A 42,969-nucleotide genomic window follows, 5' to 3' on the forward strand; every position below is an offset into this window, starting at 1 on the left:
CGGCAATGCCGGGCCCGCTGCGTCTGGGTCACAGGCGTCGAAGCTGCTCAGATCACCATCGCGCCCAATACCGCCAGTGCCAGGATGATCAGCAGCACGCCAGACAGGCGCTCGATCCACGGCAGCGCTGCGTTGAATCGGCCCATCGCTGCCGCGCGCCCAACCATACCGGCCATCAACAGGTCCCAGCCGAGCACCACCGCGAACATCCACACCGCATAGAACAGCCGTGTTCCGGCGGTAGTGTCCGGCCCACTCAACATGGCCGCCAAGCTGGCGTAGAACAAGGCGTTCTTGGGATTGAGCAGGGCGGAGGTGGCGCCCAGTCCGAGGGCTCGGAACCACGCCGAACGCTGTGCCAGGCGGGACAGCTGGGCCGGTTGCTCACCCGGCAGACGCAGTGAGGCGGTCCCGGCATGGCGCAGGAACAGCAGGCCGATGTAGAGCAGGAAAGCGCAGCCCGCTATCTGGATCACCTGAAACAGCGCGCTGCCCGCCTGCAGCCCCGCGACGCCGAAGAATGCCAGCGCAATATAGGCCCCATTGGCCAGTGCGACCCCGATGCAGGCGCCGCTTGCAACACGCCAGCCCTGACGGATTGCGGTGCGGGTGATCAGAAAGAAGTCCGGCCCGGGCGACAGCAACGCCAGAAAGTGCACGGCAGCAACGAGCAGAAACTGTTCCATGGGGGGTAGGCAGGCTTCAACGGGGCGCCTGACTGTGCCGGTGTTGCGGGTTGATGTATTGCACGATATTGCGTAGTACTCAGCGGCGATAACGGCCTGGCGTAATACCGGCGTGAGCCTTGAACAGGCGCTGGAAATGGCTCTGGTCTGCAAAGCCGAGCGCGTGTGCGACCTCGGCCAGCGGTTGCCCTTGAGCAAGGCGCTCGCGGGCGAGATTGATCCGCCGATTGAGCTGCCAGGCATGTGGCGTCAGCCCCGTGGCCTTGCGAAACGCCCGGATCATCGCGTAGCGGTCCATCCCCGTGCATGTGGCCAGATCGGCCAGCGATACGCTCGACATCGGCGCGGCATCCAGCAGGGCGAGTGCTGGCTGCAGTCGCCGGTGTTGCGCTGCGCTTGCGTCCGGGGCGGGAACCGGCGCCCCGGCAGTGACGTCGAGATCGTCGATGAAAGCGACGATAGCTGCTTCTTTTTCTCCGGGATCGGCACCGGAGAACAGCAGGGCATTCATGTCGCAGAACGTCCGGTAGCGCGCAAGGCTGCGGTCGATCCGGATCAGCGGCGCCGTTGGGGCGCTTTTGTCGATGGATTGCATGTCTTCTGTGACTGCCGCCACCCATGCCGCATCCAGATGCAGCATCTGATAGCTCCAGGCGGTGTTGGGCGCCGGATTGCAGGCGTGTACACGGTGCGCCGGCACGATGACCAAGGTGCCTGGTTGAAGGCGGTGCTGTCCGCCAGGCGCGCCGCTGAAAATGCTCTCACCCGCGTCCACGGCGCCGATCGACCAGGTTGGATGACTGTGCGGGCGGTAACAGGCCCGGCTGTTGCACGCGCGGCGTGACTCAACCCAGGACAGCCGGGGGTCGCGCCAGACGTCATTATCCGAGGCAATGCGGCCGGAAGGGCGGCGCTCGCGTATGCTCACCGCCTGAAACTCACTGCAATCCATGCGCCATGGTAAATCACCTTCACTACCGCCGTGCGCTGCCAGACGACGCCGCTGCCTGCATCGATCTGCGCGGACGCACCCGCGAGAACGCCTTCTCCGCCGCTCAGCTGGCCGAACTGGGCATCACCGAAGACAGCTGGGCGGCCGGTATCCGTGACGATGCATTGCCGGGGCATATCGCACTCGAAGACGGGCGGATGGTCGGCTATTGCTTTGGCGATCGCGAAGGCGGCGAGATCGTGGTCCTGGCGTTGCTGCCGGCCTATGAAGGGCGGGGCATCGGTCGGCACTTGCTGGATCTGGCCATCGCCGATCTGGTCGAGGCGGGCCATACGCGGCTGATCCTGGGGTGTGCAGCGGATCCGGCGGTGCGCTCGCACGGGTTCTATCGTTATCTCGGCTGGCGGCCGACCGGCGAGATCGATGCGCTGGGCGATGAGGTGCTCGAGCTGCACGTGGGCGCCACGCCGTAGGATCGGGGTAGGGCGTAGCACTGACTCCGTGTCGGGATCATCCGCGTCGCGCGTCCAGCGTGCGGCAGGTCACGGCCGGGGATGATGGGCCGGGGAGATGCTGCAGCCTCCTGGAGGGAGCTGAGCCATGCCTGTGTGGATGTTGGCCATCATGATGAGCGCTGCAGCGAGCGAGGCTTCTCCGCGGCAGGTGCACACCTGTGTCGTGGAAGGCAGCCGTCAGTACCAGTCCACGCCGTGCAGCGGCCGGACCGAGCGCATCCGTGACATGCCGCCGCCTGTGGATACGCGCGCCAATGCGTTGTACATCGAATCACTTCGCCAGGAGCTCAAGGCCAAAAGGCGCGCAGAGACCGCACCGGCGCGCCCGCGCCGGTCGCCGCGCCGCAACGTGCGGCCGGCACCCGCCTTCCGGGGCGCAGTGATCTCGGTGCATGCCGATCCGCTCCGGTGCGATGCCGCGCGCCGCCAGCGCGAGGCAACCTACGCAAAGGCGGGTGACCGCCCGAGCCTGGCACTGAGCCGGCGGATGGATGACCTGGTGCACGATGCCTGCCGATGAGGTGCAGGCATCGTCGGCAGTCACTGCCGTCAGTGGCGGTCCATCAGATAGCGCGCCACGGCATCGAACGCCGGCAGGGTGGTCGGGTCATTGGCGCTGTTGCCGGCCACCGGGTGCGAGCCGAACCGCGCGATCACCACGCGTGCGGTGGGATCGATGTACAGCGCCTGGCCGTGCACGCCGCGCGCCATGTAGGCGCCATGGTCGTTGTGCGATATCCACCACATGCCGCGATAGCTCCAGCCCGGCAGCTGGGGATAGCCGGCCTTGGCGAAGGCCTGCTTGTTGCCGCCAGCGCGGATACGGGCGATCGCGGCGGCGGGCACGATGGGCTGGCCGTTGATCTTGCCATCGTCAAGCAGCAGCTGGCCGACGCGGGCCAGATCACGCAGGCCGGCATTGAAGCCGCCGCCCGCAAACGGCGTGCCGGTGGAATCAACGGTGTAGTACGCGTCCTGCTCGGCGCCAAGGCGTTGCCAGATCCGCGATTGCAGCACCTGTGCAACCGACTGCCCCGTACGCCGGGCGATGATCCAGCCCAGCGCGTCCGTATTGATCGTTTTGTAGCCGAACGCCTCGCCGTGGCGGCCCTGCTTCTGCACGGTCTGCAGGTAATCGTAATAGCTGCGCGGCCCGGTGTAGCCGGGGGCAGGGGGCAGGGTGCTGCCCGCGGCGGAAAACGCCCAGACCTCGGCGTTGGGGTCGGCGTAGTCTTCGCTGTAGCTCAGTGCCGTGGTCATCTCCAGTACCTGCTTGACCGTGGCATCGCCGAACGCACTGTCCTTCAGCTCGGGAACAATCGCGCTGACGCGCTGGGTTTCATCGATCACCCCCTCGGCGACCAGCATCTCGCCGAGCAGGCCGGTCATCGACTTGCTGACGGACATCGCACCGTGCTGGCCGTGCTCGTCCAGGCAGCCGCTGTAACGTTCGTAGACCACCACCCCGTCGTGCAGCACCACGATGCCGTCGGTGTAGTTGGCCAATAGCGACTGTGCCCAGGTCATCTGACGGTTGGTGCCGGTGGGCGTGAACGACAGCGCGTCGATCGCGGCATCCAGCCGACGCGGCAGGTCATGCGCGGCACCCGGTCCCCGGCTGACGCCCACGGTGGGCATCAACTGGCGGAAATGGCAGGCCGTCCAGCGCAGCTTGGGGAAGCTGAAATAGTCGTCATCCGTGTAACGGATGCGCTTGTCTTCCGGCGGCGGCGCGCCCTGCATCCAGCCCAGCCGCCTGGGATCGGACGCTTCGGCCGACAGTGGCGGCGATGCGGGCGGGGCCGGGGCGGCAGGGGCGGCGACCGGCAGGGCGAGCGCGGCAACCAAGGCCGCGGCCAGCCGTGTGCGGGAGGACACCAGGGCGGCGCGCGCGCGGGACAGGGCGCTACGGGGGCGTGGAACGGGCATGGTGCACTCCTTGCTGATGCGCAGTACGTCTGCGCCACCAAGGGTACTGCACCGGAAAGAACGACGGCACCCTCGGCGCCGTCTGTCACGTGCCCTGCAACTACAGGGCGTCATGCCGTTACGGGTTGCCGGGGTTGCCCTGCGGGGCAGGGTCCGGCGTGGCCGTCTCGGCCGAGGGCAGCGATAGTGCCGGGTTCAGCTGCTGGGCCTGCAATGTCTGGATGCGCTGGTTGAGCGCGTCCAGTTCGCTGTGGCTGCTGCGCAGGTCCGTGCTCAGGCTGACCGCCTGCTGCTTGGCCTGTTCCAGCGAAGCGCTGACCTGCAACGACTGCTGGCGCTGGAGATCTGCTTCCTGCTGCAGGCTGCGCAACCGCTCTTCGTTGTAAGCGACCAGATTCTCGGTATAGCGCTTGCCGGCCTGCAGGCGGGTGGTGTCGATATACACCTGGGCCAGCTGCTCGGTCTGCTCGACGAATGTGCGGTAGACCTTCTCGGCATTGTCGACCGAATCGGTCTTGATCACGCGCCAGAAATCCTTCTCGTGGAACAGCGCCACGTAATAGTTCAGCGTGCTGGTATTGAACAGCAGGCTGGCACCATAACTGCCGTTATAGGTGGTGCGCAGCTCGGTGAGCTGCTTGGAATCGACCAGCTGGCGCAGTTCATCCACGGTATTGCGGACCACCGGCGCCGGGCGCGCAGCGGCATCCACGGCCGGCTCGGCACGCGGTGCGCGCGCGGCCAGGGCCTGCGGGACGACGCTCAACGTCAGCAGCAACACAATCCCACCGGTCAGCGCGTGCGCGACGATGGAACCAACCCCTTTTCTCTCTCGCATATTCAGGCCATCCACGAGTGGATTATCAGTGAAGTAAAGTCCCCGCCGGAGTCTAGCACGCACAATCGCGTGGTCTGCACTTCGCCACAGCGTCAATAAACCAACTGCGCCGGGGTGCACTGGATGGACTGCATGTGCACGTCGGTCCGGCCCAGCTCCAGCCCGAGTATCTGGGCCAGGGTCTGCGAGAGCAGGGTGCCGACGCCGTTGAGGAGCGGCTTGAGGGTCTCCAGCACCGGGGTCAGTGCCAAGCACAGCAGGCCGCTGCAGCGGACCTGGTCGGTGCCGGGGTCGGTCACCCCGGTGCCGCCGCCGAGGTCCTGCAGGCCGCCGGGCCGGGTCTGCATGTAGGAGGCCAGGTTGGATTTCACGCAGTTGTTGTAGTTGAGCAGGCTGCTGAGCAGGCTGTTGCAGCGGTTGATCACCAAGCCGCCAAGCAGAGAGCCGAGCAGGCCGCTCAATGCTCCCATGCCTTCGCCGGTGACCGTAGCGTTGTAGCCGTCCCAGACGGATCCCGCCTTGAAACAGGTATCGAGATACAGAATCCCGCATGCGAACGGCACGCCATTGGGTACAGTCCAGTCGCCCAATGCACCGACGCCATGCACCGGATCACCATGGCGCAGCAGCTCGATGGTCTTCTTGGCATCGTAGAACCCATTACCTGGATTGGCCGCCTTGAGATACTGGTCCGCCAATCGATTGGCGATAGCAGCATCGGTGGTGCCCTGCTTGCCCGGGGTGACCACGTTGCTCAGAACGCGCAGCAGCTCGCTCACCAGGCCGGAGACGGCCGATCCGACCTGCGCCTGGTTGAAGTAAGTGGACGCGGTTTCCCCGGCGGCCAGGGTGATGGCTTCATCGTGGGTGAGCGCAGTGAGGGAAATCTTGTCGGTGACCAGCGGCGCCCCCAGCAGGGTCAGCAGCTGCTCGTTCTGCAGCCCGGTATCGCACACGTTGCGCTGCGAGAACTGACTGGCCGCATCCACACGGCCGACGCAGGCGCGCAGCAGCGACGACTGCACCCGCACCGTGGCCGTTGGCGGGGTGGCGCCACAGTTCAGTGCTTCCAGCGTGCCCATCGCGTTGGTCACATCGGCATAGATCGGCAGGTTCAGACGGATGCCCAGCGTATTGAGGATGGGGCCGAGCAGCGCCAGGCCGCCGGTATCGATATTGATCTTCAGCCGGACCTGCGCATTGTAGGCGCGCGTGCCGACACCGCCGATGGCGATGGACGGCGGTTCAATGATCGCCGCCTGCGTTTTGACCATGCCAAGGATGTCCAGATTGTTGACCGTGACCCCGTTGCCGCCGTTGGCGATGCTGATGCTGGTGGTGATCAGGTCCAATGCGCTGACGTCGGCCTGCAGTGCCGGCGATGCCGGGCCTTCGGGAGCCACGATGTGTGCAAACAGGCCGCCCGCGGCATCGGTGCTGCCCAGCTGGATAGTGAGTCGGTTGAGATCGAGCTTTGCCGCGAGTGCATCGCGCAGTGCACTCAGGTCCACGTTGGCGACACCCCTGTTGGTCAGCACGGTGGCCGTGGCATCCAGCAGCTGCCCGAGCGAGACCCGGTTGGCGGCCAGCAGTGCGTTGAACTCGGCGACGCCGATATTTGCGTTGACTGGAATTCCCAGTGCCTGCAGCAGGCCGCCCGGGCTGACCTTCGCCTGGGCCAAACCGTCATAGCCAAGCAGGGTGGTCCGGTCCAGATTGACACCCACCAGATTGAGCACGTTGCCCAACGGCGTCGTGCCATTGACCCGCAGCAACTGCGAGCCCACCGAGAACACCGCGATCGGCGGGGCGCGGGTCGCCACGGCCTCCGCACGCAGCGTGGGCAGGCGCGTGTTCTGGCCGAAGAACGGCACGACCGAGCGCGTCGCGACCACTTTGACCGCGTTGAGCGGGCTGGCCGCGTCCAGGATCATGCTGAAATGATCGTCCGCGCCGCGGCTCGGGTTCCAGTTGCCGCACTGGATCGCCAGCGTGCCGGTGAAGCCGTTGTCCTTCTGCGCGTTGCCGCGGGCGGCGCTGTTGTCCGTGCGGTTGGCATTGCACAGGTCCAGCCGCTGCGCGCCGGCCATCGAGGCCAGGTCCACCACCTTCTGCGCATCGCGCTTGGCCCAGTACAGATAGCCCACTTCGACCAGGCCGAGCATGCCGACCAGGCCAAGCAGCACCAGCATCATGGTGACCGACATCCCGCCGCGCAGCCGCCGTCGGGACGGCCGGGGTGCGTAGGCGCTGGAGTGGTGCATGGCCTTGCCCTCCTTAGTTGGTGTCCGCGACGTCCTTCTTGACGCTGGTCTTGAGGAACTCGGGAATCTCGTGCTCGAAGCTCTTGAGGTAGCGCGCGTAGCTGGCGGCGGCCTGGTCACCCAGGATCGGCAGCCGTGCCCCGGCATGGGTGCCCTGGGCCTGCATGCGCAGCAGGTCGCGGGTGGTCTGGCCGATCTCGCCGCGCGGTGGCGGTGCGGGTGGCGTGTAGCGCTCGGCAGCTGTGGCGGCTGCGGATGCCGGCGAACGCTGCACGTAAGCCGGTACGGGCTCAACGCGCTCAATGGGCGCGGGCGCGGGCGCGGGCGGGGGCAGCGGCGTGGCGACGGCCGTGGGGGCATCCTGCCTGCCCAGCATCTGCCCGGTGAGCGGTGCCTGCTGCGCGATCACGGGCACCGCCCAGGTCACCAGCATCAGCAGCAGGCCAGCGTGCAGGAGCGGAACAGGTAGGCGACGCAGCTGGCTCATGGCGTGGTCTCGCTGGCAGGAGAGGGCGTGCTGAAGCGTTCCAGCATCGATGGCGCAAGGCGCGCATCGGCACTGGTGCGGCGATCGGTATCCACCGCCACGTGGCGTGGGGCTGGACGCGGGGCAGCGGGGTGCGGCGCAGGCAGGGCGCCGTACCCGGGCCCGGGCACGGCGGGCGCCGCCGCGACGCTGGCAGGCGCGCGTTGCACGGACGGTGCGGGTGTCGCCTGCTGGCGCAGTTGCTCGGCCAGGCGGCGCACCTCTGCCTGCGCACCGTCGGTCAGGCGAGCATTGCGCATGATCGTCTCGGCCATCTCGTTCTGGCCGCGCAGTAGTGCCCACACCGCCAGATTGGCGTTGGCTTTCGCGCTGCCCGGGGACAACTCGGCGGCCTTGGCCAGCGGCTCCTGTGCGCGGGCCCAGTCACCGGCGCGCAGGCGGGCAAAGCCGAGATCACCCAGGTAGCCGGTGTTCAACGGCTGCAGTTGCGCCGCCTTGGCCAGTGACTGCTCGGCGCGTACCGCGTCGCCGTCGCGGGCGGCGATCAGCCCGATGCCGTGCCAGGCCGCGGCCGCCTGCGGGCCACTGGTGAGGCTGCCGTACATGGTCAGTGCGGCTTCACGCTGCCCGGTTTCGCGCAGCGCATCGGCATTCAACAGGCGCAGCTGCGGGCTGTCGCCATAGCGCTGGCGATATGCCTCCACATGCGCCAGCGAGGCGTAGAAGGCGCCCTGCTGCTGCATTTTGGAGATCAGCTCGACGTACAGCTGCTTGTCGTCCTGCGGCGCCACCTCGGGCGAGGCCAGCGCCATCGGGTCCTGGCGATAACCGTTGCGCACGTTCGAACAGGCCGCGCAGAGCGCCGTCGCGGCGAGCAGCAGGCAGAGGCGGGGAAGCACGGCGTGGCGCATGGCGTTCAATCCAGTTTGGTCAGGGCGGAGGCGAGGGCGATGATGGCCGGACCGGCCAGCACCAGCATCAACGCCGGCAACAACGTCAACATCATCACCACGGTCATCTTCACCGAGAGCTTGCCGACCTTCTCCTTGAGCGTGGAACGGCGCTGCTCGCGCAGGCGCAGGCTGAACTGGCGCAGCGGTTCCTGCACCGCGCCGCCATGGGCATGGACCTGCAGGATCAGTTGCACCAGGCTGCGCAGGTCTTCGTCATCGAAGGATTCGCTGAGGCGGCGCAGTGACTGCTCCCGGCTGCGTCCATGCATGTAGGCGATGTTGGCTTGGTGGATCTCCCGGCCCAGCACCGGGACCGCGTTGCGCAGTTTGTCGCCGAGGGTCTGCAGGCTCTGGTCCATGCTGAAGCCCACGCCCTGCAGCAGCCGCAACAGGTCGATCAGCAGCGGCAGCTCGGCGGAGACCTGCTTGCGCAGGCGCATCGCCCACGCGCGCAGGGCGAACTTAGGCAGCAGGATGCCAAAGGCCAGCGCGCCGAAGATCACCATCGCGCGGCTGAAGCCGGTGCTGTGGTTGAAGGCCAGCACCAAGGCCAGAGTGGCGACCGCGATCAACAGGCGCAGGCCGAGGAAGATCGCGGTGCCGGCGTGGGTGTTCCATCCGGCCTGATCAAGCAGTAGCCGGTCTTCCGGAGCCAGCAGCGCCGCTTCGATACGCCCGCCGTTGAAGCGCTGGCCGAACGCGGCGACACCCTTGAGCCAGCGCTGGCGCAGGCTCACCGCCGGCGGAGGTGGTGCGGCCGGCGTGCCCGCCACATCGCGCGGCCGCAATGCGGCCTGCAACGCATCCTGGTGGCGCTGTTCGCGCCCGCTCAGCACCCAGCCACGCACCCCCAGCAGCGCCACGCCGGCGGCGAGCACCAACAACGTGGCGATCCACCAGCTGCTACTGGTCATGCGGGCCTCCGATCTGGACGCGCAGGCAGGCACTCATAGGGATTTGGCCAGCCGGTACAGCAGGAAGCCGCCGATCAGTTCCAGCCCCAATGCCCACAGCAACAGCTTGTGGCCGAGCGGCTCGTGGATGATCGGCTGGAAGAAATCCGGGCTGGTGATCGCCATCAGGACGGCACTGATCGGTGGCAGCAGACCGAGTACCCAGGCCGACATCCGGGTCTCGGAGGTGGTGGCCATCAGTTCCTGCTGGGCCTGATCCAGATCGCGCATGAAATCGGCCATGCGTTGCAGGATCTGATCGGCGCGCCCGCCGATCCGCACGCTGACGCCCAGCACCACCGAGAGCACATTCAAGGCTTCCAGCCGATAGGGCTGGGCGGCCTGCGCCAGGGCGCGGTCCAGGTCCAGGCCGCTGCGGGTGTAGGACAGGGTGGCATCGAGCAGGCCCCGCAGCGGCATCGGCATCTGCGCGGCCGATGTCTGGAAGGCCATCTGCAGGCTGTTGCCGAGACCGGCCAGGCGCACCAGGTTGTCGAGGAAGTCCGGCAGCTGGCGCAACAGCTTGGTCTGCAGCCGGTTGATGCGGCGCGATACCCAGAACCAGGCTGCCAGAGCGCTCAGTACCAGGATGATCGGCGCGGCCCACACCGTGCCGAGGCGTGCACTGGCGATCCAGGCCAGCAGCGCCGCGGCGGCGAGGATGAGCAGCGGTACCCGCCAACCGGTGGGCAGCGCAGCGCGCTGCATCAACGCGTCCCACGGCAGCCCCGCCGGTGCCGTGCTCACCGGCATCGGCCCCGGGCTGTCACCCATGCCTGCCAGGCGCGGCGAGGTGTCCGGACGCGCCAGCCGCTGCTCGGCGTGCTGCAATGACAACCGGCGTTGCTCGCGTGCGGCCGCGCCGCCCCACAGCTCCACGGCCAGGGCGATCAGCACCAGTGCCGCACTGCACAGGAGCAGGACGAAGGCCATGCTCAGAAGCCTCCGCCCAGTGCTTCGCGCAGCTGCCGGCGGAACGGTTCGAGCTTGTGCGAGTGTGGCTGGAAGCCAAGCCCGACCCAACGGTCGTACTCGTTGCCATCGGCGTCGATCTGCACTTCGTGACGGAACATCTCCTGGGTGGCGATCATGTTGTCGGTGACGCCGGTGATTTCCGTGATCGAGATGAGCACGCGGCGGCCGCTGCCCAGTCGCGAGATCTGCACGATGAAATCAATGGCGCTGGCGATCTGCCGGCGCAGACTGTCCTCGCTGCCCTGGAAGCCGGCGAAACCGGCGAGCATCTCGATGCGGTACAGGCAGTCGCGCGGCGAATTGGCGTGGATGGTGGCCATCGAGCCGTCATGGCCGGTGTTCATCGCCTGCAGCATTTCCAGCACTTCGGCGCCGCGCACTTCGCCGACCACGATCCGGTCCGGGCGCATGCGCAGGCTGTTGCGGACCAGGTCGCGGATGCTGATCGCGCCGTTGCCGTCCGCGCCGCCGATCCGGCTTTCCAGGCGCACCACGTGTGGATGGTTGAGCGAAAGCTCGGCAGTGTCTTCAACGGTGATCACGCGTTCGTTGGCCGGAATGTAATTGGCCAGTGCATTGAGCAGCGAGGTCTTGCCCGAACTGGTGCCGCCGGACACCAGGATGTTGCAGCGCCCCAGGACCATCGCATGCAGCAGCGCCTGCATCGGCCGGTCGAACGTGCCCATGCGCAGCAGTTCATCGGGGGTGAACGGGTCCTTGCGGAACTTGCGGATCGAGACCATCGGCCCATCCACGGCCAACGGCGAGATGATGGCATTGAGGCGGCCGCCGTTGGGCAGGCGCGCATCCACCATCGGGTTGGATTCGTCCAGGCGGCGCCCGAGCGGGGCCAGGATCCGGCGCAGGATCCGCAGCAGGTGGCTGTCATCGCTGAAACGCTGCGGCGCCCGCTTGAGCATGCCGCCCTGGGAGACGTGGATGTCCTTGTAGCCGTTGATCAGGATGTCCTCGATCTCCGGGTCATGCAGCAGGTCATCGAGCGGGCCGAAGCCGGTCAGTTCCTTGACCAGCGCAGTGGCGACGATGTCCTTCTCCGCTTCGTTGATCGGGATCCGCCATTCGTGGACGAAGCCGGCGGTCTGCGCGTGCACGTAGCGCGACACGGTGTCCGGGGCCCACGCATCGATATCGATGCGCTCGTCCTCGATGCTGTTGAGAAGATGCTCATGTGCGGCGATCAGCACCTTCTGGTACTGCTCGGACTGCTCGAACGGCTGCACGCCGTGCTCGGCCTCGGTGCCGGCGTCGGCGCGGGCAGTGGTAGCAGTCGGGAACGGGGTCACTTTGTCTTCCATGGGGAACCACTCAGGCGAAGGGCGAGGTGTTCCCGCCAGCCCCTGGCCGGCGCGGGGGCCGTCGGATCCAGGTGCGACAACAGCGGGGCAAGGGCACGCACATACGGGTCGCGTGGCGCATCCTGCAGCAGCAGGCGGCCATGGCTGGCACTGGAGCGCAGTGTGGGACGATCCGGCAACACTGCCAACAGGGGCAGCTCGAAGCGGGTGGCGATCTGCGCCGGGCTCAGTCCACTGGCATCGTCGTGGCGGTTGATGATCAGCTGCACGCGGGCATCGCGTGCCCCTACCTGGGTGAGATGACGGAGCATCTGGTCCAGCGAGACGAGGGTGCCGATCGCCTGGTCGGCGATCAGCCAGATCTCATCGGCGCTGTTGAGCAGCGACACCGGCAACTGGCGCAGCGGAACACCGCCGAGATCGCACAGCACGGTGTGGAAGACACTGCGCAGGCGCTGCATCAGCATGCCCGGGTCCGCAAGCGTGGCGCCTTCCATGCCCGGCGGCTGGCCGAGCAGGGTGACGCCACTGGGGTGATGCGCCAGCGCGGTGCGTGCCAGCGTCGCATCGATACGCCCGGCATTGCGCAACGCATCGTCGAAATGGAAGGTGGGGTCCACATTGAGGTACAGCGTCAGATCGCCGGTGGGCTGGCCCAGATCCAGCAGCAGGGTCTGCGCACCGGCGGGCGCCGTCTCTGCCGGGGCAGCCCGATGGGCCGTGGCAGTCTGCTGGGCGAGCACCCCCAGGTGCGCCGCCAGGGTGCTGCTGCCTACGCCAGGCCGCACGCCCAGCAACAGGACCATGCGTGCACGTGCCGATGGCGTGGCCGGAACGCTGCTGCGGCCCTGCACGGCGAGTGAGGCAGCACGGCGCAACACCGCCTCCATCTCCTGCGGCGCGCTGTCCAGATCGAGCAGATCGCGCAACCCGGCGCGCAGCGCAGCCACGACGCCATCCATGTGGTCGGCCTGGGTCGAGCCGATCGCCACCAGCGGCAGCTCTGGCGCCTGCGCCTGCAGTTGCCGGGTCAACGCTGTGGAGAACGCCGCCTGCTCGTGCCGATAGTCCAGCAGTACCACGCAGCCGGTGTCGCGCAGCGGCTCCAGCGCCGAGGCCGGTGCGGCGCTGTCCAGCCACTGCACCACGCCCAGCGACGGCAGCAACGCCGAGAGCAGGGTGGCGAGTTCGCGGTCCGGTGCAAACAGCACGAGCTTCATCGAAGCATCCCGTGGTTGGACCAGTTGCAGAGTGGCGGACATGAGGGGCGGGTTCCTGGCATTGGGCTCAGCGCGAGAAGCCGGGCAGCTGGTCCGAGGAGGCCGGGCTCAGCAGCCAAGCACCCCATACCGGCAGGTTCGGCGATGCCTCGCGCTGGCCCGGCAGCGGCACTTCGGTGCCCTGGGCCAGCGGCTGCACCAGCCGTGGCGTGACGATGATGACCAGTTCCTTCTCTTCCTTCTTGTAGTTGAGGGTGCGGAAGAACGAGCCGATGATCGGCAGATCGCCGAGCAGCGGCACCTTGTCCACGTTGGAGCTGACGTTGTTGCTGACCAGCCCGCCGATCACGAAGGTTTCGCCGTCGCCCAGCTCGACCGTGGTGTCCGCGCGGCGCGTGGTGATCGACGGCACCTGCACGTCGTTGTAGGTGATGCCGGCGGCGTAGTTGAGATCGCTGGCTTCCGGGGCGACTTTCAGCGCGATGCGGTTCGGCCCGAGCACGGTCGGCGTCACGGTCAGGCCGATGCCGAAGGGCTTGAACGTCACCGTGGTGGTGCCCAGGCCCTGCGGCTCCAGGATCGGCAGTTCGCCACCGGCCAGGAAGCTCGCGCTCTGCCCGGACAACGCGACCAGGGTCGGCTCGGCCAGCACCCGGGCCATGCCGTTGCTCTGCAGCAGGTCGATGTTCGCGTCCCAGCCGTGGGTGAGGGATTTGAACACCAGCCCGAACGCCGAGGAAAGCGGGTTGGTGATGATGACGTCGTCCGGGCCGGCCGATTCGCCTGCCGGCAACACGCCGGGCAGGGTCGCGCCCGGCCGGGTGATGCCGTAGTAGAAGCCGTTGTTGCGGTTGAAATTCTTGTTGCCGAAGCTCATGCCGATCTGGCGCAGCACCGACTTGTTGAACTCGACGATCTTCACCTCGACCTGGACCACGCCGCCACTGGCGATGGTGGAGACATCGGCCAGCTGACCGTCTTTGCCGACCGCCATCGCCGCCGCCTTGACGCTGTTCTGGTGGTCCAGCAGCGAGGGGCTCAGGCCCTGCAGCAGGCCTTGACCGTCCTGCACGATCAGCTCGGTGCCACCGCCCTGTGCGCTCACTGCACCCTGGACGGCGCTGCGTACTTCCACCTGCAGCCGTTCCGGCTCGCGGTTGCCATTACGCCACAGCAGCAGGGTGGTGCTGCCGGGCGCCTTGCCGACCAGCAGCGCCTCGCGGCCACGCAGCATCACCACGTCGGCCACGCTGGGGTCGGCAATGGCCACCCGCTCCAGGTTGGCAGGCAGTGACCACGGGCGCTGCTCGCGGGTCTGCAGCACCAGCTCCGCCTCGGCGCTGGCCAGCAGCGGGCTGCCGATCAACACGCCGGCCAGCAGGCAGCGCGGCAGGGCGTGGGAGAGGCGGCGCGCGAGGGTGGGGCGTTCGGTCATGGGCTGTCTCGGCATGGGCTCAACGCGACCCGCTATGGGAGGAAATGTCACCACGGATGATTTCAATGCCCCGGTCCGCGCGCGGTGCAGCGCGGCGCGGGGCGCTGCTGGGCAGTGGCACTGTCGCGGCGGCACTGCGCCCGCGCCCGGCCAGTGCGTCGGTGTCGATGCCGGCGTAGGCGTCGTTCTCCGGGCGCTGCAGGGCAAGCCGTTCGTCGGGCGACAGCTCGCGGCGCGGGTTGAGCACGCGGCTGGGCGTGGGGAACAGCGCCTGGTCCGGCAGCCCGATGTCGGCCGGGTTGCGCAGCGCCAGGAACAGCTTGCCCTGCTGGGCACCGAGCAGCAGCCGGTTCGCCTCGGCGACCGGCACTGCGAGCACGGCGCTGCGTGCCGGCGCTGTCGTTCCATCGCTGCGCGAACTGCTGGCCGTCGTGCTGCCGCCGGTGATGTCCTGCGCCCGGCTGTCGTCCGGCGCGGGCGCGCTGCCATCGCTCGGCATGCTGGCAACGCTCTGGATGTCGTGCGCGCCATAGCTGAGAACACGCAGCCGCGACAGCAGCAGCCGGGTCTGCGCGTCACCGTCATCGCGCAAGCCGCCGGACGCGCGCAGGTTGAGGAACACATCGACGAAATCACCGGGCTGGATGCGGTTGCCTGCGGCGACCAGCTCGTCCACCGGCACCGCCAGTGCGCGCTCGCCGGGATTCAGGCGCAGCGAAAAACCCTGCGCGATCTGCGCGGTCTGGATCTGCGTGCCGGCCGCGATGTCCTGGGTCGGCACGGCGCCGACCAGGGCGTTGATCGAGGTGTAGGCGCCCACGGGGCGCTGCGGATGACCACTGACCCGCAGGTCCTCGGCGTCGATCGGCCGCCCGGCGGGCAGTGCGCTGGCGGCTTCGACCACGGGCCAGGTGGCCGGTTGGGCGGGCGCGCCGACGGTCGCGGGCGTGCCCGGTGCTACCTCGCTGGCACGACGGCTGATGCCGAAGGCGACGAACGCCAGGATCACCGCCAGGCCGATCAGCAGGATCGCGGCGACGCGGGTCAACTTGAGCATGCGGTTCTCCGGAGTGTCATCAGTTGCCGCCGAGATCGAGTTGGGACACGGCGGTGCTGTGCAAGGGCTTGGGCATCACCCAGCCATAGACGCGGCCGGTGCCGGGCAGGAAGGGGTGGGCGCCGTAGTCATAGCTCACTTCCACACGGATGCATTGCACCGCGGGCAGATCCGCGCAGGGGGTGGGCGTGGAAACCGTGATCGGCGGGGCGCCTGCGGTAGCGCAGTCCGGCGTCTGCTTCGCGTAGGTCAGCAGCCACTGCATGGAGCGGCGTGCCGCCAGGCAGGCGGCGGTGCGGCGTTCGCCCGGCGTGGCATGGCGGAAGGCGGCACGTGCACCCTCGGCCGATGCCGCCGAGAGTGTCTGCTGCACGGCCATGATCATGACGCCGGAATAGGTGACCAGCAGCAACGGCAGCAGGCCGAACATCAGCATCAAGGCAAATTCCAGCGTGGCGATGCCGCGTTGGCGCCGGGCAGGACGGCGGTCTGGGAGCGCGACGCTCATGCAGCACCGCCGACGTGCTGCTGCAGCACCCACCACAGACTGGCGAACGCCAGGTAGGCCGCATACGGGATGCCAACCCGCCCTTGGCGTGCGTGACGCCATTGCGCGATCACCGGTTGCAAGCGGCGCGACACCGGGCCGCTGGAGACAGTGGAGAACGCGCCGTGGGACAACGCAGGTGCAAGGCGCCGCGCGACGATGACGCACATCGCATGTGCGCCGGCGAGCAGGCTGGCGATGATCCAGATCGGCAGCAGCGGCGAGGCGCCCAGCAGCAGCCCTAGCACGGCGAAGTACTTCACATCACCGGCGCCCATCCAGCCGATGGCATAGAACGGCAGCAGCGACAGCAACCCCAGCGCGAAGCCGAGCAGATGCGTGCCCGGAAAGCCGCGGCCGGCCATCAGCCACTGCCAGGCAAGCGCGGCCAGCGCCACCCCGGCAGCCAGGAGCAACCCACGATTGGATACCCGCCGGGCATACAGGTCGTGGATGGCGACCTGTACACCCAGCAGCAGTGCCAGCAGGGGAAGAAGTTCCATGCGGTAAGTCCCCCGAATCGGTCGTGCGACAACGTGATCCGTGCCATGCCGTCGCCGCGGGAGAGCCGGGCGACAGCGCTGGCGTCAGATCAGACGATCAGGTCGATGCTTTCGCAGTCGCGTCGTCAACAACCGTACCGAGCTTCTCGAAGAGGTTCTCGAAGAAACCCTGGATTTCCTTTTTGCCGACGGCCACCAGAATGCCCGCGATCACGGCGGCCAGCAGGCCGTACTCGAGCGCGGTCACGCCATCTTCTTCCACGAGGAACTTGCGAACGGATGCATTCATGACGGTTTCTCCCTTTCCCAATCAGAGCCCGAACGGGCGGATACAGCCCCTGGTACCGATGGTGTTGCCTGGCTCCGCCAGGACGGCCATCCAGACCGCGCATCCTGCGCGGTGCAGCCCTTACAGGCCTGCGCTATCGAGCGGACAGTGCCCGATCGACATCATTGGCGGCAGATCGCGCTGGACAGTGCGGGCATTGCCTGCGACGTGCGGCAGTGGCAATGCGGGCACTGAGAATGAAGGTTGCTGTCCATGGCGTTCCCCCTGCGTTACAGCATCACCGTGTCGGTACAACCGGGCGTCCTGATCTGGATGCTCGACGAACCGCGCGGTATCCAATACACAAAATCGGCAGGCGTCGTTTCAACTTGAGTAAATGACGATTCTTTTTCTGCGTATTGCGTGGAGTTGATGTAATCGCGGCAAAGTGAAGTGCGGGTGTAGATTATGTGATGGCCCTGTGATGTCAACTTTTTGACACGATTGGCAGGCGCATAAACGCTGGATTTCACGCAGGGCGGTCTTGGTTGTGACGGTGATTATGATTCTGTTTACCTGCCGTCCAGTTCGGGCATACTTGCCAAAAATGCGCATCCACGGCTTCGCGTAAATCGATGTCGCATCGAGTGAATGATTTAGCTGCGATCACTGAATGATTTAGGTGGGCGGGCTGGCAGGCATCGCCGCGGCGGGTTGGCCGTAGCAGGATGCGCTGCAGGACACGCAGGAGTGCGCACCCGGTGGCCATGCGGCGCAGGCACCGGAGTTCCAGGCCAAAGGGGGCATCACTGTCATGGTAGATGGTGTGGTGGATGACCAGATCCAGAGCGGGCTGCGGGCATTCGACCTGGCCTCGCTCAGCGGCGTGCTGCGCGTGTGCGATCTGGAGATGGTGCTGCTGGATGGCAACGGCCCGCGTGCCGCGATTGAATCGCAGGTGCATGACGAAGCGTTGTTCTGCACCGCGGTGAGCGGTTTTCATTTCCGCGGCCGCTTCATGCTGCCGCAGGACTGGTGCCTGCTCGGGCTGATCCATGCCACCGATGAGAATGTAAGCTGGTGCCATGGCATGCCATTGGCCGCCGGCATGGCGTTGACGGTGCTGCCCGAAGGCATCAGCGAGTTCACCCTCAGCGCCGGCACCCACCTGACCCTGCTGCTGGCGCCGATGCAACGTGTGCAGCGCAAGCTGACCGAGTTGAGCCTGCGCAATACCCTGCCTTCCGGGCAGGCGCTGTCGTTGTTCCAGGCGGGGGGAAGCGGCGGAGGGGCACGGCTGACGCAGCGCTATGCCGATGTGCACGCGGCCTTGGCCGGGCAGGGCGGTGTATTGGCGGCCGATGCGGTGGACGCCCTTCTGCATGACCACATCCAGGCGCTGCTGGGCGCCGGCAGCGATGACCACCCTACCTGCAGCCGCGGCCGGCGCACGCATTATCTGATCGCGCAGCGTGCCGAGAACTTCATGCGGCTCAATCTGCGTCGTTATATCTATATGAATGAAATCTGTGACGCAGCCGGTGTGAGCGAGCGCGCGTTGCGGTATGCCTTCGAAGATCTGTTCGGCACCTCGCCCAACCGGTATCTGTCGATGCTGCGGTTATGCGCAGCCTGCCGCGGGTTGTCGATGGCCGATTCCAGCCGCAAATCGGTGAAAGCCATCGCACTCAGCTGCGGGCTGTGGGATCTGTCGCGATTCGCCGACAACTATCGACGCGTGTTCGGCGAGCTGCCGCGCGACACGCTGATGCGTGCGCCGGCCCAGATGGGCAGCCCGGCCTGAGGGTTACGTGGGCAGCTGCGTGCCCGCCGTGCACGTATTCGGCAACCTGCCGAAATTGCCTATCGGCCTGCCGGTTTTACCCCTCGTCTTGCCGGAACGCACGTGTGCGCTGCCGGAATGAAGTGCTCGCGGTTTGACCCCTCGACTGTAATGACATCCACGTGCCGTCAGGCACCGGTGATGTTCAACGCATTCGTACACGGGGGAATACCTGATGAACCGTATCTTTCGATTGGTGTGGAGCCACCGGCTGAACGCCCTGGTGGTCGTCTCCGAAATCGCCACGGCGCGCGGCAGCCTGGCTGCTGGCCCGGTGGTGGTGCATCTGAAGGTGCCGATGTCGGTGCTGTCGCTGGGTCTGTCGCTGGCACTGTGCACGGGCAGTGCATGGGCGGGCGAGAACCAGACCCTCACCGACCTGCAGGCACTGACCGCCAAGTACACCGCACCCCTGCCGGTGAAGCTCGATGCCGAAGTGGCGCTGGCCGCGGCGGCGCGTGATCGTGGCACGGCCCCCCTGCTGAGCGTGGATGCCAAGGTCAATCTCAACCTCGGTACACCGACGGCCCAGCGGCCGGCGCTGCAGGTACATGCCGCTGCGCAGGCGAACGCGGACCTGCCCAGGCGCGTTAACGCGCCGGGTGCCCAGGGGGCGGCCCTGGCCGATCTGGGCATCGCGGCAGGCACGGGTAACGGTGCCAGGTTGAATGCCCATGCCGACATCGATGCGGTCGCCGCGGTTGCGCCGACGCCAGCGACGGTGCGGGTGCCGGTCAAGGCCGAGGCGAAGGCGGCGGCGGGCGTGGCGGTCGCCGCGACGCCGTCACCACGGAAGGTGGCACTGGAGGCCAACGTCGATGCGGCCGCCCAGGCACGCCTGGCGGCGGCCGAGGTGCAGGCCAAGGCGGCATTGATTGCCGAGGCCACGGTAACGCCCGACGCACCGGATGCCGTGCAGGCATCGCTGGCCAGCAACGTCGCCGGCGGCGTGCGGGTGGATGCAGTCGGCCACCGGGTCGATGCGGCCGACCGCAACCCCAAGCGCGTGGATGCCGGCGTCAGTGCCGTGCAGACCAGCTCGATGGCGCTGGCGCCGAACGGATTGGGCAACGCGCTCGGTGGGTTGTTGAACGGTGTGGGCGGGGCCGTTGGCGGCCTGCTCGACGGCGTCGGCACCACGGTGGGGGCGATCACCACACCGGTGCTCGGTGCGGTCGGTGCGATCACCACGCCGATCCTCGGCACGGTGTTCCCGGCGCCGACGTCGCTGCCGCCGGGAAGCCCGAAAGGGCCGGCACCGGCCGATCCCAATGCCGGCCTGGTCATCGGTACCGCCGGGTTGGTCGGTTCGCTCTCGCAGCTGGTCGGCCCCACCGCGCAGGGTTTGCTGGGTGGGGATGGCTACGTGCGCAATGGCAATCTGTCGGTCAGCAGCGCCAACGTGATGCAGACCTACTCGGTGACCAACGTGCTGGGCCTACCGGTGGTCAACCTGACCCCGGTCGGCACGCTGCTCGATGGCCTGGGCAATGCGAGCACCGGCGGCAGCTCCCACCTGACCCTGATCGGTGGCGTCACCTCCGACAGCTACATCTACAACATCAACAACGGCAATCCCAATGGCCTGCTCGGCCTGCTGCTGCCCGACGGCTCGCCGGCGTGGTCCAACACCTGCGTCAATCTGCTGGTGGCGAGCGTGGACTGCTGGGCGGTCAACGCTGCGCAGGATTACCAGGTACTGGTCGGCGATGGCGCGTTTGCCAACGGCTCCAAGGAAGTGGTCATCGGTGCCAACGCACGGCATGAGCTGCCGCGGCAGGATGCCAACGTCGCGTTCCCGGGCGTCGGACTCAATGATCCGACCGACCCCACCGGTGTGCCGACCGCGGATTACGCCGCGCGCATGGGCCATTCGGTGGTCGTCGGCGATAGTGCGACGGGCACCGCCAACGGCCAGACCATCCTCGGTGCGGAAGCCACCTCCAACCAGGCCAACAGCGTGGCGCTGGGGTACCGTTCGGCCGCCAACCGCGGTGCGCAGGCCAGCTACAGTGCTTACGGGCTGAACGGGCAGCAGGTGTCGGCCGGTGAAGTCTCGGTCGGCTTCGCCGGCGGTGAGCGCCAGATCAGCAACGTGGCTGCCGGCAGCGCCGCCACCGACGCGGTCAACGTGGCCCAGCTGCAGGGCGCGATCTCGCAGATCGATGCGGTCGGCACGCTCGCGGTGACCTATGACGACGATGGCGCAGGCGGCGCCGACTTCCGCCGGGTCACCCTCGGCGGCGGCACCGGCACCACCACGATCGCCAACCTCGCCAACGGCGCGGTCAACGCAACCAGCACCGAGGCCATCAACGGCGCCCAGCTGTTCGACACCAACAGTGCGATTGTCGACTACTTCGGCGGCGTCACTGGCTACGATCCGGTCACCGGCGCGTGGACCGCACCGAGCTTCCAGATATCCACGATCTCCACCGGCGGTGCAGTCGCGCAGGGGGTGTACAACAACGCCAGCGACGCCTTCTCCGCGGTGGATGGCTCGCTGGTGAACCTCAACACGCAGATCACCGATATCCGCAACGGTGTTGGCAGCCGCTATCTGAAGATCAACTCGACCGGGGCGGAAGCCGCCGCCGCGGGCCTGGACAGCATCGCGGTCGGCACGGGTGCCTCGGCCACGGCCGCCAACAGCATCGCGGTGGGCGCCGGCGCACTGGCCGACCGCCAGGACACGGTGTCCGTCGGTGCGGTCGGTGCAGAACGCCAGGTGGTCAACGTGGCCGCGGGCACCGAGGCCACCGATGCAGTCAATCTGGGCCAGCTGGAGGCGTCCGAACAGGGCGCACTGCGCTACGACCTCAATCCCGATGCCAGCGTGAACTACGCCAGTGCCACGCTGGGCAACGGTGGGGCTGCGACCACGCTCAGCAACCTGGCCGCCGGCAGTGTCACCGCCAGCAGCAGCGAGGCGATCAACGGCGCGCAGCTGTTCGCGGCCAACCAGGCCGTGGCCACCCACCTCGGTGGCGGCGCTGCGCTGGATGCCAACGGCATGGTCACCGCGCCGAGCTACACGATCAGCAACGTGGCCAGTGATGGCCAGGTCACCACGGGCAACTATGACAACGTCGGCAGCGCCTTCGATGCGGTCAGCACCTCGCTGGCCAACGTCGCCGACCAGACCGACACCGTGGACCGGCTGGCAGTGAAGTACGACGCCGATGCCAGTGGCAACGCGACCAACACCATCACCTTGGCCGGCGATGCCAGCGGCGCGGCGGTGGCACTGACCAACCTGGCCGACGGACGCGTGCTGGCCGGCAGCCTGGATGCGGTCAACGGCAACCAGCTGTTCCAGACCAACGCTGCCCTGGTCGGGTATTTCGGCGGCACCACCAACTTCGATGGCAACACCGGCATCTGGACCGCGCCGACCTTCCGCATCTCCTCGATCGCCACCGATGGCAGCGTCATCGCCAACGACTACAGCGACGTCACCGTGGCCTTCTCGGCGGTGGATACCTCGCTGACCAACCTCAATACCCGCATCGACCAGATCCAGCCGGGCGGCAACAGCCAGTACGTGCAGGTCAACTCGACCAAGGGCGCGGCCACCGCGGGCGGTGCCGACGGCATCGCGATCGGGCCGCTGGCGAGTGCGGCGGGCAGCGGCAGCGCGGCGATCGGCGATGGCGCCAGCGCCAGCGCGGACAACAGCGTCGCCCTCGGCGCCGGCTCGGTGGCCAGTGTGGGCGCACAGGCCGGGTACACCGGTGCCTACGGCCAGGCCGGTGCCAGCAACTCGGTGGGCGAGGTGGCCGTCGGCAGCACCGGTGCCGAGCGCAAGGTCACCCACGTGGCGGACGGTTCCGAACGCTACGACGCGGTCAATGTCGGGCAGCTGCAGAGCGGCGTGAACTACGCGATCAGCGAGTCCAAGACCTACACGGACACGCAGATCAGCAACATCAACAACGGTACGTCCGGCATGTTCCAGGTCAACAACACGCAGAACCTGGCCGCGCCGGCCGCCACTGGCGACAACGCCGTGGCCGGTGGCGCCGGCGCCGCCGCTGCGGGCAACAACGCTACGGCGCTGGGCAACGGGGCCAATGCGCAGGGCAGCAACAGCGTCGCCCTGGGTGCCGGTTCGGTCGCCAACCGGGCCAACACGGTCTCGGTGGGCAGCAGCGGCGCGGAACGGCAGATTGCCAATGTCGCCGATGGCAGTGAAGCAACCGATGCAGTCAACGTGCGCCAGCTGCAGGCCTCGCAGCAGGGCACGATCCGCTATGACAGCAACATCAATGGCACCACCAACCTCAACAGCGTGACCCTGGGCAGTACCGCCACGGGGCCGACGACGGTGCGCAACGTCGCCCCGGGTACCGCCGGGACCGATGCCGTCAACGTGGACCAGCTGCGCAGTGGCATGGCCCAGACCCTGGACTGGTCCAAGGCCTACACCGACGAGCGCATGGACTCGTTCGACCGCAACCTGCAGAAGACCGACAACCGTGCGTCGGCCGGTGTGGCCTCGGCGATGGCGGTGGCCGCCCTGCCGCAACCCTACGAGGCCGGCCGCAGCATGGCCTCGCTCGCCGCCGGCAGCTTCAACGGCGAATCCGGCGTGGCGGTGGGCATCTCCGGGGTCTCCGAAGGCGGGCGCTGGATCTACAAGTTCAGCGGGTCGACCAACAGCCGCGGCGATGGTGGTGTCGCGGTAGGTGCCGGCATCCAGTGGTGACCGCCTCCGGTGCCGGCGCGCTGCCGGCACCGGACCTGCGGTCCGTATTCAACGCATACAGGGGGAACACCATGTCCATGCAGCCCACATCCACCACCCAGGTGCCGCTGTTGCGGTCACTGGGCCTGAGCCTGGCGGCCCTGCTGCTGGGTGCCTGCGCCAGCCACGGCGAGCAACGCACCACACCGTCCACTGCGAGCGCCGACACCGACGCGGCGAGCTTCCCGGATCCCCGCAAAGCCACGTTGAAGGAGGGCCTGTTCGTGGATGTCGATACCCTGCGCCTGTTCGCTCGTGGCATGAGCAAACGCCAGTTGTACGCCCTGCTGGGCACCCCGCATTTCGGCGAGGGCATGTGGGGCGTGCGCGAATGGAACTACCTGTTCAACTTCCGCAGCAGCCCGGGCGGGGACTATTTCAGCTGCCAGTTCAAGGTCGACTTCGATGGCAAGGGCATCGCCCAGGCGGCGTACTGGAAGCCGCAGGCCTGCGCCGCCGTGCTTGATCCGCCGCGCCCCCCGGCGCCCCCGGTACCCGCGCCGATGCCGAGCGAGCCGCTGCGGCTGGCGGCCGACGCGATGTTTGCCTTCGACAGCGCCGTGCTCACCCCCGAGGGGCGCCGGAACGTGGATGCCCTCCTGCAGCAGGTACGCGATGCCAGCCGGGTGCAGACGATCCAGGTGATCGGCTATACGGACCGGATCGGCAGTGACCGTTACAACCTGGTGCTGTCGCAACGGCGCGCCGAAGCCGTGCGCGATGCGCTGGTGGCCGGCGGGGTGCCGGCGGCGGCCATCGTTGCCGAAGGGCGCGGCAAGGCCGATCCGCTGGTGCAGTGCGAGCAGGCGCAGCGCAAGGCCCTGATCGTGTGTCTGGCGCCGAACCGGCGCGTCGAACTGTCGGGCAGGGCACTGCCGCGCTGAAGCCGCACGGTCCCGCCTGCTCACCTCTGTCTGCGCATACCCCGTCGGCGCACCCGTGCGCCGGCGAGGGACCGTCTTGACCTGGCGCGTCGTCCGCACAGCGTGATGTCTCCCCCGTCATCGTTCTGAAGACGGCGCGCCAGGTCATCTCTTCCTCCCACCCGGGGCGGCCGCAGGCGATCTGCGGCCGCCATTGCCGGTTACGGCATCAGGACTTTATCGATCACGTGGATCACGCCGTTGCTCTGCTTCACATCGGCAATGGTCACATGCGCGACCTGGCCTTTGCTGTCGGTCAGGGTGATGCCCTTGCCGGCGACGCGGGCGGTCAGCGCTTCACCTTCGACCGTCGTCAGGCTCGCCTTGCCACCGCCCTGCTTGATCTTGGCCATCAGATCGGTGCTGGTGACCGCGCCGGGGACCACGTGGTAGGTCAGGATCTTGGTCAGGTCCGCCTTCTTTTCCGGCTTCAGCAGTCCCTCCACGGTGCCCTTGGGCAGCGCGGAGAAGGCCGCATTGGTCGGCGCGAACACGGTGAACGGACCGGGGCCCTTCAGCGTATCGACCAGGCCGGCCGCTTTGACCGCCGCGACCAGCGTGGTGTGATCCTTGGAATTGACGGCGTTGTCGATGATGTCCTTGTTGGCATACATCGCCGCGCCCCCCACCATCGGATTGCTGTGCTGCGCGCCCATCATGGGGGCAGGGGCCTGCGCGAAGACGAGCGGGGAAGCGGTGGCGGCGAGACAGCCGATAAGTACAAGGCCTGCGAACTGGATCTTCATGACCAAACTCCCGAATGGATGCGCCGGTGTGACGCACCTTCAGCTACGGCGGGAGTGGCGGGGCGGATGCACTTCAAGCGCACTATTTTTCAACTGTCAGGCGCAGGTGAGGATGGCGTCAGCACGGTGCGATGGCGGCGCCCGGGTGCGGGGTTCAGCGGCCCTGTTCGCTGGTGATGTCGGCGCAGGATGGCATGGGCCGCCGGGTCACGCACGGCCGTGCGCTAGAGGACCCCGGGAATCGGGATGGCCAGCGCTGCTTTCTCCGCCTCGCAGTTGCTGGGCTGCACACTGTTGCTGCGCAGCGACTGGATCTCCGCCCGCGCCAGCGCCATGTCGCGGTTGAAATCCGCGTTGGCATGCAGGGCCGCCACCGCGCCGGCAGCGACCGCACGCCCTTCGAGCACGTCGCTCTGCCAGTGCGCGTTGCAGATCAGGCGGTTTTCACCGAACGCGCGGCCACGTGCGAGCAGGGCGTCGGCGCGCTCCGGGCTCAGCTCGGTCAGCAGCAGGGCCCAGCTCCAGCTGATGGCGGTATGCCCGGACGGATAGGAGCCGTCGGTCCGCAGGGAGGCCTCGTCGGCCGGCGCACAGGTGCCTTCCTTGTAGAACACGAAGGGGCGCGTGCGCTTGTAATGGTCCTTGGCGGCATAGGTGGCCAGCCCGGCATCGACCAGCGTGCGCTGCAGCAGCAGGTACAGCGCCGGCGATGTCTGCTGGCTGATCGGCACCCCGAGCGCGCAGGAGAACGTGTTGGCCACCTGCGGGAAGTGCAGGTCCGAATCCGTGGTCGCCAGCGCGTATCGGGGCGTCCCCCGCAGCTGCTGCGCGGCCCGATGGATGGCTTGATCGTTGGCGAAAGCCGCCGAGCCCTTGGCCGGGGGCGCTGGTAGCAGGGCCAGGCTGTCCGGCAGTGCGCGCCCGAGGTAGCCGGCGGGAATCCCGGGCCGCAGCTCTGGCACCGGCGCCGGCGTGGCGACAGCGCTCGGCGGCGCCGTGGGTGCCATCGTGGATGCCGGCGGCGCGGTACTGCAGGCCGTCAACGCGCAGGTCAGCGCGAGCAGGGCCGCGCCATGGCGACAGCGGGAGGGCAGGGCATTCCAGTGCATGGGGGGATCCACGGGCAAGTGTCGGTTTACTGTGTGCGGGCGACCCACCCTGCACAACCGCCTTTCTACGTGTCCGCCGCCAGTATGTTTACTGGTGCAGTGCCGCCCGCAGGGGGGGCAGATCGACTGCGGCGTCGCCAAGCGGAAAACGCACTTCGACACGGGTGCCCCCCAACGGGCTGGCACTCACCTCAAGCGTGCCGCCCAGCAGCCGCGCGCGTTCTTCCATGCTGATCATGCCTAAGCCCGGCGCGGGCGGTGTCCCGCTGGGCGCAGGCATGCCGACGCCGTCATCGTCGACCCGCAACAGCAGCTGCTCGCCACGCACCGCCACCAGCACGTGGGCCGTACTGGCGCGCGCATGCTTGTCCACGTTGTTGACGGCCTCCTGCACGATCCGGAACAAGCTCAGCTCCTGCTCGTCGCTGAGCCGTGGCGGCGTCTCGATCCGGCAACGCACCCGCAACGCGCCGCGCGCATTGCGCTTGATGCAGAACGCATCCAGCGCACTGGCCAGCCCGGTGAAGCGCAGGATGCTGGGGTGCAGCTCGTGGGAGATCGAGCGGATGTCGTTGGATACCGTCAGCAGCTGCTCCTGAAGTTCCACCACGCTGCGGCGCTCGGCATCGGGAATTTGATTGCGCAATGCGCTCAGGCAGATGGAAATGGCCGCGAGCGACTGGTTGACGTCGTCATGCAGATCGCGGGCGATGCGCGTGCGTTCTTCCTCCTGCACCACCAGCATCCGCCCGGTGACCTCGCCCAGGCGCCGATAGGCCTGCTGGAGCTTGAGGTGATTGGAGAGCTTCTGCTCCGACAGCGCGCCCAGGAACAACAGCGCACACCCGGTGCCCAAGGTCCACGCCTGTGCGGTGATCAGGTTGCGGTCCGGCGTCCAGAACGCGAACGGCCCCATGCCTTCCATGCTGAGCTGCATGCCAAGCAGGGCAACGATCACCATGGCGATCGACGCACCGGTCACACCGAAGACGATCAACGCCCACACCAGCAGCGGAATCGGTACCAGCACCAGCAGGGGAGTGATCACCCCATCACGCCAGTCCACGCCCCAGGCCAGGCCCAGCACTCCCAGCAGGCACAGCGCGACGGCCAGCGTTCGCCAGCGCCATCCATTGCGCCGCTCCGGTGTCTGCAGCACACGCGCGAGGTTGACCACCGCCGGGACGATCAGCAGATAGCTGACGCTGCTGCACAGCATCAACGTGAACATCGCGCCCGGCGCCAGCCCCGGTGGGCCGCCGGCGAACAACAGCGCCTGCCACCAGGCCACACAGCCGGGCACGATAAGGCACCCCAGAAGCACGAACAGGCCGATCTCGCGGTAGCCCTCCAGCGGTGCGCGCTCTCCGCGCCAGCGCAGCAGCAGCCAAGCCGCTGCGATGACCAGCGCGAATTCGCCTGCGCTGGCCAACAGCCGCGGCAGCGCCACGAAAGGCACCAGCACGAAGGCCAGCGCCGTACCCGCACAGGCGGCGAGCACGCAGGTCCGCCATTGCGCCCTGGGGGTAAACAGCAACCAGCCAAGCAGCAGGGGGCCCGGAATCCACAGCACATGCAGCCGGAAACCGGGGATCTGCGCCAGGGTCGGCAGCAGCTGCCCGAGCAGGCACCCCAGCAGCAGCGGCAACACCTGCGTGAGCGCGCTGCGAAGCCCGGGTGATGTGCGTGTGGAGGGCGGGGTGTTGCCGAGGTCGTCCGGCGGAATGTCGGTGGAGCTGTCGACAGGAGCGATGTGCGTTACCGTTGCAATGACGGGCACGTGGACCTCGGCCGGTGCGTGATGAAGCGTCGGATCGATACGCCTTCGGACGTCTCTCGATGTGATGCGTTTCACGCTTGCGGGGAGACATCGCGACGTTGCTTGTTCCGCTGTCGCTTCCGCCCCACAATCGCGCCGATGTAAGCAGGTTGTCTTCCCCCGCGCTATCCGATTTCCGACTTGCCCCAGGAGCTGGCATGGACGAACCGATGGCCCCTTACAGCCGCTTCGTGGTCGATGGCTTCGACGCCGATGCGTTGCTGGGGGTGGTGCGCGACACCCGCTTCGAGCAGCGCCTGCTGGCTGCCGGGCACTTCCGCGCGTGTCTACAGCGGTTGGTCTTTCCCGAATTCAGCCTGGACAGTGGCGCGTACTCGCTGCCGATCTTCGCCAGTGGCAGCTTCGGGCAGGGCGTGATCGCCCTGGCGATGGCCGTCTCCTGCGAGCAGCCGATGTGGGCCAACGGACGCTGGGTCCCGGCCGGGCAGGTGATGGTGTTCGCCGAGGACAGCGAACTCAACGTGCGGCCGCGTCCTGGTGGCTGGCAATGGGCGGTGCTGCTGATCCCGCGTGACGTGCTGCAGCGTGAAGCCGTGGCTAGAGTGGGGCGCGAACTGCGGTTGCCGCGCAGCGGGTGGTGCAGCCGCGCTGCCGCGCCTGCCGATGCGTGGAACCTGCGCTACGGCGTTTCCAAGGCGCTGGAGGCGGCCGCCCATGGGGAGGGACTGGTCACGCCGGAACAGGTGGCAGCGCAATCGGCCCTGCTGCTCGGGGCGTTCGTGGACGCGGTCAGCGTGACTGACACCGGGCCATCGCGAGGCGCGGACCCGAGCTGGATCGAACGCCAGCGCGATGCCGTGGTACGCCGGGCAGAGGACTACCTGAAAGCGCAGCTGGATCGCCCCTTCGACAGCCGCGCGCTCTCGCTGGCGCTGGGGGTGGGCGAACGCCAGGTGGAACGCCTGTTCCGTGATGCCTACGGACACGGCCCCTGTCATTGGCATCAACTGGCCCGGTTGAATCAGGCGCGCAGCGCGTTGCTGCACGCAGACTGCCAGGACAGCGTTACCGACATCGCGCTGCGACTGGGCTTCGGGCACCTCGGGCGCTTTTCCGTGATGTATCGAAATGTCTTCGGTGAATGTCCGCGAGACACCCTGCGACGCTGAATGCAGGGCTGAACAGCGTGTCCCTGGGCGGCTGCAACGGTGTGCCTCGCATCACGATCCCATCACGCGGTGACTCGCATGTTCGGCATGCTGCCGCTGCACCGCGATGCCATGAGCGGGCGCCTTCGCGCTGGGTATCAGGCACCGTGCACCGGCAGGTCAATCAGGGGATGATTGAAGCCAATGGAGGCAGTGCAATGAGCGTTTCGTGCGCGCAGTCGGTGTCTGTGCCCTTCCGCAAGGTGGTCGTCGCTGACGACCACATGCTGGTGGCGCAGGGCATCGAAAGATTGCTGATGGACTGTTTCGAATCGATCGTGCTGGTGTCCTCCGGCGAGGAACTGCTGGACTCGCTACGCCGCGAATCGCCGGACGTGGTCGTCTCTGACATCAGCATGCCCGGTATCAGCGGCATCGACGTGATGCGTCAGGCCCGCAGCGAGGGGTGCCTGACGCCCTTCGTGTTCCTCACCATGCACGACGAATCCAGCATGGCGGCCGAGGCCATCCGGGCAGGCGCGCGGGGGTACATTCTCAAAAGTGCGGCCGGCGACGAGCTGGTCCGCGCGATCAATGGGGTGATGGACGGCCAGACGTATGTGACGCCGACACTGGCGGCCAACGCGATCGTGGCATCGGGTCGCTGCCAGTATGTGTTGACCGACAAGCAGCTGCGGATTCTGGAATACGTGGCGCGCGGCCTGCGCTCCAAGCAGGTCGCTTACGAGCTTGGGGTATCGGTGCGGACGATCGAATCGCACAAGTACGCGATCATGCAGGAACTGGGCGTGCACGGCACGCTGGAGCTGGTGCGCAAGGCCGAGTTGGAAGGTCTGATCCGCCACTAGGCCGCCCGCCTGCGGGTGGGCAAGTAGATTTACTTGCCCGCCAACGGTTGTTTTTCCCTTGTTACCGTACTGTGTCCGGCCACATCATCGTGGCAGGCATCGAGCGGGCGAGTGCGATGAATGCTGTCCGTGTGTTGCTGGCCGAGGATGGATGCGCGATGGGGCGGCAGCTGCGTAGCCTGCTGTCCCAGCAGTTCCAGGTGATTGGCCTGGTCCAGGATGGTGCCTCGCTGGTGCAGGCGGCGCAGAGCATGTTGCCGGATGTGGTGGTCACCGATATCGCGATGCCGGAAATGAACGGATTGGAAGCCGCGCGCCGGCTGCGCCTGCAGCGGCCTGTGCTGGGCGTGGTGTTCATCACGGTGCATGCCGAGCCCCAGATGGTCACGCAGGCGATGGGCCTGGGAGCGTGCAGCTATGTGCTCAAATCCGACGCAGGCGATGACCTGCTGCCGGCGGTGGCGGCCGCCCTGAAGGGCGAATCGTTCGTCTCGCGCTCGCTGCGCGGCCCGCGCAAGGGCTGATCCCGCTACTGGCGCGGGCAGTCAGACCAGGATGCCGAGCAGCTTGCGGGCCAGCTCATCCACCGACATCGCCAGCAGCACCAGCGGCAGCAGAGGCACGATGGCGTGCAGGGCGATCCACAGCAGATTCCAGCGGTTCAACGGCAGCACCGACATGCTGGCCAAGCCCTTGTAGACGCCGCTGAAATCAGCGAACGCGGATGCATCGCCATGGTCCAACAGGGAATCCGCGTCGGCCCCCTGTCGTGACCCTGATCGCCAGCGCTGGTCGAACAGCGCCGCGGCCCGATTGCCCAGCGCATCGAAGCGGTACAGCGCATGGCGCTTGGCCCGCATCATGCTTGGCATCATGACCAGCAGCGGCGCCACCAGCAGGAGCGTGGCACCGATGACATAGCCGGCCAGCAGGTGGCGCAGGTCATACAGACTCTCGCCCAGATAGTGAACATGATTGACGCACGCACCGGCGACCAGGATGCCGCCGGCCAGGGCGAGCACCGCGAAGCGTTCCTGCGCCATGCCCAGGAACGCCAGGCCGCCAGCGCCATCCGGGTGCTCTGCGTGCAGTGCCAGTCCTACACGCGGCAGTCGCCAGAGCAGGCCGGTCCACAGCACGAAGCGCCACAGCCAGAGCAAGGCCACCAGCCGGAACAGCGGCACGGCGACCCATTCGTACCAGCGTCCGGCGGCCGTCAATGCACCGTGCTCCAGCCGCCAGTCGGCGACGCCCGGCAGCAGGCTCACGCTGTCCGTGCCGAACAGCAGCGGCAGCCATGCGATCACCACACAGAGCGCTTCAGGCAACCAGCCATCGCGCCAGCGGCGCACCTTCGCCAGCAGTGCGGCCAATCTTTCCTGTCGCTGCGGTGGCACCAGGCCGGCGCGGGTCAATTGGCGGAACGCATTGCGCAGCAAGGTGTCCGAGCGCGGGGCGGCAAGCACCAGCAGAGGCATCGCCAGCAGCACGCGGGCGAGGGTTGCGTAGTCGCCCAGCAGCGGCATGCCCGGCGGGGGCGTCCACAGGGTGCCCGCGCGCGCGGTCATCACCACCAACGGCGCCAGCGAGATCACCACCAATGCCACGGCGATCCACAGCGAGAGCCGGGCGGTGCCGCGCAGCATGCCGGCGGCCAGCAGCAGCCGGTGCACCAGTCCGCCGCGCATCAGGGAGTAATGGTGCTGGTCCAGGTGCATGGGGGCAGCCCGTGGCGAAGAAAGAGAAGGCGCGGCTGCAGCGGGCAGCGGACGCGATGTCGCTGAGCATAGCGCTGCCTTTCCACGCGTTGGACGCAGTAAAAATACTGGGGAGGTTGCAGTAACAACTCGATTGTGTGGCTACCGGGCGGCGCCCAAGCTGGAGGCCTGACGCAAGGATCCCGCCCATGCTCCTGGTGATCGATATTCTGACGCGCTTCTGGACCGACATGATCGATCGCGCGGATGGCCCCATGACCTTCCGCTTCTTCCTGCAGCCGACGATGGCACTGATCGCGGCGTTGATCGATGGCATCAAGGATGCCAAGGCGGGCAAGGCGCCCTATGCCTGGTTGATGGCGCACAGCTCTGCGGGTGACCGGCTGGTCGCCTGGCGCGAAGGGGTCACCGCGACCGCCCGGATTCTTCTGCTGGGGGTCGGCATGGATGTGATTTACCAGTTCCGCATGTTCGGCGGTTTCAAGTATCCGGTGGAAGCCTTCGTCATCGCGGTCGTGCTCGGGTTCCTGCCGTATCTGATCCTGCGCGGCCCGATCACCCGCATCGCCAGCTACTTCCTGCACCGCAAATGACCCCCTCACGAGACGACCCGCCGATGAGTGCCCAAGACCCCCGCGAGCAGCTGACCGAGCGTGCGCTCACCATCGAGCAGGCCAAGACGCTGCTGGGCGGTGCCGATGCCACCTCGATGGAGCTTTCCTCGCGGCGCACCGGGATGTCATTCCAGCGCACGCGCATGAGCGCGGATCGCACGCTGATGTCGATCATCCGCACGGCGCTGTCGCTGATCGGCTTCGGTTTCACCATCTATCAGTTCTTCGGCCACATGCTGGAGGTGCCCGGCGTTGGCCTGCGCCCGCATGCGCCACGCAACTTCGGCATCGCGCTGGTCGGCCTCGGCATGGTTCTGCTGACCCTCGGCATCCTCTATCACATCCGCTACATGCAGGGCCTGCGTGCCGAGCGCGAGGAGATGATCCGCGAAGGCCTGATCCACGGGGAGAGTCACTACCCGATCTCGCTGACCCTGATCACCGCCGGCCTGCTGTGGCTGCTGGGCCTGCTGGCGATCGTCAGCATGACCTTCAACGTGGCACCGTTCGCATGAGTGTCGTGGCCGATAGCATGATCGAGCTGGCCGGCGGGGTCTTCAGCATGGGCTCCAACGATCACTATCCCGAAGAGCGCCCGGCGCACAAAGCGCGGGTAGGGCGGTTCCGGATCGATCGCTACCCGGTGACCAACCGGGAGTTCGCCCGCTTCATCCGGGCCACCGGCCACGTCACCGCAGCCGAGCAGGCAGCCGACCCGCGTGACTATCCGGGTGCGGACCCGGCGCTGCTGCAACCGGCCTCGGTGGTGTTCGTGCAGCCGCCGCACCCGGTGGACATGGGCAACACACACAACTGGTGGCACTACATTCCCGGGGCCGACTGGCGGCATCCCCGCGGTCCGCTGTCCAGCCTGCAGGGCCTGGAGGATCACCCGGTGGTCCACGTCACCTTCGCCGACGCGCTGGCCTATGCCCGGTGGATGGACAAGGACCTGCCGACCGAGGCCGAGTGGGAATTCGCGGCGCGTGGCGGCCAGCAGAGTGGTGAGTTCGCCTGGGGCGACACCTTCATCCCCGGCGGCCGCCACCAGGCCAATACCTGGCAGGGCGAATTTCCTTGGCAGAGCCTGGAGGAGGACGGCCACCGCTGGACGTCACCGGTCGGCAGCTATCCGCCCAACGGATACGGGCTGTACGACATGATCGGCAACGTCTGGGAGTGGACCAGCGATTGGTACCAGCAGCATGACCAGCTGCAGAGCAAACCGTGCTGCGCGATCGACAATCCGCGAGGGGGGCTGCGCGAACGCAGCCACGACCCGCGCGATCGCAGCGCGGTCCCACGCCGGGTAATGAAAGGCGGCTCGCACCTGTGCGCGCCGAATTACTGCAAGCGTTATCGCCCTGCGGCGCGCATGGCGCAGCCGATCGACACCTCCACCTGCCACCTCGGCTTCCGCTGCGTGGAGCGCGGATGAACCCGAACCCCCCGCACTGCGATGCCTACCGGAGCCCCGACGATGCTTCCTCTCAAGGCGTGGCTGATCGCCATCACCGAGCCGGTGGTGGTGATCATCGATGCGATGGCCCTGGTGCTGATCGCGATGGCCACCGTGGTGGTGTTCGTGAGGGCCGTGCGGCTGGCGCTGCGCGGCCATCTGACCAACGTCGAGCGCCGCGACCTGTGGTTGGGGTACGGGCGCTGGCTGGTGGCCGGGCTGACCATGCAGCTCTCGGCGGACATCATCGAATCGTCGATCTACACCAGCTGGGACGCGATCGGGCAGCTGGCCGCGATCGCGGTGATCCGCACGTTCCTGAACTACTTCCTGGAGCGCGACATCGCCGATGTCCGCGAACGTCAGCGTGCCACGCGGCCGGCGCCGGAGCCGGAGCCGCTGTGAGGTGCGTATCCATGAACCTGCACCCGTGCCGGAGGGCCACCGCATGACCATGTCCTTTCTCCGCCTGCCGCGTCGCTGGCCACTGGCCCTCGCGCTGGGCTCGCTGGCTGCACTGTCCGCCGCGCCGGCATGGGCGACCGAGGGCGCGCTGGGGCGCTCGATCACCGGCATGCAGATCACCTCGTACGCCGGTGTGATTCCACCGGAGCCGGGCATGCAGTGGTCGCTGAGCTACATCCGCTACAACGGCAAGATCAGCGGCGACCGCCCCGCGCCCATCGCCGGGCAGATCTCGCTGGGCCTGGAGGCCGACGTGAACCTGACCGCTGCCACCGGGGTGTACGTGTGGCCGACCAAGCCCGGGCGCTGGAACTTCGCTTCCATGCTGACCGTGCCGTACATCGATGCCGAGGTCACCGCCAACCTGGCAGGCCCGCTGGGCAACCGCTTCCAGACCAAGGACCATGCCTCCAACCTGTTCGACGTGTACTTCGCCCCGGTGATCGCCGGGTTCCACATCAGCGAGGTGCAGCACCTTTCCTTCGGTGTGTACGTGTATGCGCCCACCGCCAAGTACGACCCGAACCGGTTGGCCAATCCGGGCATGAACATCTGGACGTTCTCGCCCAGCGTGGGCTACACGCACCTGTTCCAGAAGGGCACGCTGGAATTCAGCGTGCTGGGCGCCACCGACTGGTACACCCGCAACGACGATACCGACTACAAGAACGGCGTGGTCGCACGGGCCGATGCGCTGCTGGTCAAGCGCACCGCCAGTGGCTGGGGGTTCGGGGCCGCCGGTGGCTGGATCCAGCAGCTGCAGGACGACAAGGGCGACACCGCCGACCGCCTGGGGGGCTTCAAAGGCCGCTCGTTCGGTATCGGCCCGGTGCTGACCTACGGCAAGAAATGGTCCGGCGGCGAGCATGTGGATGTGTCGTTCCGCTATGTCGGCGAATTCAGCGTCAAGAACCGCTTCGAAGGCGACCCGTGGAGTCTGTCGATCAGCGGCGGCTTCTGATCCCGGCCGCCTGCCGGCGGCCACCTGTTTACCGTGCCATGGAGTAACGGTCATGTCCTCTGCCATTCCCCCGGTTGCGTGGTCGGCCTGCCTGATGCTGGCCGCGCTGGTGCCCGTCGCGCACGGCGCTACCCGTGTTGCCACTGCCGCACCGCCCCCGGCTGCACCGGCCGACGCCCCCGAGCGCGATCCCGAGGCGTTGGCCGCCCTGGACCGCATGGGCGCTGCGCTGCGTGCGCTCAAGCAGTTCTCGCTGAGCTCCGACGCCAGCACCGAGATCGTGCTGGAAGACGGCCAGAAGGTGGAACTGGATGGCGTGGTGACCTACAAGGTGCGCGCCCCGAACCAGCTGTTCCTGGAGCTGCGCAGCGATCGTCAGTTGCGCCAGCTGTTCTACGACGGCAAGGCGCTGTCGCTGTATTCGCCGCGCCTGAAGTACTACGCCCAGGTGGACGGACTGAACAGCACGCTGGGCGAACTGGTGGAGGATGCCGCCGCCCGCTATGGCATCGACATGCCGCTGGCCGACATGTTCCTGTGGGGCACCGACAAGGCGCCCAAAACCGCCATCCGTGGCGCGCTGCACATCGGCGGTGGCACGGTGGACGGCGAGCCGATCGAGCAGTACGCGTTCAAGCAGGACGGCGTGGACTGGCAGCTGTGGGTCAGCAAGGCCACCGCATTGCCGAAGAAGCTGGTGATCACCTCACTGGATGATCCGGCGCTGCCGCAGTACCGCGCCCACCTGCGCTGGGACACCCGCAGCGCCGTGCCCGCGACCGCCTTCCAGTTCACGCCGCCGGCCGATGCCGCCCGCATCAAGCTGGTGCCGGTCGCGGTGGTCGTCACCGATGCTGGGCAGGAGAACTGACATGCGTACCGTGATCAACCGCTTCTTCGTGGCCTCCTCCCTGGCGGCGGGCATGCTGCTGGCGCTGCTGCTGGCCGTGTCCGCACCGGCCAGCGCGCAGCGCAGCGGGTTCCATGGCGGCGGCGCGCGCGCCAGTGCCCATACCAGCATCAACCGCCCGGTACAGCGCCCGCAGGGCGGCAACGTGAACCGCGGGGCCAACATCAACCGCAACATCGACAGCAACCGCACCGTCAATCGCAACGTGAACCGCAACGTCAATGTGGATGTGAACTACCACGACGACCACTGGAACCACTGGGACGATCATCCCTTCGCCACCGCTGCAGCGGTGACGGCGGGCGTGGCCGTGACCTCGGCGGTGATCGGTTCGATCGTCAATTCGGTCCCGCCCAGCTGCGTGACCACGGTGATCAACGGCATGGCCTACCAGCAGTGCGGCAACGTCTGGTATGAGCCGCGCTATGCCGGGACCACCGTGCAATACGTGGTGATCAATCCGCCGCGTTGACTCGGTAGTTTTTCCCGCCTCTCTACCGTAGTTATGCGCATTACGCGTGGCCGGCAGTGCACTACCGTGGGGCTGTAACCACCGGCCACCACGGCCCGCCCCAGGACGGCTGCGACCGCAGCGCGTCTTTCCATCCCGCCTTTGGAGACTCGCGTCATGAAAGCCTTTGCCATCGCCGTCCTGGCGACCTCCCTGGTTGCCTGTGCATCCACACCGACCGTCAAGACCGACTTCGATCCGTCAGCCAGTTTCGCCTCCTACAAGACCTACACCTGGGCGATGAAACCCCAGGCAAGCTCGCCGCTGGTGCAGCAACGCATCATCGACGGCATCAACGCACGTTTGCAGGCCAAGGGCCTGCGCGAAGCGCCCAACGGCGACATCGCCCTGGCAGCGCATATCGCCACCGGCCAGAAGCAGACCCTGGATACGTTCTACTCCGGGACGGGCATGGGCGGCTGGGGCTGGCGGGGCGGTGGCTGGGGTGGCGGGATGGCCATGGGCAATGCCACCACCACGGTGCACACCTATGACGTCGGCACGCTGGTCGTGGATATGTTCGACGCCAAGACCAAACAGGCGGTCTGGCGCGGCACCGCCAGTGGCACCGTGCCGACCTCGCCGGACAAGGTCAACGCGGCGGTGGAAGCCGGCCTGGACAAGCTGTTTGCGGCGTTCCCGCCGGGCACGACCGCCGCACGCTGATCGCTGCGGCACGGCCTGAGATGCGTTCAACCGCGTGGGCCCGCGCCGGGCTGTTCCCTCCCACCGGCCCGGGCCCGCGCACTTGGCTTCCCATCCCCGAGGTGCACCGTGTCGATCGGCCATGCCGTACGCCTGCTCTCGCTGTTGGGCGTGCTCACGCCCTGCGCCGCGATCGCCCAGCAGCCCGCCGCGCCATCGCCTGCGCCGGCGCCCGCGGCCGCTCCGGCGCCGCGGGCGTCCCTGTTCCGTGACGCGCAAGACGGCCGGTTCGACATGTCGCGCTGGTTGCTGGAGCACCGCGGTTTTCTGCCGGTGCCGATCATCGTGACCGACCCCGCCGTGGGCAATGGCGGCGGCGTGGCGCTGGCGTTCTTCCATCGGCCACCGGCGTCGGCAGCGGCAGGTGAGGGCGGCACCCCGAAGATGGTCACGCCGGACATCTATGGCGGTGGCGCGATGCGCACCTCCAATGGCAGCGAAGCGTATGGCGTGGGCGCCTCGCTGCACTTCGACGATGACCGTTGGCGCTACCGCGGCGGCGTCGCCAAAGCGTCGTTCAATCTGGGCTTCTATACGCCCGGCACGGTGCTGCCCGCGCAGAAGATCGACTACAACATGGACGGCCTGATGTCGTTCCAGCAGGGCTTCCGGCGCCTGGGTGACCGCGATCTCTATGTCGGCCTGGCCTGGATCTACATGGATCTGGATATCGGCTTCGATGTCGCCTCCGACCGCGATCGTTTCCAGCCACACGAACTGTCCAGGCGCAGCTCCGGGCTGGGCCTGTCGCTGGAGTACGATTCGCGCGACAACCCGTTCACGCCTTCCAGCGGCTGGCTTGGCATGATCGAAGGCAACGCGTATCTGCCGGGAATCGGCAGCGATGCCAGTTTCCAGAGCTATCGCGGGCACGCCTACGGTTACTGGCCGATGGGCAAGCATTTCGTGCTCGGCGGGCGCGCGGATGCCCGCTGGGCCAACGGTGAGATTCCGTTCTATCGACTGCCCTACATCGACCTGCGCGGCATCGGCTCGGCACGTTACCAGGACACGCGGGCTGCGGTGCTGGAGAGCGAGCTGCGCTGGAACATGACCCAGCGCTGGGCGCTGATCGGCTTCGTCGGTGCGGGGCGCACCTGGGGCCGGCACAACAGTTTCAGCGACGGCGCCAGCCAGGTGTCAAAAGGCGCGGGCGTGCGCTATCTGATCGCCCGCCAGCTGGGCATGCATGTCGGCGTGGACTATGCGTGGGGGCCGGAGGACGACACGTTCTACATCCAGGTCGGCAGCGCGTGGCGCTGAAACGCCCCGGGCACCGTGTATCGCGCGCCTCGGCGCTCGCCGTGGCGTGGCTGTGCGCCAGTGGCGCCCTGTCGCCGCTGCAGGCCGCCGAACCGGTGGTTGCTGTCGCTCCGGCAGGCCAGCCAGACCACTGCGGCGTGCGCGGCCCGGGCGACACCCGGCCACGGGTCGGGCTGGCGCTGGGCGGCGGCGGCGCACGCGGTATCGCACACGTGCGCATCCTCAAGCAGCTGGAGGCGCTGCACGTGCCGGTGGACTGCATCGCCGGTACCAGCGCCGGGGCGCTGGTTGGCGCCCTGTATGCCTCCGGCTCCACGCCCGAACAGATCGAGCAGCTGGTGCTGAGCACCGAATGGCTGAGCCTGTTCACCGACACCCTGCCACGCCGTGAGCGCTCCCTGCGACGCAAGGCCGACGACTACGCCCAGCTGGCACCGATCGGCATCGGGCTCGGCGGCGAGGGCAAGGCGGTGGCACTGGCTGGTGGCGTCTCCGAGGGCGAAAAGCTGATCGCCCTCTTCGAGCGCGCCACCGGCGGCGGCCGGGTCAATGGCCGCTTCGATGACCTGCCGATCCCGTTCCGGGCGGTCGCCACCGATATCAATACCGGCATGCCGGTGGTGCTGGCCGAGGGCAGCCTGCCGATGGCGATGCGCGCGAGCATGTCCTTGCCCGGCATCTTCCGGCCGGTGGTGATCGACGGGCACGTGCTGCTTGATGGCGGCCTGTCCAACCAGGTGCCGATTGATGTGGTACGCGCGATGGGGGCCGACCGGGTCATAGCGGTGGACGTCGGCACGCCCTTGAGCGCGCTGGATCGCGACGCCAGCCTGGTGGATGTGATCAGCCAGCTGAGCGGATTCCTGACCACCCGCAGCGCGCAGGCACAACTGGACAGTCTGGGCGCGCAGGATCTGCTGATCTCGCCCGATCTGACCGGCAAGGTGGCCACCGGCGATTTCGACAAGGCGCCCGAGGCGTTGCGGATCGGCCAGCTCGCCGCCGACCAGGCCGCGCCGGCGCTGCAGGCGTTCGCGCAGGCGCCACAGGAGTACACCCGACTGGCCGCCGAGCGTGCCGGCCGGACGCATCCGGTGGCACCGGCCATCATCGATTTCGTCGAGGTCGACAACCACACCGGCTATGCCGATGCGCTGCTGCTGTCCTATCTCCCGGTCCACGTCGGCGCGCCGCTGGATATCGAGGCGATGCAGGCCGGTGTACTGCGCGCCTACGGCATGGGAACGCTGGCCAGCATCAACTATGAGGTCAAGCAGCATGACGGACGCACCGGCGTGGTGGTGTCCGCGTATGCCAAGCCCAACGGACCGGTGTACCTGGAAGCCGGGCTCAGCCTGAGCAATGATCTGGAAGGCAATCACGAAAGCAACCTGCGCGCCGGCCTGCTGTTTTCGCCGCTGTCGCCCTACGGTGCCGAAGCGCGTATCGCCCTGCAGATCGGCAGCGAGCCGGGGCTGACCGGCCAGTACTATCATCCGTTCGATCTGCACGATCGTTACGCCTTCCAGGCGGGCGGCGGGTTCCAGACCCGCAGCTTCAATCTCTACGACGATGACGGCGACAAGATCGCGCGCTATCGCGTGCGTCGTACCGGTGCGACGCTGGCCGTGTTCCGCAATGTGTCCAATGTGCTGGCGCTGTCGGTCGGCGTGCAGCGCTATACCGGCAATGCGGAGGTGGAAGTGGGCGACCCCACCATTCCACGGGTGAACTTCGACGAGGGCGCGTGGATCGCGCAGGCGACCCTGGACGATATCGACAGCGTGTACTTCCCGCGCGATGGTTATCTCGTTACGGCGGGGACGTATCAGTCCAGCCCGAGTCTCGGCGCAGATGCCCGCTTCGGCCAGATCGATCTGGATGCCGTGGCCGCCAGATCGTTTGGCAAGCATGCGCTGCAGCTTGGGCTGCGCTATCACGTGACCGCGTCGGGCACGGCGCCGGTGCAGAACCTCTACCGCCTCGGCGGGCGCTGGCGGCTGGCCGGGTTCCAGCACAACCAGTTGACTGGCCAGGACTATGCGCTCGGGTTCGCCGGCTATACCTATGAGTTGGGCAAGCTGCTGGGCCGCTCGGCGCAGGTCGGGGGCACGGTGGAGTACGGCAATGCCTGGCAGCGACGCAGCGACATGTCACTGAGCGACGGCATCTGGAACGGCAGCGTGTTCCTCGGCTTTGATTCGTGGGTCGGCCCGTTGATCTTCGGCATGGGATTCCGCGAAGGCGGCGAGAACGTGCTCTTCATCGAGCTCGGGCAATCGCTGTGATGCCGGCCAGCGGCCGGCACTACCAGTTACCACACCTGCGAGAGAATCACCCCGAGCGCGCCGCACCAGCAGACGATCACGAACCAGGCCAGCACCGCATTGGCACTGATGCCGCGGTGGCGGACGAACAGGCTCAGCACCAGCGCCGCCACCAGGGGCAGGACGAACAGGCTGACGATCCAGACCAGCGGATGGCCATGCATGGGAACTCCTTGGCCTGCCGGCTCAGTTCAACGTCTTGTCGGGATAGTAGCGGGTGCCTTTGACGGTCAGCTCCGCCGCCAGACCGCTTTCGGTCATCTGGTACACCCAGACGTTCTCGGAAATCTGCACCGCGCCGGTGAGCCCACCGCCGGCCTTGTCCACCTTCGCTGCCAACGTTGCCTGGCCGCCGATCTCGATGCCGCGTGTGATGAAATCCTGATACGCCTCGGGCGTCTTGAATACCCAGACCAGATCGAAGGTCTTGGCGCCAAAGCCCAGTCCGGCCTGGATCTCCATCATGCGCATGAAGGTTTCCTGCCCGCTGCGGTTGTCGATGGCCACGCCATGCCCACCGCCGCCGCCGGCAATCAACACCTTGACCCCGAAGCTGCGGAAGACCGCGTACCCCGCCGATTGCTCCACGGCCTGGCGCGCACCGGGCTGTGCGGCATACAGCCGCGAGAGCACTGCGGCGGTGGCGGTACGCGCCTGGTTCTGTGCCTCGCTCTTTTCGGTGGAGGGCGGTGCGTCGCTGCGAGTGGGCGTGGAGGTGCTGCAGCCGAGGGGGGCCACGCCCAGCAGGATCAGGGCGGTGCCGGCAAGGAGAGAACGGTTCATGGGAAGCTGCCTCATTCGGGAAAGACCAGGGTCACGATCAACCGGCCGGTCCAGCGACTGGCGTACTGCGGCCGGTCCACGTTGTAGAAGCCGCCGACACCGATGCTGACCGGGGTATGGCCGAGCCTGAGCACTTTGGAGACAGTGGCGCCCAGGGGCACCGTCCAGGCATCGCCGCTGGCCGCCTTCCAGTTGTAGTTGGTTTCCGAGGTGACGCTGAGTGACCAGCCATCGGGCAGATTGCGGGTCACGAACGGCTGCACGCTGGTGCTGCTGACGTCCTCGCGGGCGCCGTCGCCACCGACCGACCAGACATGATTGGCCAGTGCGCCGACGGTCCACGCCTTGGTCTTGTGGACCAGGATGAAGGCCGGGCCGAGCGAGTATTTTCCCGTGCCGAGGCTGTCGTGCGAGGCGGTATCCAGCAGCGCGGCGAAGCCGTAGCCGAATTCGGTGCCGTGCGCTTCAGCTGCAGTCTTGGGGATGTAGTACCCCTGCACGAACAGGTCCCCGGTGCCGTGCTTGTCCTGCGGAAACTGGTTCCAGCTGAGCGGCAGGATCGGGCGCAGGATGAACTTGCCGTTCTCGCCGACGAACGGAATCACCGGCTGGATCTTCAACTGCTGGTTGTGCGCATCGCCGCCGGGCCCGACCGAGCCCTGGTAGTTGTACTGGAACGGCACGGAGATCAGCGCCGCACCGGGATCGGCGAGCTTGCGTGCGATGTCGTCGGAGGACGCCGACCCGGCCGGCGCCTGCTGCGCGGCGAGGGGCGCGGCACCCAGCAGGGCGAGCAGCGCCAGCCAGGCCGGATGCCGCCGGCACCTCATCGCGGCGCATCCACGACGATGTACTGCACCGTGGTGCCCGCATAGCGCGGCTGATACCAGGCGTTGTCGCACTGCTGGTAGCCGATGCCGTTGACGACGACCGTGCTGCAGTCCACCGGCAGCGAGTAGACGATCGATCCGATCACGGCCGACGTAACGGCCACGCCTGCGGTGAACGCGGCGGCATCCCAGAAGGGATGGTCCCAGTACGGCGGCGGGGGCGGCGGAGGGGGTGGCCCGGGCGGATGCGGCCCGGGGCCAGGGCCAGGGCCAGGTCCAGGCGGATGAGGTCCCGGGCCGGGTCCCGGCCCCGGAGCAGGGTCGGTCGCGTATACACATATGACGCTGCCGACGATGCTA

The 42,969-nt window shown here is 67.4% G+C and carries 42 protein-coding genes; 18 read left to right on the forward strand and 24 right to left on the reverse strand.

Annotated elements, in window-relative coordinates; translation table 11 throughout:
• Nucleotides 1–47: 47 nt before the first annotated feature.
• Both QMX81_RS09705 and QMX81_RS09710 read right to left on the reverse strand, forming a co-directional pair.
• Entirely contained in the window at nucleotides 48–686 is a 639-nt protein-coding gene (locus QMX81_RS09705; protein WP_282260986.1) for a LysE family translocator, read from the reverse strand.
• Between the two features lie 79 nt (nucleotides 687–765).
• Nucleotides 766–1,638, reverse strand: coding sequence for an AraC family transcriptional regulator (locus tag QMX81_RS09710; protein ID WP_121037017.1), 873 nt, complete (start codon nucleotides 1,636–1,638; stop codon nucleotides 766–768).
• A 5-nt stretch (nucleotides 1,639–1,643) separates the two neighbouring features.
• Between QMX81_RS09710 and QMX81_RS09715 the strand changes: the two genes are divergently transcribed.
• Both QMX81_RS09715 and QMX81_RS09720 read left to right on the forward strand, forming a co-directional pair.
• Nucleotides 1,644–2,111 carry a GNAT family N-acetyltransferase gene (locus tag QMX81_RS09715; RefSeq protein WP_121037016.1) on the forward strand — a complete coding sequence of 156 codons (468 nt, stop codon included), beginning with the start codon at nucleotides 1,644–1,646 and terminating at the stop codon, nucleotides 2,109–2,111.
• 127 nt (nucleotides 2,112–2,238) lie between these two features.
• Nucleotides 2,239–2,673: a hypothetical protein gene (locus QMX81_RS09720; protein ID WP_282260989.1), complete on the forward strand. Its 435-nt coding sequence runs from the start codon at nucleotides 2,239–2,241 to the stop codon at nucleotides 2,671–2,673.
• A gap of 29 nt (nucleotides 2,674–2,702) precedes the next feature.
• Here the strand turns inward: QMX81_RS09720 and QMX81_RS09725 are convergent, their stop codons facing one another.
• The 14 genes from QMX81_RS09725 to QMX81_RS09790 form a co-directional block, all read right to left on the reverse strand.
• Nucleotides 2,703–4,082, reverse strand: coding sequence for a serine hydrolase (locus QMX81_RS09725; protein WP_282260990.1), 1,380 nt, complete (start codon nucleotides 4,080–4,082; stop codon nucleotides 2,703–2,705).
• Between the two features lie 118 nt (nucleotides 4,083–4,200).
• Nucleotides 4,201–4,920, reverse strand: a complete 720-nt coding sequence (locus QMX81_RS09730; RefSeq protein WP_282260991.1) for a DUF2968 domain-containing protein — start codon at nucleotides 4,918–4,920, stop codon at nucleotides 4,201–4,203.
• A 92-nt stretch (nucleotides 4,921–5,012) separates the two neighbouring features.
• Nucleotides 5,013–7,184, reverse strand: a complete 2,172-nt coding sequence (locus QMX81_RS09735; RefSeq protein WP_282260992.1) for a TadG family pilus assembly protein — start codon at nucleotides 7,182–7,184, stop codon at nucleotides 5,013–5,015.
• Nucleotides 7,185–7,197: 13 nt separating this feature from the next.
• Nucleotides 7,198–7,671: a DUF3613 domain-containing protein gene (locus tag QMX81_RS09740; protein WP_282260993.1), complete on the reverse strand. Its 474-nt coding sequence runs from the start codon at nucleotides 7,669–7,671 to the stop codon at nucleotides 7,198–7,200.
• Nucleotides 7,668–8,582, reverse strand: coding sequence for a Flp pilus assembly protein TadD (locus QMX81_RS09745; protein WP_121037012.1), 915 nt, complete (start codon nucleotides 8,580–8,582; stop codon nucleotides 7,668–7,670). The genes QMX81_RS09740 and QMX81_RS09745 overlap by 4 nt, the downstream gene beginning before the upstream one ends.
• A 5-nt stretch (nucleotides 8,583–8,587) precedes the next feature.
• Nucleotides 8,588–9,538, reverse strand: a complete 951-nt coding sequence (locus QMX81_RS09750) for a type II secretion system F family protein (RefSeq protein ID WP_121037011.1) — start codon at nucleotides 9,536–9,538, stop codon at nucleotides 8,588–8,590.
• A gap of 33 nt (nucleotides 9,539–9,571) precedes the next feature.
• Entirely contained in the window at nucleotides 9,572–10,510 is a 939-nt protein-coding gene (locus tag QMX81_RS09755) for a type II secretion system F family protein (protein WP_121037010.1), read from the reverse strand.
• Between the two features lie 2 nt (nucleotides 10,511–10,512).
• A complete protein-coding gene (locus QMX81_RS09760; RefSeq protein ID WP_121037009.1) occupies nucleotides 10,513–11,868 on the reverse strand; it encodes a CpaF family protein in 1,356 nt (451 codons plus the stop codon).
• Nucleotides 11,853–13,088 (reverse strand): fimbrial protein, encoded by a 1,236-nt coding sequence (locus QMX81_RS09765; protein WP_121037008.1) that lies wholly within the window; start codon nucleotides 13,086–13,088, stop codon nucleotides 11,853–11,855. The genes QMX81_RS09760 and QMX81_RS09765 overlap by 16 nt, the downstream gene beginning before the upstream one ends.
• Before the next feature lie 67 nt (nucleotides 13,089–13,155).
• Nucleotides 13,156–14,523 (reverse strand): type II and III secretion system protein family protein, encoded by a 1,368-nt coding sequence (locus QMX81_RS09770; RefSeq protein WP_282261000.1) that lies wholly within the window; start codon nucleotides 14,521–14,523, stop codon nucleotides 13,156–13,158.
• A 19-nt stretch (nucleotides 14,524–14,542) separates the two neighbouring features.
• Entirely contained in the window at nucleotides 14,543–15,580 is a 1,038-nt protein-coding gene (gene cpaB / locus QMX81_RS09775; RefSeq protein WP_282261001.1) for a Flp pilus assembly protein CpaB, read from the reverse strand.
• A gap of 19 nt (nucleotides 15,581–15,599) precedes the next feature.
• Nucleotides 15,600–16,088: a pilus assembly protein gene (locus QMX81_RS09780; RefSeq protein WP_282261002.1), complete on the reverse strand. Its 489-nt coding sequence runs from the start codon at nucleotides 16,086–16,088 to the stop codon at nucleotides 15,600–15,602.
• Entirely contained in the window at nucleotides 16,085–16,630 is a 546-nt protein-coding gene (locus QMX81_RS09785) for an A24 family peptidase (RefSeq protein ID WP_121037004.1), read from the reverse strand. The genes QMX81_RS09780 and QMX81_RS09785 overlap by 4 nt, the downstream gene beginning before the upstream one ends.
• Before the next feature lie 97 nt (nucleotides 16,631–16,727).
• The gene (locus QMX81_RS09790; RefSeq protein WP_121037003.1) at nucleotides 16,728–16,919 is read right to left on the reverse strand and encodes a Flp family type IVb pilin; all 192 of its coding nucleotides are present in this window, start codon (nucleotides 16,917–16,919) and stop codon (nucleotides 16,728–16,730) included.
• Between the two features lie 793 nt (nucleotides 16,920–17,712).
• Here QMX81_RS09790 and QMX81_RS09795 point away from each other — a divergent pair.
• From QMX81_RS09795 to QMX81_RS09805, 3 genes are all read left to right on the forward strand, one after another.
• A complete protein-coding gene (locus tag QMX81_RS09795) occupies nucleotides 17,713–18,702 on the forward strand; it encodes a helix-turn-helix domain-containing protein (protein ID WP_282261006.1) in 990 nt (329 codons plus the stop codon).
• Nucleotides 18,703–18,916: 214 nt separating this feature from the next.
• Nucleotides 18,917–23,449: a YadA-like family protein gene (locus QMX81_RS09800; protein ID WP_282261008.1), complete on the forward strand. Its 4,533-nt coding sequence runs from the start codon at nucleotides 18,917–18,919 to the stop codon at nucleotides 23,447–23,449.
• A 77-nt stretch (nucleotides 23,450–23,526) separates the two neighbouring features.
• Nucleotides 23,527–24,372 carry an OmpA family protein gene (locus tag QMX81_RS09805; protein ID WP_282261041.1) on the forward strand — a complete coding sequence of 282 codons (846 nt, stop codon included), beginning with the start codon at nucleotides 23,527–23,529 and terminating at the stop codon, nucleotides 24,370–24,372.
• 200 nt (nucleotides 24,373–24,572) lie between these two features.
• On the opposite strand, the gene QMX81_RS09810 is transcribed toward QMX81_RS09805, so the two are convergent.
• The 3 genes from QMX81_RS09810 to QMX81_RS09820 all read right to left on the reverse strand — a co-directional run bounded on the left by QMX81_RS09810 (nucleotide 24,573) and on the right by QMX81_RS09820 (nucleotide 28,046).
• Complete coding sequence (locus QMX81_RS09810; protein WP_259462148.1) at nucleotides 24,573–25,070, reverse strand: fasciclin domain-containing protein; 498 nt, start codon at nucleotides 25,068–25,070, stop codon at nucleotides 24,573–24,575.
• 311 nt (nucleotides 25,071–25,381) lie between these two features.
• Nucleotides 25,382–26,266: a phosphatase PAP2 family protein gene (locus QMX81_RS09815; protein WP_282261012.1), complete on the reverse strand. Its 885-nt coding sequence runs from the start codon at nucleotides 26,264–26,266 to the stop codon at nucleotides 25,382–25,384.
• Between the two features lie 88 nt (nucleotides 26,267–26,354).
• Nucleotides 26,355–28,046, reverse strand: coding sequence for an ATP-binding protein (locus tag QMX81_RS09820; protein ID WP_282261013.1), 1,692 nt, complete (start codon nucleotides 28,044–28,046; stop codon nucleotides 26,355–26,357).
• Nucleotides 28,047–28,243: 197 nt separating this feature from the next.
• Between QMX81_RS09820 and QMX81_RS09825 the strand changes: the two genes are divergently transcribed.
• The 3 genes from QMX81_RS09825 to QMX81_RS09835 all read left to right on the forward strand — a co-directional run bounded on the left by QMX81_RS09825 (nucleotide 28,244) and on the right by QMX81_RS09835 (nucleotide 30,587).
• Complete coding sequence (locus QMX81_RS09825) at nucleotides 28,244–29,215, forward strand: AraC family transcriptional regulator (protein WP_121036997.1); 972 nt, start codon at nucleotides 28,244–28,246, stop codon at nucleotides 29,213–29,215.
• 197 nt (nucleotides 29,216–29,412) lie between these two features.
• Nucleotides 29,413–30,063, forward strand: a complete 651-nt coding sequence (locus QMX81_RS09830; protein WP_282261017.1) for a response regulator transcription factor — start codon at nucleotides 29,413–29,415, stop codon at nucleotides 30,061–30,063.
• Between the two features lie 116 nt (nucleotides 30,064–30,179).
• Nucleotides 30,180–30,587 carry a response regulator transcription factor gene (locus tag QMX81_RS09835; protein ID WP_147433834.1) on the forward strand — a complete coding sequence of 136 codons (408 nt, stop codon included), beginning with the start codon at nucleotides 30,180–30,182 and terminating at the stop codon, nucleotides 30,585–30,587.
• Between the two features lie 21 nt (nucleotides 30,588–30,608).
• On the opposite strand, the gene QMX81_RS09840 is transcribed toward QMX81_RS09835, so the two are convergent.
• Nucleotides 30,609–31,781 carry a hypothetical protein gene (locus QMX81_RS09840; RefSeq protein WP_282261021.1) on the reverse strand — a complete coding sequence of 391 codons (1,173 nt, stop codon included), beginning with the start codon at nucleotides 31,779–31,781 and terminating at the stop codon, nucleotides 30,609–30,611.
• 188 nt (nucleotides 31,782–31,969) lie between these two features.
• Between QMX81_RS09840 and QMX81_RS09845 the strand changes: the two genes are divergently transcribed.
• The 10 genes from QMX81_RS09845 to QMX81_RS09890 all read left to right on the forward strand — a co-directional run bounded on the left by QMX81_RS09845 (nucleotide 31,970) and on the right by QMX81_RS09890 (nucleotide 40,957).
• The gene (locus QMX81_RS09845; protein WP_121036993.1) at nucleotides 31,970–32,374 is read left to right on the forward strand and encodes a hypothetical protein; all 405 of its coding nucleotides are present in this window, start codon (nucleotides 31,970–31,972) and stop codon (nucleotides 32,372–32,374) included.
• A gap of 23 nt (nucleotides 32,375–32,397) precedes the next feature.
• The gene (locus QMX81_RS09850) at nucleotides 32,398–32,910 is read left to right on the forward strand and encodes a DUF202 domain-containing protein (RefSeq protein ID WP_102789330.1); all 513 of its coding nucleotides are present in this window, start codon (nucleotides 32,398–32,400) and stop codon (nucleotides 32,908–32,910) included.
• Nucleotides 32,907–33,833 carry a formylglycine-generating enzyme family protein gene (locus QMX81_RS09855; protein ID WP_121036992.1) on the forward strand — a complete coding sequence of 309 codons (927 nt, stop codon included), beginning with the start codon at nucleotides 32,907–32,909 and terminating at the stop codon, nucleotides 33,831–33,833. The genes QMX81_RS09850 and QMX81_RS09855 overlap by 4 nt, the downstream gene beginning before the upstream one ends.
• 42 nt (nucleotides 33,834–33,875) lie before the next feature.
• Nucleotides 33,876–34,259: a DUF1622 domain-containing protein gene (locus QMX81_RS09860; protein ID WP_121036991.1), complete on the forward strand. Its 384-nt coding sequence runs from the start codon at nucleotides 33,876–33,878 to the stop codon at nucleotides 34,257–34,259.
• Between the two features lie 43 nt (nucleotides 34,260–34,302).
• On the forward strand, nucleotides 34,303–35,280 hold the full coding sequence (locus QMX81_RS09865; RefSeq protein WP_183073646.1) for a transporter: 978 nt from the start codon (nucleotides 34,303–34,305) through the stop codon (nucleotides 35,278–35,280).
• A gap of 52 nt (nucleotides 35,281–35,332) precedes the next feature.
• The gene (locus QMX81_RS09870; RefSeq protein ID WP_183073645.1) at nucleotides 35,333–36,151 is read left to right on the forward strand and encodes a DUF2092 domain-containing protein; all 819 of its coding nucleotides are present in this window, start codon (nucleotides 35,333–35,335) and stop codon (nucleotides 36,149–36,151) included.
• Between the two features lies 1 nt (nucleotide 36,152).
• Complete coding sequence (locus QMX81_RS09875; protein ID WP_282261024.1) at nucleotides 36,153–36,662, forward strand: hypothetical protein; 510 nt, start codon at nucleotides 36,153–36,155, stop codon at nucleotides 36,660–36,662.
• Nucleotides 36,663–36,818: 156 nt separating this feature from the next.
• Nucleotides 36,819–37,367: a DUF4136 domain-containing protein gene (locus tag QMX81_RS09880; protein WP_070470735.1), complete on the forward strand. Its 549-nt coding sequence runs from the start codon at nucleotides 36,819–36,821 to the stop codon at nucleotides 37,365–37,367.
• Between the two features lie 108 nt (nucleotides 37,368–37,475).
• Nucleotides 37,476–38,669, forward strand: coding sequence for a BamA/TamA family outer membrane protein (locus QMX81_RS09885; RefSeq protein ID WP_282261027.1), 1,194 nt, complete (start codon nucleotides 37,476–37,478; stop codon nucleotides 38,667–38,669).
• Nucleotides 38,660–40,957 carry a patatin-like phospholipase family protein gene (locus QMX81_RS09890; RefSeq protein WP_282261029.1) on the forward strand — a complete coding sequence of 766 codons (2,298 nt, stop codon included), beginning with the start codon at nucleotides 38,660–38,662 and terminating at the stop codon, nucleotides 40,955–40,957. Before QMX81_RS09885 ends, QMX81_RS09890 begins: the two co-directional genes overlap by 10 nt.
• Before the next feature lie 26 nt (nucleotides 40,958–40,983).
• Here the strand turns inward: QMX81_RS09890 and QMX81_RS09895 are convergent, their stop codons facing one another.
• From QMX81_RS09895 to QMX81_RS09910, 4 genes are read right to left on the reverse strand one after another with little or no spacing between them, the layout of a single operon-like run.
• Nucleotides 40,984–41,160, reverse strand: coding sequence for a hypothetical protein (locus QMX81_RS09895; protein WP_167390385.1), 177 nt, complete (start codon nucleotides 41,158–41,160; stop codon nucleotides 40,984–40,986).
• A 22-nt stretch (nucleotides 41,161–41,182) separates the two neighbouring features.
• Nucleotides 41,183–41,779 carry a YSC84-related protein gene (locus QMX81_RS09900; protein WP_282261033.1) on the reverse strand — a complete coding sequence of 199 codons (597 nt, stop codon included), beginning with the start codon at nucleotides 41,777–41,779 and terminating at the stop codon, nucleotides 41,183–41,185.
• 11 nt (nucleotides 41,780–41,790) lie between these two features.
• Nucleotides 41,791–42,609, reverse strand: coding sequence for a hypothetical protein (locus QMX81_RS09905; protein ID WP_121036984.1), 819 nt, complete (start codon nucleotides 42,607–42,609; stop codon nucleotides 41,791–41,793).
• On the reverse strand, nucleotides 42,606–42,773 hold the full coding sequence (locus QMX81_RS09910) for a DUF6515 family protein (RefSeq protein ID WP_221180332.1): 168 nt from the start codon (nucleotides 42,771–42,773) through the stop codon (nucleotides 42,606–42,608). Before QMX81_RS09910 ends, QMX81_RS09905 begins: the two co-directional genes overlap by 4 nt.
• Nucleotides 42,774–42,969 lie beyond the last annotated feature (196 nt).

The sequence above is a fragment of the Stenotrophomonas sp. PS02301 genome, from assembly GCF_029959485.1.
GTDB classification, from domain to species: Bacteria; Pseudomonadota; Gammaproteobacteria; order Xanthomonadales; family Xanthomonadaceae; genus Stenotrophomonas; species Stenotrophomonas maltophilia_Z.

Bases quoted from the DNA above. Each gene is read 5' to 3' on its own strand.
- QMX81_RS09705 (WP_282260986.1), bottom strand. From the start codon at position 686: ATGGAACAGTTTCTGCTCGTTGCTGCCGTGCACTTTCTGGCGTTGCTG.
- QMX81_RS09710 (WP_121037017.1), bottom strand. From the start codon at position 1,638: ATGGATTGCAGTGAGTTTCAGGCGGTGAGCATACGCGAGCGCCGCCCT.
- QMX81_RS09715 (WP_121037016.1), top strand. From the start codon at position 1,644: ATGGTAAATCACCTTCACTACCGCCGTGCGCTGCCAGACGACGCCGCT.
- QMX81_RS09720 (WP_282260989.1), top strand. From the start codon at position 2,239: ATGCCTGTGTGGATGTTGGCCATCATGATGAGCGCTGCAGCGAGCGAG.
- QMX81_RS09725 (WP_282260990.1), bottom strand. From the start codon at position 4,082: ATGCCCGTTCCACGCCCCCGTAGCGCCCTGTCCCGCGCGCGCGCCGCC.
- QMX81_RS09730 (WP_282260991.1), bottom strand. From the start codon at position 4,920: ATGCGAGAGAGAAAAGGGGTTGGTTCCATCGTCGCGCACGCGCTGACC.
- QMX81_RS09735 (WP_282260992.1), bottom strand. From the start codon at position 7,184: ATGCACCACTCCAGCGCCTACGCACCCCGGCCGTCCCGACGGCGGCTG.
- QMX81_RS09740 (WP_282260993.1), bottom strand. From the start codon at position 7,671: ATGAGCCAGCTGCGTCGCCTACCTGTTCCGCTCCTGCACGCTGGCCTG.
- QMX81_RS09745 (WP_121037012.1), bottom strand. From the start codon at position 8,582: ATGCGCCACGCCGTGCTTCCCCGCCTCTGCCTGCTGCTCGCCGCGACG.
- QMX81_RS09750 (WP_121037011.1), bottom strand. From the start codon at position 9,538: ATGACCAGTAGCAGCTGGTGGATCGCCACGTTGTTGGTGCTCGCCGCC.
- QMX81_RS09755 (WP_121037010.1), bottom strand. From the start codon at position 10,510: ATGGCCTTCGTCCTGCTCCTGTGCAGTGCGGCACTGGTGCTGATCGCC.
- QMX81_RS09760 (WP_121037009.1), bottom strand. From the start codon at position 11,868: ATGGAAGACAAAGTGACCCCGTTCCCGACTGCTACCACTGCCCGCGCC.
- QMX81_RS09765 (WP_121037008.1), bottom strand. From the start codon at position 13,088: ATGAAGCTCGTGCTGTTTGCACCGGACCGCGAACTCGCCACCCTGCTC.
- QMX81_RS09770 (WP_282261000.1), bottom strand. From the start codon at position 14,523: ATGACCGAACGCCCCACCCTCGCGCGCCGCCTCTCCCACGCCCTGCCG.
- cpaB (WP_282261001.1), bottom strand. From the start codon at position 15,580: ATGCTCAAGTTGACCCGCGTCGCCGCGATCCTGCTGATCGGCCTGGCG.
- QMX81_RS09780 (WP_282261002.1), bottom strand. From the start codon at position 16,088: ATGAGCGTCGCGCTCCCAGACCGCCGTCCTGCCCGGCGCCAACGCGGC.
- QMX81_RS09785 (WP_121037004.1), bottom strand. From the start codon at position 16,630: ATGGAACTTCTTCCCCTGCTGGCACTGCTGCTGGGTGTACAGGTCGCC.
- QMX81_RS09790 (WP_121037003.1), bottom strand. From the start codon at position 16,919: ATGAATGCATCCGTTCGCAAGTTCCTCGTGGAAGAAGATGGCGTGACC.
- QMX81_RS09795 (WP_282261006.1), top strand. From the start codon at position 17,713: ATGGTAGATGGTGTGGTGGATGACCAGATCCAGAGCGGGCTGCGGGCA.
- QMX81_RS09800 (WP_282261008.1), top strand. From the start codon at position 18,917: ATGAACCGTATCTTTCGATTGGTGTGGAGCCACCGGCTGAACGCCCTG.
- QMX81_RS09805 (WP_282261041.1), top strand. From the start codon at position 23,527: ATGCAGCCCACATCCACCACCCAGGTGCCGCTGTTGCGGTCACTGGGC.
- QMX81_RS09810 (WP_259462148.1), bottom strand. From the start codon at position 25,070: ATGATGGGCGCGCAGCACAGCAATCCGATGGTGGGGGGCGCGGCGATG.
- QMX81_RS09815 (WP_282261012.1), bottom strand. From the start codon at position 26,266: ATGCACTGGAATGCCCTGCCCTCCCGCTGTCGCCATGGCGCGGCCCTG.
- QMX81_RS09825 (WP_121036997.1), top strand. From the start codon at position 28,244: ATGGACGAACCGATGGCCCCTTACAGCCGCTTCGTGGTCGATGGCTTC.
- QMX81_RS09830 (WP_282261017.1), top strand. From the start codon at position 29,413: ATGAGCGTTTCGTGCGCGCAGTCGGTGTCTGTGCCCTTCCGCAAGGTG.
- QMX81_RS09835 (WP_147433834.1), top strand. From the start codon at position 30,180: ATGAATGCTGTCCGTGTGTTGCTGGCCGAGGATGGATGCGCGATGGGG.
- QMX81_RS09840 (WP_282261021.1), bottom strand. From the start codon at position 31,781: ATGCACCTGGACCAGCACCATTACTCCCTGATGCGCGGCGGACTGGTG.
- QMX81_RS09845 (WP_121036993.1), top strand. From the start codon at position 31,970: ATGCTCCTGGTGATCGATATTCTGACGCGCTTCTGGACCGACATGATC.
- QMX81_RS09850 (WP_102789330.1), top strand. From the start codon at position 32,398: ATGAGTGCCCAAGACCCCCGCGAGCAGCTGACCGAGCGTGCGCTCACC.
- QMX81_RS09855 (WP_121036992.1), top strand. From the start codon at position 32,907: ATGAGTGTCGTGGCCGATAGCATGATCGAGCTGGCCGGCGGGGTCTTC.
- QMX81_RS09860 (WP_121036991.1), top strand. From the start codon at position 33,876: ATGCTTCCTCTCAAGGCGTGGCTGATCGCCATCACCGAGCCGGTGGTG.
- QMX81_RS09865 (WP_183073646.1), top strand. From the start codon at position 34,303: ATGACCATGTCCTTTCTCCGCCTGCCGCGTCGCTGGCCACTGGCCCTC.
- QMX81_RS09870 (WP_183073645.1), top strand. From the start codon at position 35,333: ATGTCCTCTGCCATTCCCCCGGTTGCGTGGTCGGCCTGCCTGATGCTG.
- QMX81_RS09875 (WP_282261024.1), top strand. From the start codon at position 36,153: ATGCGTACCGTGATCAACCGCTTCTTCGTGGCCTCCTCCCTGGCGGCG.
- QMX81_RS09880 (WP_070470735.1), top strand. From the start codon at position 36,819: ATGAAAGCCTTTGCCATCGCCGTCCTGGCGACCTCCCTGGTTGCCTGT.
- QMX81_RS09895 (WP_167390385.1), bottom strand. From the start codon at position 41,160: ATGCATGGCCATCCGCTGGTCTGGATCGTCAGCCTGTTCGTCCTGCCC.
- QMX81_RS09900 (WP_282261033.1), bottom strand. From the start codon at position 41,779: ATGAACCGTTCTCTCCTTGCCGGCACCGCCCTGATCCTGCTGGGCGTG.
- QMX81_RS09905 (WP_121036984.1), bottom strand. From the start codon at position 42,609: ATGAGGTGCCGGCGGCATCCGGCCTGGCTGGCGCTGCTCGCCCTGCTG.